The sequence below is a fragment of the Bacillus sp. AFS018417 genome, assembly GCF_002560985.1.
In the GTDB taxonomy this organism is placed as follows: Bacteria; Bacillota; Bacilli; order Bacillales; family Bacillaceae_G; genus Bacillus_A; species Bacillus_A rhizoplanae.
Window position 1 is genome coordinate 115,344 of the sequence record NZ_NTTM01000041.1, and the last position, 41,254, is coordinate 156,597.

Sequence of the window (41,254 nt, forward strand, 5' to 3'; positions counted from 1 at the left end):
ATGATTGGGTACTAACTTAACACCCATTTTTCCCATTAGTCTGTAAAACCACAAAGCGGTATTTCTTTTAAATTTAGTATCCGTGTCCCTTTTATCACGAACTCCGTATACGATTTCATAACCTTCTTGATACTTATCAATAAATTGATAGATAACATTAACATCATCTTGAAGGTCAGCATCTATTGAAATCACACAATCTGAAAATTCTCTTGCTGATTCTAAACCAGCGATTAATGCTCCTTGGTGACCAAAATTTCTACTTAATTTTAATCCTTGAACATATGGATTTACTGTTATTTTCTCTTCAATTATGCCCCAAGTATTATCTGCACTCCCATCATCTACATAAAAAATGATGCTTTCATGACTTATTTTTTTATTTGCAACTAAATCATCCATAATCCTTGTCAGTTCTTTTGTTGTTTCCTCTAACATCGCTTCCTCATTGTAACAAGGAACAACAATCGACAGCAGGGGTAAATTATTCGTCATGCTTTCACTCCTTCATTTTCAAAAAATCCCATCCTAACATATGAACCTTTTATCTTTATTAACGCACAAGTTATTTTAACATATTTGACCATAAAATGTAATATAACCCATTATCTATCTAACTAACAATCTATTATTCGGTATTTTTTAGCTTCTATATCACTACCAATAAAAAAATCCCTTTCTTTTTAAGGAGGGGGACGAGGGCATCTGGCCATTCATAGAAGCCGTCAGGGTCTTTCCTGCCACATGCGAAGTGAAAACAGAAAGAGAAAACGAGTGTAGATCATGTTGCATTTTGCATAGCGGCGACTTAGATGTCGAAAAATTAAAATCAATTTATATATTCAAGCATAAAAAATACCACAGTCCACCCTTAAAGAATTTCCTTCTAGCTGTTCTGTAAGAATAGATTCAACTAATACGCCAATCTAGCCGCTTACCAGTACACCAATAATAAAATAATCAAATGAAGCATTGCTTTTTTCTTTTCCCGTCAAACATTTTTAACCTCTCATTTAATTTTTTTCGATGTCAAATCTCCATTGAACACTCTTTTTTATGTCCTTCACCATATTATCTCCATTAAAAATTAGATTTGCTTGACTGTTTTCCTAATATCAATTCACCGCCTATTATTTTCGAGAGTCTATTATTGCCTATATTTATTCATACTGCCTTCAATGTTATTAATTATTTATAGATTTTCATATTACTTGTATAAATAGAATATATATAACGTTGAATATATTCTTGTCCTTCTTCGGGTTGACTAGAATATAAACAATAAACAGTTAAGGGGGGAAATAGATGTTATATACCGACGAGTTTATGGAGAGTTTACGGATGGAAGGTGACCCTATTCCGGATGGAATTATTAAAGAATTGTTCAAAAATGGTCAGGTTGGTGCAGTAAACTCTTTGTTGAAACAATTAATTAACAATGACCAGTCTTATCCAGAAGAGCTCCCTGATAACATCGAAAGTTGGCTGAGAGATACAGCTTATTGTCCAGAAGGGGTTGACTGGGCCCGAATGAGGAACGCAACTGACTTATTTCGGGAACATGGTATTGCTATCACTTTACTATTAGCAACAGGCTCACTTGTGTATTGTTATGCAGCACGTAAAGGTGTTAAGGTCCTTACATTCAGTTATCGTTTAGGTCAAAATGCCTACCGCAGGATAGCTGAAACAGGACAATTCATCCTTCATGTCATGGCACCAGGTGGTCTTGAATCCGAAGGACAAGGAATCAAAGCGATCCAAAAAGTCCGTTTAATGCATTCGGCTATTCGCCACTTGGTCCAACAAACCGGTAGATGGGACGAAAAAGAAAATGGTATCCCCATTTGTCAGGAGGATCTGTTGGGTACTCTATTAACCTTCTCTAGTGTTATCATTGATGGCCTTCGTCGTTTAGGTATGAATATAACAGAAAAACAGGCCGAAGATTATCTGTATTTTTGGAAAATCGTAGGATCCATGTTAGGAATTCGGGAGGACATTATCCCAGAGACCATGGAACAATCAATAATATTAAAAGAAACTATTGGAAGAAGGCATCATGGTCCGTCCCCCGAAGGAATTCAAATGACTCAAGCTCTTCTTGAATATCATGCAGATCTAATTCCGGGCCAGATGTTTGATAACATTATTCCTGCTCTAATTCGAGAAATTGTAGGGGACGAAATTGCCGATTGGATGGAAGTGCCCCGCTCCAATTGGCAAAAGTTAATGAAACTCAAAGAACTAATGGGTTTTCTTGATTCTGATTATTCAGGTGTTTTTGGAAGTATGACTAATCAGCTCGGGCTGGCATTGCTCAGGCGTCAGTCACTTTCCATGACCGATTATGAATATACCCCGTTTCTCATACCAACAGAACTACGAAAGGTATGGGGAATAGATGGAGATGCAAAAAAAGGGGGGTAAAAATGAATAAACCATGCGTATCCTTATACTTGGCGGATGATATGTGGCAGGCTGTGTCCATTGGTAGTCGTACCGCTGTTGGAGATGCCAATTACTTGAATAATTTGACTCCTGATTTACTATAGGGATTATGTGTAATATTCCATAATCCCCTTCCCATATGTATAAAATTAGAACAACACCGCCTAATCATAAAGGGAAATGATGTACGACATTATTTAACATTTACATGGCACAAAAAAGACCAACTCCCAATTGTAAGAGCTAGTCATAATTTTGGTTAATTTATTAATCTTCGGCCTTCTTTTAAGAAGGCGGTTTTCGCAGGTTGTTGTTTTTCAAATATACATTTATTCCCTTATTAAATATTGGTTTCGTGCTCTTTTCCCTAATAAGTAGATTTCATACTTATAGAAAATAAGAGGCTAAAATCGTAAAAATCCAAGTACCGATTTTTACTTTTATAGCTCATAGCAACAAAGTTTACGAAAAGAGCCTTTAAGAAATAACCTCAGTTACTTATGGTACGGTTCATTACGATTAATTCGAAACGCTCTATACACCTGCTCTAACAGTACCAATCGCATCAACTGATGGGGCAGCGTCATTTTTGAAAAAGACAATGACTCATTGGAGCGCTTCATCACTTCTTGACTTAACCCAAGCGATCCTCCAATAACAAATGCCACTTTACTCTTCCCATATGTAGCAAGGCGATCTAGCCCTTCAGCAAATTCTTCTGATGATTTTTGTTTACCTTCAATAGCTAGCGCAATGACATGCGTATCATCTGAAATTTTATCCAATATACGTATGCCCTCTTTTTCTTTTACAATTAACATTTCTGCTTCACTTAAATTTTCCGGTGCTTTTTCATCTGGTAACTCAACAACCTCCACTTTTGCATAGGCGGATAATCGTTTTAAATACTCTTCAATGCCTTGTTTTAAATATTTTTCTTTTAATTTTCCGATTGAGATAATTAAGATATTCACATATATTCCCCACCTTACAAACACGTTATCCACAAAAGTTATCCACATATCCACATTCATCATCCACATATTGTGTGGGAATCTGTGTTCGATACAACATATGTCGCCTTATTTTGACAAAATTCACACGTTTTTTGCTCATTATCTTTATTATCCACAGTGTGGATAAACGGCGGCACTTCACATTCATCCACAATAATATCTAACGCTAGTTCCACATGTTCTAAACAACAAGGTAATTTCATAATTTCACCTCACTTATCCACAACAGAAAACAGGAGGGGCTGCCTCCTGTTTTAATACTGCTGACTGCCTAATTTTACAGTTGTTGTATCTTTTTTTGCACCACGATAAAATGTCATTGTCATTTTATCATCAATTTTCTTATTATATAAGATCTTTCGGAATGCAATAATATCTTGAACTGGTTTTCCATCCACTGCTACAATTACATCATATTCGCGTAAACCTGCATCTGCACCAGGAGATGGGCTTTTCACATCTAAAACACATACACCTTCTGTTACATTAGCTGGAAGATGTAATGTTTGACTCCAATAATAATTTGGAATTTCATTTAAAGACCTTAATTCAACTCCAACGTAAGGTCTTCTTACTTTCCCATACTTTTCAATCTCATTCATAACTGGAACAGCTCTTGCGATAGGAATTGCAAGTCCAATTCCCTCTACCTCTTTTGCAGCAATTTTCATGGAGTTGATTCCAACAAGCTGCCCTGCTTCATTTACAAGAGCCCCGCCACTATTACCAGGATTAATAGCTGCATCCGTTTGCAATACTTCTACTTGCCAATCATAATGTCCATCTTGATCTAAATCAACCGGTACAATGCGTTCATTTGCTGAAATAATCCCTTGTGTTACAGAACCTGAAAATTCTAAACCAAGAGGGTTCCCAATTGCAAGCGCAGCTTCACCACGTTTTACTTTTGTAGAATCACCAAGTTCGATAACCTTCTTCGCATATTTTTCATCAATTTGTAAGACAGCTAAATCTGTTACAACATCAGTTCCTAAAATCTTTCCAGGAACTTTTTTTCCATCACTCAAACTTACTTCAATACGATTTGCTCCTGCTACAACATGATTATTTGTTACAATATATGCGTTTCCTTTTTCCTTCTTGTAAATTACACCAGATCCTGTTCCTGCTTCTGAATCTGCTTCTGAAAAATTATCACGCTGAATATTAATAACACCAACAACCGCTTCTGAAGCACGGTCAACAGCTTGAACAAAGCCAGAATGATCTCCTGTATTCGTAACTTGAGGAGTAGACTGCGCTATATACTGTTTCTCTTCACTTGCTTCTGTTTCTCTTATTGCAGTCCAACCTAATTTTGAAAACGTTGGAATAGCAAAAGCAAATAATGTAGCACCAATGACGGTTCCCGCTACAACAGAAACGAAAATATGTTTATGCTTTTGCTTTCTTTTTCGTTTCATCTGTAAATCTTCTTCATCAATAAAGGACATTTATGCTCACCTAGCCTTCCGAAAGCATTTATATTCTCCTTTATTGTTTACCAAAATGAAGAATTATACGTATTGAATTTTAGTTGGCATTTTGGGATCCGTATCGTGCAGCTGGAATGCTTCTCCTACAGCAAGTCCTTTTTCTTCAAGTACTTGTTCAACAGACATACGAGCAAGTTCTTTCATATTATTATCTAAACTAAGGTGAGCCAAATAAATATGCTTCGTTTCATCTGTAATCACATCGGTCATCGCAAGAGCTGCGTCTTCATTAGAAACATGTCCTACATCACTCAAAATTCTTCGTTTAATGCTCCACGGGTAACGTCCCATTCGCAGCATTTCAACGTCATGATTACTTTCAAATACAAAAGCATTAGCTCCCTTAATAATTCCTTTCATTCGGTCGCTAACATATCCCGTATCTGTAATAAGCACTAACTTTCTTCCATTATGATGAAACGCATAAAACATTGGTTCAGCAGCGTCATGTGAAACACCAAATGATTCCACTTCAATATCTCCAAATGTTTTAATCTCTCCAATTGAGAAAATAAATTTTTGCTCTGTTGGAATATTACCGATTAAATGTTCCATCGCGTTCCATGTTTTCTCATTTGCATAAACGGGCAAATCATACTTACGTGCTAACACGCCTAGTCCTTTAATATGGTCGCTATGTTCGTGTGTAACAAGAATACCGGATATGCTATTTATGTCTAGTTCAGCTTGCTGAAACAAAGCTTCTGTTGCTTTTCCACTTAGCCCTGCATCTACTAATAATTTTTGGCGCTCTGTCCCTACATACAGCGCATTTCCTGTACTGCCACTTGCAAGTACACTAAAATGCAAACTCATTTACCCTCACTCCATTGCTCGTTTTCCTTGTTGTCCTTGCCCAATTGAATAATTTGTCCCTCTATTGCATTCACAAAGTAATCCATTTTATCTGTATACAAATTCCACGTTGGAACAAGAACTTGCACATTTGAAGAAGAAGAAGCTACCACTGTTGCATATCCTAGTTTTGCTCCTTTTACATGACTCCCTTGCTTTAATTCATTTTTCGTATACAACGTTTCTAATGCATTCCGAGCAGAAATAATATCCAATTCCTTATTTTGCTCTCCCATCTCTTTAAAATCATATAACATCGTTTGTGTATACGATATAATTTCTTTCTTTTCATTTAACTCCGCAACAATCATACCGTGTTGATTATAATAAATGGGCTTATCCTTATATTTTTGAAAAAAATATACTCTCGATCCTTCTACTTTCCCAGCAGGACTATATTTTTGCCCATCAATTACATAAGAACGTAGAAATTCACTATAATTATCACCTATTGTTGCTTTCGAACTCCCAAATGGTTCTTTAAGCTTACTTGAAATTGTATTCGAATCTTGTAGAGACGCCGTTTGATTTTTTAAAGAACGTATATCTTCATCAGAAAAAACCTTATTTTTCGCCATAATATACGTATCTTTCGTCGGTTCTTTCGGCAAATTATCAGCTGTAATTTTATCTGCTTTCAATTGTTCCTCAATATTCGTTTCCGTCATATAATCAAGTTGATTACTATCTTGCTTTTGAATGAACTGAAAGAGAAGAAAGAGATCTAAAATGAAAAAGGCAACAATAAAAATTGTTTTAATCCTATTCCAATCCAATGAGCTCTCCCCCTTTCTCCTCACTCCATTCTAGAATGTTATTATCTTCACCATACACAACGTACCAAATAGGTTTTAAATTTACTGCAGCAATCTTTTTCCCATCGGCCCCCAGCTCTGGTGTAAGTTTATATCCTAACCGAATATCCTGAATTAATTTCATATCCACTTTTTTATTCTTCTCTAAAGATTGTATCATTGTCTTACCATCTGGAAGAGAAATTGTTTGATCATCACCATACTTTAATGTCGATAACTTAAATAATGGACGCTTATACGAAATTAATTCCTCTGTCCCCCATGCTTGTTCTATCGTCGCCATACCACTTTCATTAAATACAGGTAAGCTATCAACATATAAACGATACGTTGTTTGTCCTGTTTTAGAGTTCATATAATCAAAACGATAAGAATCTGTTAAGCCACCATGACTATTAAGAAAATCAAAACTGCGTTGAACAAGAGCGTTTCCATATATGTGTGATTGATCTGATGCAGCTGAATTTGTGTACTGCAGCATTTGTTTTTTCTTTAGTACTTGCATAAGACGAATTCCATCTGTATATGTGTTTTCCTGATCATCAGACACTTTTTTTACATAACGAGGATCTGTAAATAATGCATTTATAAATATATCCTCAGGTATATCACTTATTAAATATCCCATACTTTGCATATCTGTTTTCGTATCTGGTAAAAAGATCTCTCTTGTATCACTTAATGTATATTGAGAGTATTCCCTCGCATTAGCTATAAATTGGTCACGTGCTGCATCAAGTTCTTTGAGCGTAATTCCCTTTAATACCATTTGATATACTTTGCGATTTTCATACGAAATGAAATATACAGGAATGTTACCATCCCGGCTTCCTTGTAAATCAATCATTATACGATTGAAGCTATATGATTCTGGGATTTTTTCTTTAATTGTAAAAACACTTCTCATAGAATCCAAAGGTATATGTGTAGGAAAAATCATTTCAATCTTATTTTTACCACGAACGAAGGAGAGGAATTGATGTTTTGGGATATCATTTGATATATCTCTAAAATCATACAATTCTCCTCTCTCAAGTAATTTATACAAAGGATCAATAGTATCTATATTTTCGCTTCCAAGGTGTGTATTCTCTTTATGATAAAGAACTAAAGAAGGCAAAACGACATTTTCAGGACCCTTCTGCATCATCTCTGTATTATCTTGTAAATACTTTGCATTTTGTGATTTACTAGAATCCGGCACATAAGTCCATAAATTAAAAGTAAGAAATAAACTAATAACAACCAAATTAATAAGCAAGACTGACTTTAAATTCTTAATTTTCATTCCCAGTCATCCTCTTCTTCCTTTTCCATTGGAAGCGTGAAATAGATGGTTGTCCCTTTTCCTTCTTCACTTTTTGCCCAAACTGAGCCGCCATGAGCTTGAATCATTTCCTTGGCAATCGCGAGACCTAATCCCGTTCCGCCTAGTTTACGCGAACGCGCTTTATCAACACGGTAGAAACGTTCAAAGATTTTATCTACGTTCTCTTTTGGAATGCCCACTCCTTGGTCGCTAATGCTTATTTCTAACATATCTTCTCTTTCTCGTAAACGATATGTCACTGTTCCACCCTCTGGAGAATACTTTAACGCATTTGAAATGATATTATAGAGAACTTGTGTAATTTTATCTTCATCGATTTCAATAAAACGTGATTTCTTAGAAAATGAACGATTAAAAGATACATTTTGTTCTTTTGACATTTCAAAACGGTCAATGATATTACTAAAGAATTGTGTAAAGTCTACCCATTCTTTCATTAAACGATATTCTGTACTATCCAATTTCGAAAGCTGCAATAGTGCATTTACAAGGCGAATCATTCGTTCCGTTTCTTCTTGTGTTACCTGTAAGAATTGCGGTGCAATATTCTCATCTTGCCACGCTCCTTCACCCAATGCCTCTAAATAACTGCGCATCGTTGTTAATGGTGTACGAAGTTCATGTGAAACGTTTGCTACGAATTCGCGGCGTTCCCTATCAATTCGTTCTTGTTCCGTTACATCATATAATACTGCAATTAAACCATTCACCTTTCCAGTTTCTTTTTGAATAACAGAAAAGCTAGCTCGCAAAATATATGGCTCATCCCTTGTACTAAAATCTAATATAACAGAGTCTGGTTCTTCATATAAATTATCTAATGTGTATTCTTCTTGAATGCCTAATATTTCTAAAACAGACTGGTCTAATGCTGTTTCACGTGAAACATTTAGCATTTTTTCTGCCGGATCATTTAATAAGATAATATCTCCTTTTCGATCCGTTGCAATTACCCCATCTGTCATATGAGATAACACAGATGAAAGCTTTCGTCTCTCACTTTCCGTAGAAGAACGAGCTTGCTGCAACTTCTTCGATAAGTTATTAAATGCTAATGCTAGTTGACCAATTTCATCATTGCCATGTACTTTTACTTTACGAGAATAATTCCCCTTTGCCATTTCAATGGCTTGCCTTCTCATATCTGAAATTGGCCTTGTAATGGTTTGTGCCAACAAAGTACCTAGCACAGCTGTTACCAACAGTGCAATAACCGTTCCCGTTGCAAAAATTTGATTAATAAGCTTCATTTGTTTATAAACATCTTCCATAGAAGCAACAATATAAATTACACCAAGTGTTTTCTTATTGTCTCCTTGAATTGGAGTGGCAACAACTTCCACACGATTCCCTGTGTTGCGATCTATTTCCATTTTTTCAACGGGTTTTCCTTGTACTAAAGCTCGCTTTACCAGTAGATCAGTTGTTTTCTTTCCAACAATCCCTTGATTATACTGATGTGATGTCGCTAATACACGGCTATTTGCATCAATCACCCTAACTTCTTGAATATCAGCTTTTCGATCAGAAGAAAAATCTTCTATGCTCGTTTGAATTGCTCCTTCAAGAGTGGGATCTGTTTTTTCTCTTTCTTTTGTAAATTCCTGCTTTAAATTGTAAGCGAGTAAATTCGTTTGTTGTGTTAATGATTCCTTAAAGCTCTTCACAAGGTTCTTTTCTAACTCACGAACGAAATATACACCAATAATTTGCATCGCCATTAAAATTAATAGCATGTAAATTAATACGAACTTTAAATGAATAGACTGAAAAAAACCAACTTTCTTCATATATTACTCCTGCTCTGGATCACGTAAGTAATATCCAACACCGCGTCTTGTTACAATTAAAGTCGGATGACTTGGATTATCTTCAATTTTCTCACGCAAACGACGAACCGTTACATCTACTGTACGCACATCACCAAAATAGTCATAACCCCAAACCGTTTGTAATAAATGTTCGCGTGTCATAACTTGTCCTAAATGTTTTGCTAAATAATGAAGTAATTCAAATTCACGATGTGTTAACTCAATACTTTCTTCTCGTTTTGTTACACTATATGCGTTTGGATTAATCACAATTGGACCGATAATCATCTCTGTATTTTCTTCTTTTTCAGCTGCTCCTCCTTGCTGATGACGACGTAAATTCGCTTTTACGCGTGCTAATAACTCACGTGTACTAAACGGCTTTGTTACATAATCATCTGCACCAAGTTCTAACCCAAGCACCTTGTCAATTTCAGAGTCCTTTGCTGTTAGCATAATAATCGGCATTTCATGGTTTTTTCGTATTTCACGGCAAACTTCTAAACCGTCTTTTCCCGGTAACATAATATCTAATAAAACCATATCCGGTTGTTCCTCATTTGCTTTTTCAATTGCTTCATCACCATCGTGCGCCATCACAATTTCAAAACCTTCTTTTTCTAAGTTAAACTTTAAAATATCTGCAATTGGCTTCTCATCATCAACGACTAAAATTTTCTTTCCCATCATTTTAGTTTCCTCCTGCATGTTTAATGCTTTCCTTACAGAAAAGCCCCTAGCTTCAACTGCTAGAGGCTCCCTCATTCTATTGTAAAAGAACTACTCTCATTTGTAAAATTGAACAATATAAAAAGGATATTAAGTGGGCCCACCTAATATCCTGAGAGTGGCTCGGGACGGAATCGAACCGCCGACACGAGGATTTTCAGTCCTCTGCTCTACCGACTGAGCTACCGAGCCAAAACATATATATAAAACCACTAATTGTGGTATTAAACAAAAGTGGCGGTCCCGACCGGGGTCGAACCGGCGATCTCCTGCGTGACAGGCAGGCATGTTAACCACTACACCACGGGACCAAAATAATATATAAAAAAAAGTGACCCGTACGGGATTCGAACCCGTGTTACCGCCGTGAAAGGGCGGTGTCTTAACCACTTGACCAACGGGCCACGAAAATAAAATGGTGAGCCATGAAGGACTCGAACCTTCGACCCTCTGATTAAAAGTCAGATGCTCTACCAACTGAGCTAATGGCTCATACTCACCAATGTCATGTTTCGTGACGACAAGACTTATAATATCATAAGATGTTTTATCTTTGCAATACTTTTTTTCATATTTTTATAAAAACATGAAAAAAGAACTCATTTCAATATGAGTCCTTTCTTCAATATACCGTACTCTTAAAAAAAAGACAAGATTATAGGCCGTATACGTTACGAACAATGTTTGTTTGGTTACGGTCTGGACCAACAGAGAACATAGATAATGAAATACCTGTTAATTGAGACACACGCTCTACATAATGTCTTGCATTTTCAGGAAGATCAGCTAATGTTCTTACACCTGTAATATCTTCTGTCCAGCCTGGAAGCTCTTCATATACTGGCTCACATTTTGCTAAAATGTTTAAGTTTGCTGGAACTTCATCAAGAATTTCTCCGTTATATTTATACGCAATACAGATTTTTAAAGTTGGAATACCTGTTAATACGTCGATAGAGTTTAAAGATAAGTCTGTAAGACCGCTAACGCGACGAGCATGTCTTACAACAACGCTATCGAACCAACCAACGCGGCGTGGGCGACCTGTTGTTGTACCGTATTCACGACCAACTTCACGAATTTGATTGCCGATTTCATCATGTAATTCAGTTGGGAATGGACCATCACCTACACGGCTTGTATATGCTTTACATACACCTACAACGCGATGAATTTTAGAAGGACCAACACCAGAACCAATTGTTACACCACCAGCTACTGGGTTAGAAGATGTAACGAATGGGTACGTACCTTGGTCGATATCAAGCATAACGCCTTGTGCACCTTCAAATAATACGCGGCGACCTTCGTCTAATGCGTCATTTAAGACAACAGATGTATCGCATACGTATTGTGCAATTCGTTGTCCATACTCATAATATTCTTCAAAAATCTCGCCAGCATTGAAACCTTCTGCATCGTACATTTTTTCAAATAAACGATTTTTTTCCGCAAGGTTGCGCTCAAGTTTTTCTTTAAATGCTTCACGATCTAAAAGGTCTGCCATACGAATACCAACACGAGCTGCTTTATCCATGTATGCAGGGCCGATACCTTTTTTCGTTGTACCAATTTTATTATCACCTTTACGCTCTTCTTCTAACTCATCTTGTTTTAAATGATAAGGTAAAATAACGTGCGCACGGTTGCTGATACGTAAATTATCAGTGTTTACACCGCGATCATGTAAATATTTTAATTCCTCAAGTAATGCTTTCGGATCTACTACCATACCGTTTCCGATAACACAAATTTTTTCTTTATAAAAAATACCAGATGGAATTAAGTGCAACTTATACTTAACACCGCCGAAAACGATTGTATGTCCTGCGTTATTTCCACCTTGATATCTTGCAACTACTTCCGCATGTTCAGAAAGAAAATCAGTAATTTTACCTTTTCCTTCATCGCCCCATTGTGTTCCTACAACTACTACTGAAGACATTATTCAAGCACCTCCGCAATTTTCAAACGAACTTTTCAAACAATATAATTGTACCAAAATGCAAAGAGAAGTCAATTTAAAAACGAACATTTTTTTCCCTTTTATTCCTTTTGTTCGTAAGAAATATTTTTTTACTATGATAACCTTATTTTTCACAAACAAAAAAAAGAAACACATTTTATTATAAGAAATGTGTTTCTTTTTTATACCCTCACTAGGCCCCCTCATCAAAACGCCGTTCTAAATTCACGAATTTGTTAAATTCCTTCACAAACGCTAGTTCAACTGAGCCTACTGGGCCATTACGCTGCTTAGCAATAATAATTTCAATTGTATTTTTGTTTTCTGTTTCCCGGTCATAGTAGTCTTCACGATATAAAAAGGCTACTATATCAGCATCCTGCTCAATACTTCCTGATTCACGAATATCAGACATCATCGGACGCTTATCTTGACGAGACTCAACACCACGAGAGAGCTGAGATAAGGCAATCACTGGAACTTCTAGTTCACGAGCGAGCCCTTTTAGTGTACGAGAAATTTCTGATACTTCTTGTTGACGGTTTTCACCCGATTTTCCACTACCCTGAATAAGTTGTAAATAATCGATTAAAATCATTCCAAGACCGTGTTCTTGTTTCAAGCGTCTGCATTTTGCTCGAATTTCACTAACGCGAATCCCCGGTGTATCATCAATAAAAATACCTGCATTTGAGAGACTCCCCATCGCCATCGTCAATTTCGCCCAGTCTTCTGAAGTTAAAGATCCCGTACGAAGACGCTGCGCATCAATATTTCCTTCTGCACAAAGCATACGCATAACGAGCTGATCGGATCCCATCTCCAAACTAAAAATCGCAACATTTTCATCCGTTTTCGTAGCAACATTTTGAGCAATGTTTAAAGAAAATGCTGTTTTCCCTACAGATGGACGCGCTGCTACAATAATTAAATCATTACGCTGGAAACCTGCTGTCATACGATCTAACTCTGTGAAACCAGTTGGAATTCCTGTAATTTCACCTTTTTGATTATGCAGTAATTCAATTTTATCGTAAGCTGTCACAAGAACATCTTTAATATTTTGAAATCCTTTTGTATTCGTACGCTGAGATACTTCTAGTATTTTTTTCTCTGCTTCATTTAACAGGCTCTCTACATCATCTTCTCGTTCATAACCATCCGACACAATATGCGTTGCTGTTCGAATAAGCCGGCGCAAAATCGATTTTTCAGCGATAATGCGTGCATAATATCCTACATTGGCAGCTGTCGGTACAGCTTCCGCTAGTTCAGCTAAATAGGAAACACCGCCAATTTCTTCTAACAAATTTTGATCAGCAAGCGCTGCTGTTGCAGTAACTAAATCAATTGGCTCTCCTTTATCAGAAAGATCAAGCATCATTTGATAAATCTTTTGATGTGCCGTTCGATAGAAGTCTTCTGGCATTAGCATTTCCGAAGCTGATGTTAATGCTTCTTGATCGAGAAAAATAGCCCCTAAAACGGCTTGTTCAGCCTCAATATTATGCGGAGGGGTACGATCAGCAAATACGTCACTCATGCGCAAACCTCCTCTTCAATCTTTTGTTTATTGTTCAGTAACATGTACTTTTACTGTCGCCGTCACTTGTGGGTGTAATTTCACAGTAACATTCGTATATCCTAACGCACGAATTGCGTCATCCATCTCAAATTTACGTTTATCAAGTTTAATGTTATGAGCTTTTTGTAAACCATCTACAATTTGTTTACTTGTAATAGAGCCAAATAAACGGCCACCTTCACCTGATTTTGCTTTTAATTCTACCGTTAACTTTTCTAGAGTTTCTTTTAACTCCTTACATTTTTCAAGCTCTAATTCTGCATCTTTTTCTTCCTTGCGTTTTTTCGCATCTAATGTTTTCACATTTGCATTTGTTGCTTCAACCGCAAGACCTTGTTTTAATAAAAAGTTATTCGCATAACCGTCTGGTACGTTTTTTACTTCCCCTTTTTTCCCTTTACCTTTTACGTCTTTTAGAAAAATTACTTTCATGATTGTGTTCCTCCCTCTAAATACTCAGTTATAACAGATTGTAGTTTTACTTCTGCTTCATCAATTGATATGTCTTGCATCTGCGTTGCGGCATTTGTTAAATGACCGCCCCCGCCTAAATGCTCCATAATAAGCTGTACATTTACCTCTCCTAAAGAACGCCCACTAATACCAATAACAGTTTCACTACGCCGCGCAATTACGAAAGAAGCTACTATTCCTGTCATTGTCAGTAATGTATCAGCCGATTGTGCAATTAATACTTGATCATAAAACCCATCACCATCTACCTTTGCAATCGCAATCCCATTTTTATAAATGTATGCATTTCGGATTGTTTTTGCAATCTGTAAATAATGCTCCATATCCTCTTTTAATAACTTTTGTACTAACACAGTATCTGCACCATGTGAACGAAGATACGAGGCTGCATCAAACGTACGTGCTCCGGTGCGGAATGTAAAGCTCTTTGTATCTACGATAATGCCAGCAAGTAAAGCCGTCGCCTCTAGCATATTCATTTTTAAGCGCTTAGGCTGATATTCCAATAGCTCTGTTACAAGTTCTGCCGTGGAAGACGCATATGGTTCCATATAGACAAGCAATGGGTCTTCAACAAAATCCTCACCACGGCGATGATGGTCAATTACAACTACATTTTCAATCTTATCAAGCAACCTTTTTTCCATGACCATGGACGGTTTATGTGTATCCACTACAACAAGAAGCGAATCATCATTCGCAAATTCCAGCGCCTGTTGCGGTGTAATAAAACGCGACCACAATTCACCTTGCTGCTTAACTTCATCCATTAGACGTTTAATTCCTTTATCAGAATCATTTTCATCCAATACGATATATCCTTCTCGTTCATTAAGTTGTGCTACTTTTAAAATACCAATTGCTGCCCCAATAGCATCCATATCCGGTGCTCGGTGCCCCATAATAATAATATTGCTGCTTTCTAGCACAAGATCTTTTAAAGCGTGAGAAATAACACGTGCACGTACACGAGTACGTTTTTCCACCGGATTCGTTTTCCCGCCATAAAACTTTACTTTCCCTGTCGCCTGTTTAATTGTCACTTGATCTCCGCCTCGTCCAAGTGCCAAATCAAGACCTGATTGCGCCATAGCTCCAAGCTCCGCTAGCGATAAATCACCAGAACCAACACCAATGCTCAATGTAAGAGGAATATTTCGTTTAGACGTTTCTTCACGTACTTGGTCTAAAATATCAAATTTCCCTTTCTCCATTTGCGCTAAAATACTTTCATTTAATACAACGAAAAATCGCTCGGATGAAGCACGTTTCAAATAAGCTCCATGTTTCACAGCCCATTCATTCAACAAAGATGTAACATGGCTTGTAATGTTTGTACGCAATTGATCATCTAGTCCTTGCGTCACTTCATCATAGTTATCTAAATAGATGACAGCGAGTACCGTTCTTTGGTCTTCATACATTTTCTCAATCTCTGTTTGCTCTGTCACATCAAAGAAATAAATTAACTTTTCTTCTTTTCTGGCAAACACGCGAAATTTCCGATTGTTCAAAGATACAATATCATTAGCTGTTTCACCTTTTGTAAATAGAAGTAGGGTCTCTGATAGATCATACAGATGCCATCCAGCTAACGAATGCTGCCCTAAACAGGAAGATAAATATGGGTTTGCCCAGTCGATTCCATAATCCTTGTTATATAGTAAAATTCCAATTGGCATTTGATTGAAAGCCTCATTACTTACCTTTTTAACTCTTGTAATCGTATCATTCGTATACTTTTCAAAGCGTTTTTGAAATGCAAGCTCAAATTTAATAGTGAAAAATAAAACGATACAAAAGACGACGAAGGAAATCATACCCATCAACCAATGAAAATAGACGAGAATTGTAATGAGTACAAACGCTAAAAATGCCAACACATAAACAGGATACAAAAACCGCTGTTTCTTATAAAATTCAGGCATATATACAACTCCTATAAAGTGAAACTTCTATCAGTTAGGTCTTCATTCCTCTACTGATATTTAGTCAAATCCACCAGACTTATCCCCCACTTACAGAGTCTTACGGTCCCATTAAGTGCAGGATAAAAGTTTATATTTCTATGTTTCGTTACAAAAAAAGGCTTATAAAAAGCACTTTGTTTCAACTACTTATTTCACCTGTACTTTCGACCGTAACGAAAAGCCTAAATCAATTATACCTAAGATTGTCACAAGAGGGAACAAAACTGGTACAAACAAACCTACGACAAAAATTAAAATTGGAATAGCTTTAGTATATCCTTTTGCATTTGTAAAAAAAGCAAGGAACGAAAAACCTTGAAACAACAGTAATAAGGTGAAAATTGTTGATAAATTTAAAACCACCATTTCTAAATATGAGCCTGCTTCTATTTTCGTAAAAGAAGAAAGCAAAATAACAGCGACGTACAACCAAACGATACTCTTAGGAATCTGTATATCACGGAATGTCGGCCAAGATTCCACCGTGTACTTTAATCGTTTTAAGACACGATTAGCAATTAAAATCGTAATCCAAGAATAAAAAAATGACCCCATAGCAAGTAAAGCTGGTGCAAGCAAGCGAAGCATATTCCCTAATTTTTTCAATTCAGCCAGTTGATCTTCATTTACAGGTGCACCTGCCATGTTCATAAATTTCTCGCTTTGTTCCATCGATTGTTTAAACATGTCTTCCATTTGCTTAATAAAATCGATGTTAAAAAACTTCACGCTGACAGCATACAGCAATACAAAACTCACAAGATATACAAGTGTCCCTACTAATAAAATTTCAATAATACTTTTTTTCTTTTTATACATATGTCCTAATACAATCCCTGTTATTCCAAACATAATTGTATTCACAATACTAAGAGGCGAACTAACAATAAGCGTTACAAAAATCGCTGCTCCTAATAACATACAAGCACTACTTAATGGGGATCTTATCGTAAAAATAAGAAATGGTAACGGCAATGCAAATATAAATATAGCCCCTAAAATGGGCATATACAGAGAGGCAAGAAGCAAGATAGCATATAAAGCAAGTAAAACTGCTCCTTCTGTAATGAGTCGTGTGCGCTTCATTATTCACACCTTCTTTCTTATAAAGTGAAACTTCCATCAGTGGGATTTCTTCATCTCCGACCGATTTTCTTCCTTCTAAATCTTAAGATGAAGCTCTTAGCAATAAAAAAGAAAAGAATAGCAAAATGCACAGTAGAGTTTCACTCTACTGTGCATTTCATACGTTATTATTCACCAACATATGGTAAAAGTGCCATTTGACGAGCACGTTTGATTGCAACTGTTAATTTGCGTTGGTATTTTGCGCTAGTACCTGTTACACGACGTGGTAAAATTTTACCGCGCTCAGAAACGAAGCGTTTTAGTAAATCTACATCTTTATAGTCAATGTTAGTGATACCGTTAGATGTAAAGAAACATACCTTACGACGTTTCGCACGTCCACCTTTGCGTCCACCTGCCATGTTCATTTCCCTCCATTCTGTTTTAAAATACCCGTTCTATACCATTAAAATGGTAAGTCATCATCTGAAATATCAATTGGTTGACCTACATTTGCAAATGGATCGTCATTTCTAGTAAAGCCAGCATTCTGACCATTATTACCAGATTGACCAAATGGGTTTTGAGAGCCTTGGTTTCCGAAACCTGCTCCCGATGGTTGCTGATTGAATGAACCGCGTTGCTCACCACCGCTATTACGCGGTTCTAAAAATTGTACGTTCTCCGCTAGAACTTCTGTTACATATACACGCTTACCATCTTGTCCATCGTAATTACGAGTTTGAAGACGCCCATCTACGCCTGCTAAGCTACCTTTTTTCAAATAATTCGCCACGTTCTCTGCTTGTTTACGCCATATTACACAGTTAATAAAGTCAGCTTCACGCTCACCTTGCTGATTCGTAAATGCGCGATTCACAGCTAACGTGAAAGTAGCTACTGCAACACCATTGGGCGTGTAACGTAAGTCAGGGTCCTTAGTTAAACGACCAACGAGTATAACACGATTCATCAATCGAACCACTCTCCCTATATATCTTAATGATTATGCTTCGTTTTTAACAACGATGTGACGAATGATATCTTCGCTGATCTTAGCTAAACGATCAAATTCATTAACCGCTTCTGGGTTAGAATTTACGTTTAAGATCATGTAGAAACCGTCACGTAAGTCGTTGATTTCGTAAGCTAAACGACGCTTACCCCAATCTTTTGTGTTAATGATTTCTGCACCATTGTCAGTTAAAACGCCTGCAAAACGTTCAACTAAAGCTTTTTGAGCTTCTTCTTCCATGTTCGGACGAATGATGTACATGATTTCGTACTTTTTCATTACACTTTCACCTCCTTTTGGTCTAAACGGCCCAAATTGGGCAAGGAGCAATTAATTTATAGTAATTACTCACGAGTTTAGATTATATCATAGTAAGTTAGAGGAAGCAACTCACGAAAACATAAAAAACTTGGCAAACCTAATGAATTTGCCAAGTTAAATACTTTATTTTTTTCCTAGGAAATAAAAAAATTATACATTAAAGCGGAAGTGCACAACATCTCCGTCTTTCATAACGTATTCTTTTCCTTCTAATCGTACTTTTCCAGCTTCCTTAGCAGCCGTCATAGAACCACGTTCCATTAAATCAGCATAAGATACTGTTTCTGCACGAATAAATCCACGTTCAAAATCTGTATGAATGATTCCAGCACATTGCGGTGCTTTCATTCCTGTTTTAAATGTCCAAGCACGTACTTCTTGTACACCTGCTGTGAAATAAGTAGCTAATCCTAATAAATCATACGCCGCACGAATTAATTGATCTAGACCAGATTCCTCAATGCCTAGTTCTTCAAGGAAGACTTTCTTTTCTTCTTCATCTAACTCAGCAATTTCCGATTCAATTTTTGCGCAAACAACAATTACTTGAGAGTTTTCTTTTGCAGCAAATTCTTTTACAATTTGTACATATTCATTTCCAGATGGATCCATTACATCATCTTCACCAACGTTTGCTACATATAGCATTTCTTTTATTGTTAATAAGTGAAGACCTTTTACTACTTTCATTTGCTCTTCTGTAAATTCAACTGCACGAGCCGGTTTTCCTTCTTCGAACGCTTCTTTTAAACGGACTAAAATTTCATGTTCAAATGCAGCATCTTTATCTTTTTGCTTCGCTAATTTTGCCACGCGATCAATGCGTTTATCAACAGATTCTAAATCCGCTAAAATAAGTTCTAAGTTGATTGTTTCAATATCTGAAATCGGATCTACTTTACCCGCTACGTGTGTAATATTTTCATCTTCAAAGCAACGAACTACTTGGCAAATTGCATCTACTTGACGAATATGGGATAAGAATTTATTTCCTAATCCTTCACCTTTACTCGCACCTTTTACAATACCTGCAATATCCGTAAATTCAAAGACAGTTGGCACTGTTTTCTTTGGTTCAACAAGTTCAGTTAATTTATTTAAACGATAATCTGGAACTTCTACAATCCCAACGTTTGGATCTATTGTACAGAATGGATAGTTTGCGGATTCTGCCCCCGCTTGTGTAATTGCATTAAATAATGTTGATTTACCTACGTTCGGTAGTCCAACGATACCAGCCGTTAATCCCATATTCTTCACTCCTATGTCTCAATCTTCCATCATTATAGATAGTAACGAATAAAATGACAAGCTTCATAGAGTTTCATAAAACGAAACTGTATGAAGTGGAGAGGGCGCTTTATCCCACACTAATTATTAGTTAAACCAATCGAGCTTTTACAGGTAGTAATGGCGAAAAAAAATAAACAGCTGCATCAGCTACTGTTTATTTTTTCATCTATTCTTCATGCTTTATAAGTATTTTCTTCACCTTACGATCAAACTCTCTTCGAGGAATCATTACCGAATGGCCACACCCCTCGCACTTAATACGAATATCCATTCCCATGCGAATAATTTTCCAACGATTTTCACCGCATGGATGAGCTTTCTTCATTTCCACTACATCGTACAAGTTATATTGCTTTTCCTCCACTCCCCAAACTCCTCTCACTGCTAATTTGCCTTTTCACTCATCAGCTCTTCACGGTTATATAGAACCATACGTGGATATGGAATTTCAATACCATGTAAATCAAGACGATTTTTAATTTCTTTACGAAGCGCTCTCGCTACCACAAAATGTTGCATCGGTTCTACTTCAGCTGTAACCCTCAAAACAACTTCTGACGCTGCCAAACTCTGTACACCTAATAATTGCGGACGAGCAACCATTTGCTCATACCTTGTTGGTAATTCATCCAATAACTTTTCAAGAACTTTTTCTGCATGTTCAATATCACTTTCATATGAAATAGATACATCTACAAAGGCGACACTATTACTAACAGAGAAATTTGTTACTTCCTTAATATTTCCATTTGGAATAATATGAATTTCACCTGTCCATTTCTTCATTTTCGTTGTACGTAATCCAATCTCTTGAATAACTCCTTCAAATTGGCCTAAGCGTACATAGTCCCCTACAGAAAATTGATCCTCTAATAAAATAAAGAATCCAGTGATAACATCTTTAACTAAGTTTTGTGCACCAAAACCAACTGCTAAACCAACAACCCCTGCGCCAGCTAATAATCCTTTTGTATCAATTCCAAATACCCCTAAAATAGCGATTATTACAACGAAAAAGATAACATACGTAAAAATATTTTCTAATAACTTTGCTAACGTCATCGTTCTTCTTTCAGAAATTTGAATTGGTGATTTTGTCTTTATTTTGAAAGCATTACTGATAATTGCCCTGCCAATTCGAATAACTATGCTTGAAATAAGGAAAATAAGTGCAATTTGTAGTAAACCAAGACCAATATTTTCCCATAATCCTGCATCTAACAATTTTGTATATAAGTCGTGAAGTCCTTTCATCGCGACCTACCTTTCTATCTCATATTCATTATTTATTGTAACAGAATTTCTCCTATATTTTACGAAAAAAGTTCTTTCATACGCTTTTATTTTTACACTCTATAAGGTATAAAATAACAACTTTTTTTATATACTAGTACTAGTATTCTTTAGGCTACACGACATACTTCACCAGCATTCATATTTTATGAGTATCTAGATACAAAAATGTATATTTCTTTCTACTCATACTTCATCTTTTTACAACAGAGTTCATTCTCCATTAGCAGGGGGAAATGGGAAGTTTTTCAATTTATACATACCATAAAATGCAGTTCCCCTAACCATAAACTCAATATAATTCTTACATTCAAAAGAATATATGACATGCAATAATTTTTGGGAAAATCAAATTCATATGAATTTGATAAATTCTATTAAAGGATGGATGCTTCATGAATATCGGAAGTTTTCGCTTACCTTTTTTCGAAAAAGATTCGGAGCAAGTTATGTATCATGATGCAAATTGCAATCAAACAGTTAGTAGCTTTCTGCTCTCTCATCTCCCAATTGAAAAAGACTCTCCACTTATTGTACTTTGTATTGGGACAGACCGATCAACTGGTGATGCATTAGGTCCCCTTGTTGGTTCAAAACTACAAGATTATAACATTCAACATTTTCATTTATACGGAACATTAGAATCACCAGTCCACGCTTTAAACTTAGAAGAAACGATTACAGAAATACATAAAACATTTATGGATCCCTTTATTATCGCAATTGATGCGTGTCTAGGAAAATCTCAAAATATTGGTTCCATTACAATCGGAAAAGGACCTAGTAAACCTGGAGCCGCTATGAATAAAAAACTCCCTGCAATTGGTGATATGCATATCCACGGCATTGTGAATTTAAATGGGTTTATGGAATTTTTTGTACTGCAAAACACAAGATTAAACCTTGTTATGAACATGGCTACCAGCATTGCAGAAAGTATTATTGAAACAGATAAAAAACTTGCTGTAATGAAAAAAATAAACCATCTATAAGTCAAGATGGTTTATTTTTTACTGTTCTCCTGCTAAAAGTTCTAAAATACGTTGTAAATCACCTTTATTGAAAAATTGAATTTCAATTTTTCCTTTTTCTTGATTCGTTTCTTTAATTTTCACAGCAGTTCCAAATCGCTCTCGTAATACCGTTTCTTGCTCCTCAAAAAAAATATTTCTTGCTGGTTTTTGTTTCTTTGTTTCACGTGAAACATCTTCATTCATCTGCTGAATAATTTGCTCCAACTGACGGACATTTAATCCTTCTTTTTCAATTCGTTGTAATAAACTATTAATTTGTGTTTTATCTTTTAAAGCAAGTAATGTTCGTCCATGTCCCATGGAAATCGTTCCATTTGAAATCATCTCTTGTACAAAAGATGGGAGAGACAGTAAGCGAATGTGGTTTGCAATATGTGGCCTGCTCTTTCCAAGCCGCTTTGCTAACTGTTCTTGTGTTACCTTAAGTTGTTCCATCAGCATTTGATATGCTAACGCCTCCTCAATAGGCGTTAAATCTTCACGTTGCAAATTTTCTAGTAGCGCAAGCTCCATCATTTGTTGCTCGTTTAAATCTCGAACAACAACAGGAACTATTTCGAGATTTGCTTCTTTTGCAGCACGAAATCTCCGTTCTCCTGCAACAATTTCGTATCCTTTAATACTTTTTCGAACGATAAGCGGTTGTAAAATCCCATGTTCTTTAATGGATAATGCTAACTCTTGAATTGCTTCCTTGTGAAAATATTTACGCGGCTGATATGGGTTAGGACGTAATTCGTTTACTTGCAATTCTTGAATTGTTTCTTCCTCTTTCACATCCAAATCTGGGAAAAACGCATTAATTCCTCTTCCTAGTCCTTTAGCCACCTGCAATCACTTCCTTTGCTAAATCTAAATACACTTCCGCCCCCCTCGACTTAGCATCATACATCATAATTGGTTTACCATGACTCGGCGCTTCACTTAAACGTACATTACGCGGAATAATCGAACTATATACTTTATCTCGGAAATATTTCTTCACTTCATCAATTACTTGTAATCCTAAGTTTGTACGAGCATCCAACATTGTTAGTAAAACACCTTGAATTGCTAAATTTTTATTTAAATGCTTTTGTACAAGGCGAACTGTATTCAATAATTGACTTAACCCCTCTAAGGCGTAATACTCACATTGAACAGGAATAATAACAGAATCTGCAGCAGTTAATGCGTTAATGGTTAATAAACCTAAAGATGGGGGACAATCAATAATAATATAATCATACTCATCACGAATTGGCTGCAGCGCACGCTGCAGGCGAACTTCCCGGGAAATTGTCGGTACAAGTTCTATTTCAGCTCCCGCTAGCTGAATAGTAGCAGGAAGCACATCTAGATTTTCAGTTGCTGTTTTCTGTATAACCCCACGAACATCCGTATCTTCTACAAGCACATTATAAATACATTCATTTAAATCTGATTTTTCAATTCCGACTCCTGTCGTTGCATTCCCTTGTGCATCAATATCAACAAGAAGTACTTTTTTTCCTACTTGTGCCAATCCAGCTCCTAAATTTACCGATGTCGTTGTTTTTCCAACCCCACCTTTTTGATTAGCAATGGCAATGATTTTCCCCATGATGTCACCTACTTTCAACCTTTCTGTCTTATTCTACAAATGATTGTTTTTATTTTAACATGAAACAATCATGTTTCTTTTGTTTATATTAAACTTCAAAATTTATTTACAAACTCCTTCTTAATTTTAAAAGAAAATATAGTACTAATAAAGTGAAACCTCCATCACCGAGGTCTTACTAGCTATTAATGCGTGATAAAGCAAAAAGACCTCTACCAACGGTTGAGGTCTTTCTATTCTCTTATTTTTTTTTAGGAATTTTAATTGTAATTTGATAGTATTCATCAAATTCTTCTTCTTCCGAATTCACATTCAAGCCACTATTCGTAACCATTTGTAAAGATTGACGAATTGTATTCATTGCAATACGCATATCGCGACTTACTGCTTTTTGCTTTGCTTTTCGTTTCGGCTTCGTTTCTTCTAACAATTTATCAATTCGATCTTCTGTTTGCTTCACATTAAATTGCTTTTCAATAATTTCTTGTAAAATCTTTAATTGAAGCTCTTCATTTTTAAGCGGAATAAGGGCACGAGCATGGCGTTCTGTAATACTCTTCTCTAATAATGCTTGTTTAACATCTTCTGGCAACTTTAATAATCTTAGTTTGTTTGCAATTGTAGATTGCCCTTTACCTAGTCGCTGCGCTAGTGCTTCTTGCGTTAAATTATGTAATTCAATTAGCTTTTGATAAGCAACAGCCTCTTCGATTGCCGTAAGTTCTTCTCGTTGCAAATTTTCAATTAGGGCAACAGAAGCGGTTTCAGTATCATTCAAATTTTTAACAATAGCTGGGACAGTTTCCCATCCTAATTTTGTTGCAGCCCGAAAACGTCTTTCACCAGCAATAATCTCATATTTCTCTTCTTCATACTGGCGAACAACAATCGGTTGAATTAATCCATGCGTATGAATTGTAAGCGCAAGCTCTTCAATACGAGCATCATCAAAAATTGTACGTGGCTGATAGCGATTTGGAACAATTTTTGATAACGAAATTTGCTTTATCTCTTCATGGCTTTCTTCTTGTAGTGCTAATTCAGCCTCTTTCTCTCCAAAGCCAAATAAACGAGAAAACGTGTTTCTCATACATATTCCACCACCTTTGAATCCTATTGAATACTCTATACAAAAATGTTCCATGTGAAACATTTACGTCTTTATCCCGCTCTAACGGACAGTAAGCCCCCGCCTCAATATTGTGAGGAATCCAAAAAGATAGGTGGTGGATAACTGCCTGTAAAAGCCCGATTCGTTCAACTAGCCATCAGTAACGATAAACAAACTTACTGATAGAAGCTTCACTTTATATAACTTAATCTTACGTCTAATAAGATTTATTTTTCAATAGGTAATTTATTCGGTGTCCCTGGTTTACGCGGATATTTATTTGGTGTTTTTCTCTTTTTCTCAATTGATAAGATGTTACGTTCACTTTCCTCAAATGGTAATTGGAACGTAGCAATTCCTTTCAATTCGCCACCAAGCACTTGCAGAGCATACTTGCCATTCTCAATTTCTTCGTTTGCGGCGGAACCTTTCATTGCAATAAATGTTCCCCCGACTTTCACAAGCGGTAAACACAATTCACCTAAAACAGAGAGACGAGCAACCGCACGTGCCATTACAATATCAAAAGATTCACGGACGCCTTCTTTTTTTCCAAATGTTTCAGCACGATCATGACAAAACGCTACGTCAGTTAATTCTAACTTTGTTGCTAAATGATTTAAAAATGTAATACGTTTTTGCAAGGAATCGACAATTGTGACTTTTAAATTTGGAAAACAGATTTTTAAAGGAATACTAGGAAACCCCGCTCCTGCACCAACATCACAAACAGAAAATGGCTTTGAAAAATCATGATAGAAAGCAGCTGTAATGGAATCAAAAAAGTGCTTTAAATACACTTCTTCCTTCTCTGTAATTGCTGTTAAGTTCATTTTTTCGTTCCACTCAACTAACGTTTCAAAATAGATTTCAAATTGCTCTAACTGCCTAGCAGAAAGAGTAATACCTCTTTCTACTAGCATAGATTGAAATTGTTCTATATTCATCTCGCTATATCTCCTAACTATTTATTGGTTCGATACTCGTGCAATTTTTCCTTGTTCTATATACACAAGTAAAATGGAAATATCAGCTGGATTTACCCCGGAAATACGAGATGCTTGCCCCATAGATAGCGGACGGACATCTTTTAATTTTTGACGTGCTTCAGAAGCTATTCCAGAAATCGCATCGTAATCAATGTCAACCGGAATCTTTTTGCTTTCCATACGCTTCATACGATCTACTTGTTGTAAGGATTTTTCAATATATCCTTCATATTTAAGCTGAATCTCAACTTGCTCTGCCACTTCATCACTAATCTCTTCTTCACTTGGAGCAAGAAGATGAATATGCTCATATGTCATTTCTGGACGACGTAATAAATCACTCGCACGTATACCATCCTTTAGTTCACTTCCGCCAGCTTCGCGAATTAGCTCTTGTACTTCAGGACGCGGCTTAATAATAATACTTGCTAAACGTTCTTTTTCTTTTTCAATTTGCTCTTTCTTTACTGTAAAACGTTCATAACGCTTTTCTGGAATTAAACCAATTTCATGGCCAATTTCTGTTAAACGCAGGTCTGCGTTGTCATGACGTAATAATAAACGGTATTCTGCACGAGATGTTAATAGACGGTATGGCTCATTTGTACCTTTTGTTACTAAATCATCGATTAAAACGCCAATATATGCATCTGAACGATTTAAAATCACTTCTTTTTTATCTAACGAACGACAGGCCGCATTAATACCCGCCATTAATCCTTGACCTGCAGCTTCCTCATAACCAGATGTTCCATTAATTTGTCCTGCTGTATATAAATTTTCTATTTTTTTTGTTTCAAGTGTTGGCCACAACTGTGTTGGTACAATCGCGTCATATTCAATTGCATATCCTGTACGCATCATTTCTACATTTTCTAAGCCAGGAATGGTCTTTAACATCTCACGTTGTACATCTTCTGGTAGACTTGTTGATAAGCCTTGTACGTATACTTCTTGTGTATTTCGTCCTTCCGGCTCTAAGAAGATTTGATGACGTGGTTTATCGTGGAATCGGACAACCTTATCTTCAATTGAAGGACAATATCTTGGTCCTGTTCCTTTAATCATGCCAGAATACATGGCAGAACGATGTAAATTTCCATCAATTAAACGATGCGTTTCTTCACTTGTATATGTTAACCAACATGGAATTTGATCCATGATGAACTTCGTTGTTTCGAAAGAGAATGCACGTGGTGTATCATCACCTGGTTGAATTTCTGTTTTGCTATAATCAATTGTACTACTATTTACACGCGGAGGCGTACCTGTTTTAAAGCGCACAAGTTCAAATCCAAGTTCTTCTAGATGCTCTGATAATCTCACAGATGGTTGTTGATTATTTGGTCCACTTGAATATTTTAAATCTCCAACAATAATTTCACCGCGTAAAAACGTACCTGTTGTAATAACAACTGTTTTCGCTGTATATTCCGCTCCTGTTTGTGTAACAACACCTTTACATACGCTGTCTTCTACAATTAAGCGCTCAACCATAGCTTGACGCAGTGTTAAATTTGGTGTTTCTTCAATTGTTTTTTTCAATTCATGTTGATACGCAAATTTATCTGCTTGAGCACGAAGCGCACGTACGGCTGGACCTTTTCCTGTGTTTAACATACGCATTTGAATATGTGTTTTATCAATGTTTCTTCCCATTTCACCGCCGAGTGCATCAATTTCGCGAACAACAATTCCCTTTGCAGGTCCACCAACCGAAGGGTTACACGGCATAAACGCAACCATATCTAAGTTAATTGTTAACATTAATGTTTTTGCCCCCATACGAGCTGCGGCCAAACCAGCTTCACACCCCGCATGACCCGCACCGATTACAATAACATCATAAAAACCAGCGTTGTATCCCATTTTCCATTCCTCCTTACGATTACTTTCCTAAACAAAATTGAGAGAATAACTGATCAATTAAACTTTCATGTACAGTGTCTCCCGTAATTTCACCGAGTATTTCCCACGTTCTTGTTAAATCAATTTGCACCATATCAATTGGTACGCCGCTATGAATAGCCTCGATTGCATCACCAATCGTCTTTTCTGCTTGTGCTAATAAACCAATGTGACGCGCATTTGACACATATGTCATATCTGCCGCTTCAATTGCTCCCTCAAAGAAGAGATCAGCAATTGCCTGCTCTAGCTCATCTACACCTTTTTCTTCGATTAAAGCTGTTGTAATAACACGAGCTGAACCAGCTAATTGTGTAACGCGCTCCATATCAATTTGCTGCGGTAAATCTGTTTTATTTACAATAACAATAAAATCTTTTCCTTGCACCGCTCGGAATAATTCTTCATCTTCGTTTGTTAACACTTCGCTATAGTTTACAACTAGAAGAACTAAATCTGCTTTATTCATCATCTCTTTTGAACGCTCTACACCGATTTGTTCTACAATATCCTCTGTTTCACGAATTCCAGCTGTATCAATCAGTTTAAGCGGTACACCGCGTACGTTCACGTATTCTTCAATAACATCTCGAGTTGTTCCTGCTATATCCGTTACAATCGCTTTCTTTTCTTGTACAAGACTATTTAATAAAGATGACTTTCCAACATTCGGTCTTCCAATAATAGCCGTTGCAATTCCTTCACGCAAAATCTTTCCTTGCTTTGAAGTTTGCAATAACTTCCCAATTTCTGATTGAACGTATTCCGCCTTCTCAATCAAAACTCCGTGCGTCATCTCTTCTACATCATCATATTCCGGGTAGTCAATGTTCACTTCTACATGAGCTAATGTTTCCAAAATTTCTTGACGCAGACGACCAATTAATTTTGATAAACGACCTTCCATTTGGTTAATCGCAACATTCATTGCACGATCTGTTTTCGCACGAATTAAATCCATAACCGCTTCTGCTTGCGATAAATCGATACGTCCATTTAAAAAAGCACGCTTTGTAAACTCCCCTGGCTCTGCCAAGCGAACACCTTGCGATAAAATAAGTTGTAATACTTTATTTACAGAAACAAGGCCACCATGACAATTTACCTCAACGATATCTTCACGCGTAAATGTCTTTGGTGCCCGCATAATTGAAACCATAACTTCTTCAATAACTTTATTTGTATCTAAATCCACAATATGCCCATACTGAATTGTATGAGATGGAACTGTCGTTAAATCTTTCCCTTTAAAAATGCGATTTACCTTCTCTACCGCATCATCTCCACTTACTCGAACAATGGCAATTGCACCTTCTCCAAGAGCTGTGGAAATTGCAGCAATTGAATCAAATTCCATGTTCTTTCACCTCACTTACTTATTTCTCTCTATTTCAACACGATTTTTTCTTTCACTAAATTATTAGGATACCATAACGAAACTGTGTAAAAAAGAATAATAACTTATTTTATTATGTCCCCTCATAAAACGCACTAAACTTATCCACTGTGTATAAATTTAATGCGTTTTATTTATCCAAAGAAAAATTCCTATCTTCATATTTTATCCAGTAAAAAACCGGCACTCAAATGAGTTACCGGTTTATCCCGCTCTAAAGGACAGTAAAACTCCCATCTCAATCTTCTAAGAAATTCAAAGCAGATAGGCTGCCCATAAAAACCTGATTCGTTCAACTAGCCAACCATTTAGGATACATCCCTCAGGATGGAAGTTTCACTTTATTTTGGAGATACGACAACATGTCGATGTGGTTCTTTCCCTTCAGATGTCGTAATCACATATGGATGACTCGCAAGTGCTTGATGTATAACTTTTCTTTCAAAAGAAGGCATTGGTTCTAACACAATTCTTTTTTTCGTATTGCTAACTTGCTTTGCTAACCGAAGTGCAAGTGACTCTAGTGTATCTTTTCGTTTATCACGATAATTTTCAGCATCGATTGTTACACCGATATATTGTTTCGTGCTACGATTCGCAACAAGCTTCGTTACATATTGTAAAGAATTTAGTATGTGCCCTCTTTTTCCAATTAACGCACCAACCTCACTACCGGAAAGTGTAAAATGAATTTCACGTCCTTTTACCTCTTTTCCAACAGTTACATCAACATCCATTTCTTTTATGATACTTTTCAAGTAAAGTTCCGCTTCTTCTACAGGATCTTTTTTTACAATAACCTCTACAATAGCAGGACGCCCTCCAATGAAACCCAGAAAAGCTTTTTTACCTTGATCAATGATGCGAATCTCCACTTTATCGCTTGATACTTGTAATTGTTCTAATGCGGATTGCACTGCCTGTTCGACTGTTTGTCCTTTAGCAGTAATCATACTCACTTACTTGATCCTCCTGCCTTACTAGCCTTAAGATCCGGCCCTTTGATCAAATATGTTTGTGCAATACCAAAGATGTTACCTACTACCCAGTAAAGAGATAATGCAGCTGGGAAGTTAATTGCGAAAACTAAAATCATGATAGGCATAAGCCATAACATCATTGTCATTTGTGGATTTTGCCCAGCAGTACCAGCCATTGACAACTTTTGTTGAATAAACGTTGTAATTGCCGCAAGAATTGGCAGAATGTAATATGGATCAGGATGACCTAAGTCAAACCATAAAAAAGTATGTTGTTTAATTTCTGCTGTTCTTATAATCGCATGATAAAATGCAAATAAAATTGGCATTTGAATAAATATTGGTAAACATCCTGCTAATGGATTTACACCATATTTTTGATACAATTGCATCATTTCTTGTTGCAATTTTTGTTGAGTCGCTTGATCTTTAGAACTATATTTCTCTTTTAATTTTGCCATTTCAGGTTGCAATAATTGCATTGCTTTTGTACTCTTTGTTTGCTTAATCATTAATGGTAGCAATGCAAAACGAATGATAAGGGTTGTAACAACAATCGCTAAACCATAGTTATTGCCAAATAATTTTGCAAAAAACGTGATTAACTGAGAAAGTGGGTATACGAAATATTCATTCCAAATTCCTGTACTTTCCGGTGTAATCGGCTGATTGGTTTGATTACAGCCAGCAGAAATTGCCGTGACAGCAATAACCATGACTAGTAAGCTTATCTTTTTTTTCACAGCCTACTCCTCCTTGTTTCGGTATGTATATAGTGTAATTCATTTTCCTCTTATTTCGCTATTTTTTGCCAGTTTTACTCCTGAGCGCTGCAGAGCATGAATTAAGCTTTTCTTTAATTGTTCATAGTTCATCTCTGAACAAGGCTTCCTTGCTATTATAACAAAATCCTTTCCAGAATCTATCTCATCTTTTAATTCTGTAAAAGCTTGACGAATCATACGTTTAATACGATTACGCATGACCGCATTCCCTAGTTTTTTACTAACGGAAAGACCAATTCGAAAATATGGTTGATTTGGTTTTTCTAACTGATATACAACAAATTGACGATTGGCATTTGATTTTCCATTTTGAAAAACAGCTTGAAATTCCTCATTCTTCTTTACACGATTCTTTTTCTTCATATCAATTGAACACTCCTGTATTTCGCCAGCGGAAAATTCATAATTACTAGAAAAAAAGACCACTGAACGATCAGTGGCCTACGCAGATAATACTTTTCTACCTTTACGACGACGAGCTGCTAAAACTTTACGTCCGTTCGCTGTGCTCATACGGCTACGGAAACCATGTACTTTGCTGCGCTTACGTTTATTTGGTTGATAAGTTCTTTTCATTTATATGACACCTCCCTGAGGAATAACTGTTAAAGACAGTCCTATAGATTATAGTTAATTTGGTAGTAGAATGTCAATGCCTCTTGAGATTTTAATCAAATATTCATTTTTCACCTATTTTCACCTATTCACAATGTTGTTCACAGTACATTCTATCGGTTGTGGATAATTTTTTCAGCCACTTTTTTATATCCACAAATCATTTTTTGTTTTTACACAGTATATCGTGTTGTGGACAAGTTTATTCCACAAGGTATTGATTTTGTGGATAACTTTTTGAAATACATTGCTATTGCTATCTTTTTTTGATATTATAGTTGTGTTTTCACCTTGAACAAGTTTTCTATAATTATTATTTATCCACAATTTGTGAATAACTTGTGGACATGTATAATCACATGTGCATAAAGAGTTTTCCACAATGCGTTTTTTTGTCGAAAACCCTATCTCGTATTTGAACCGCTTTTTCACTTTTAAAAAGTGTTACGTATAAATATACAGTGTTGTTTTATTGTGTTGTACAAACATTAAACACGTCATTTGCTTATCATCTTTTGTAAAGGAGGGACAACTTTGGAAAACATTTCGGATTTATGGAATAGCACCTTAAAAGAACTAGAAAAAAAAGTGAGTAAGCCTAGCTACGAAACATGGCTTAAATCTACAAAAGCTTATTCTTTAAAAAAGGACGTTTTAACTATTACAGCTCCAAATGAATTTGCACGTGATTGGTTGGAATCCCACTATTCAGATCTTATTTCAGAAACAATCATTCATTTAATGGGAGCAGAGCTTGACATTCGCTTTATCATTCCACAAAGCCAAACAGAAGAGGAATTTGACTATCCTCCTGTTAAAAAAGGTAAAACAACGCATGATGAACCTAATCATTTCCCACAAAGCATGCTCAATCCAAAATATATATTTGATACCTTTGTAATCGGTGCTGGCAATCGCTTTGCCCATGCAGCTTCGTTAGCTGTAGCTGAGGCGCCAGCTAAAGCATACAATCCCTTATTTATTTACGGAGGAGTTGGACTGGGAAAAACGCATTTAATGCATGCAATCGGTCATTATGTCATCGAACATAATCCAAACGCAAAGGTTGTTTATCTATCATCTGAAAAATTTACAAACGAGTTTATTAATTCTATTCGTGATAATAAGGCCGTTGATTTTCGTAATAAATATCGGAACGTCGATGTTCTACTTATAGACGATATTCAATTTCTTGCTGGAAAAGAACAAACACAAGAAGAGTTCTTCCATACATTTAACGCGTTGCACGAAGAGAGTAAGCAAATTGTAATTTCAAGTGATCGTCCGCCAAAAGAAATTCCTACATTAGAAGATCGCTTACGTTCACGCTTTGAATGGGGACTCATTACAGATATTACTCCTCCAGATTTAGAAACAAGAATTGCGATTTTGCGCAAGAAAGCAAAAGCTGAAGGTTTGGATATTCCAAATGAAGTTATGCTCTATATCGCAAATCAAATTGACTCTAACATCCGTGAATTAGAAGGTGCTCTAATTCGTGTTGTAGCGTATTCGTCTTTAATTAATAAGGATATTAATGCCGCTTTAGCTGCTGAAGCGCTAAAGCATATTATTCCAAATTCAAAACCAAAAATTATTTCAATTTATGACATCCAAAAAGCTGTAGGGGATGTTTTTCAAGTGAAATTAGAAGACTTTAAAGCGAAAAAACGTACAAAATCTGTCGCTTTTCCTCGTCAAATTGCAATGTATCTGTCTCGTGAACTAACAGATTCCTCTTTACCAAAAATCGGTGAAGAATTTGGAGGTCGTGATCATACTACAGTCATTCACGCACATGAAAAAATTTCAAAACTGTTAAAAACAGATGCACAATTACAGAGGCAACTTGAAGAGATTCGCGATATTTTAAAGTAATATGATGTGAATAACGTGAATAACTTTCTTTATTTTATAAACAGTCTATCCACATGTAGATAGACTGTTTTTCCGCACTCTAAATGAGTTATCCACATATCCACAAGACCTATTACTATTACTACTAATTTTTTATTATTATTAAATAAAACCAATTTTATACTTGCCGGAGGTTTTCGTTATGCATTTTTCAATTCAAAAAGATTACCTTGTCAGAAGTGTACAAGATGTAATGAAAGCTGTTTCTTCTCGTACAACAATTCCAATTCTTACAGGGATTAAGATCGTAGCAAATGAAGAAGGTGTTACATTAACAGGCAGTGATGCCAATATATCCATCGAATCCTTTATCCCAATTGAAGAGGATGGAAAAGAAATTGTAGAAGTCATACAATCAGGAAGTATTATTTTACAAGCAAAATATTTTAGTGAAATTGTAAAAAAACTACCGAAAGATACAGTTGAAATTTCTGTAGAAAGTCATTTTATGACAAAAATAAAATCTGGGAAATCCGAGTTTAACTTAAATGGTTTAGATGCAGCTGAATATCCATTGTTACCACAGATTGAAGAACATCATGTATTTCAAATTCCAACGGATCTGTTAAAACATATGATTCGTCAAACTGTGTTTGCTGTATCTACATCAGAAACACGCCCGATCTTGACAGGTGTAAACTGGAAAGTATATAACAGCGAGTTGATTTGTATTGCAACAGATAGTCATCGTTTAGCGCTTCGTAAAGCGAAAATTGCAGGACAAACTATTTTGAATGAATTTCAAGCAAATGTTGTTATTCCAGGAAAAAGTTTAAATGAGTTAAGTAAGATTCTTGATGAATCAGAAGAAGTGGTAGATATTGTTATAACGGAGTACCAAGTATTATTCCGGACGAAGCATTTATTGTTCTTCTCTAGATTGTTAGAGGGTAACTATCCTGATACAACAAGACTAATCCCACCGGATAGTAAAACGGATATTTTTGTAAATACAAAAGAATTTTTACAAGCAATTGATCGAGCGTCTTTATTAGCAAGGGACGGACGTAATAATGTTGTGAAATTAGCAACTTTAGAAGATCAAATGTTAGAAATTTCATCGAATTCTCCAGAAATCGGAAAAGTAGTAGAAGAAGTTCAGTGTGAGAAAATTGAAGGAGAAGAGTTGAAAATCTCGTTTAGTGCAAAATATATGATGGATGCATTAAAAGCATTGGATAGTACAGAAATTAAAATTAGCTTCACTGGTGCAATGAGACCATTTTTAATTCGTACTGTGAACGATGATTCCATTACTCAATTAATTTTACCAGTACGTACGTACTAAAAAGATAAGGGTTACTAGTGTAAAGGTACTGGTAACCCTTTTGATTTTTCCCTATTACTTTCCTAATGCTTGTTTATTTAGTACAATGAAAGAATGAACACTTTTAGAAAGTGAGCGATTTGTATGAAACATATTCAAATTTCGACAGAATATATTACATTAGGACAATTTTTAAAACTTGCTGACGTGATTGATACAGGCGGAGCGGTAAAATGGTTTTTACAAGAGTATGAAGTGTATGTGAATAAAGAGCCTGAAAATAGACGAGGCCGAAAATTATATACAAATGATATTGTTGAAATTCCGGGGATCGGAACATTTCAAGTTCAAGGATAAAGGGGGATCCCTTTGTATATTACAGAATTACATTTACAAAACTATCGTAATTATGAACAGTTAGATCTTTCCTTCGAAGATAAAGTAAACGTAATTATTGGTGAAAATGCGCAAGGAAAAACAAATTTGATGGAAGCGATTTATGTATTAGCGATGGCTAAATCTCATCGAACTTCTAATGATCGTGAACTTATCAGATGGGATGAAGATTATGGTAGAATAAAAGGGAGACTGCAAAAACGAAATAACTCTTTGTCCTTAGAACTAAACGTTTCCAAAAAAGGAAAAAAAGCGAAGTTAAATCAACTTGAGCAACAAAAATTGAGTCAATATATTGGCGTAATGAATGTTGTTATGTTTGCTCCTGAAGATTTAAACCTTGTAAAGGGAAGTCCTCAAGTACGAAGACGTTTTTTAGATATGGAGCTTGGACAAATAGCTCCTGTATATTTGTATGAATTAAGTCAATACCAAAAAGTTCTTACACAGCGTAATCATTTGCTCAAAAAAATGCAAGGAAACAGTACGAATGATGAAGCTATGCTAGATGTGTTTACACTTCAACTCATTGAACATGGCGTAAAAGTATTAAAAAAACGTTTTGAATTTTTACGTTTATTACAAGAATGGGCAGCTCCAATCCATCGGGGAATTAGCAGAGGACTTGAGGAGCTAGAAATAGTCTATAAACCAAGTATAGATGTATCAGAATCCATGGATTTGTCGAAAATAAAAGAAGTATACTATGAAAGTTTCCAATCTGTGAAACAACGTGAACTCTTCCGTGGTACAACCTTAATTGGGCCTCATCGTGACGATTTACAATTCTTCGTTAATGGTAAAAATGTTCAAGTCTTTGGTTCGCAAGGGCAACAACGAACGACCGCACTTTCCCTAAAGTTAGCTGAAATCGAATTGATTTATTCAGAAGTTAACGAATATCCGATCCTTTTATTAGACGATGTGTTATCGGAACTAGACGATTACAGACAATCACATCTGCTTAATACGATTCAAGGAAAGGTGCAAACGTTTGTGACAACGACAAGTGTTGATGGAATTGAGCATGATACATTAAAACAAGCAAAAACAATTCATGTAACGAACGGCACAGTGGATTGTGGAGAAGAAGATAAATAGCTTCTGTCTAAATGGAAAAGTAGGTGATCTTTGTGTCAATGGAACAAAAACAAATTGAAGAAAACGCATATGATGAAAGTCAAATACAGGTGTTAGAAGGATTAGAAGCAGTTCGAAAACGTCCGGGGATGTACATTGGTTCAACTAGTGGAAAAGGTCTTCATCATCTTGTATGGGAAATTGTTGATAATAGTATTGACGAGGCATTAGCAGGATATTGTGATGAGATTAATCTAGCTATTGAAGAAGACAATAGTATTACAGTAACAGATAATGGCCGTGGTATTCCGGTTGGGATGCACGAGAAAATGGGTCGCCCTGCTGTAGAAGTTATTATGACGGTTCTTCATGCAGGTGGTAAATTCGGCGGCGGCGGTTATAAAGTTTCTGGCGGTTTACATGGTGTAGGTGCTTCTGTCGTGAACGCATTATCAACAGAATTAGAGGTATTTGTTCATCGTGACGGACAAATCCATTATCAAAAGTATGAACGTGGTATTCCAGTTGCGGATTTAAAAGTAATTGGAGATACAGATCATACAGGAACAATAACGCGCTTTAAACCAGATGCAGAAATTTTTACTGAAACTACGGAATATGAATTTGATACGTTAGCAACTCGTTTACGAGAACTAGCGTTTTTAAATCGTAATATTAAACTAACAATTGAAGATAAACGTGAACATAAACAAAAGAAAGAATTCCATTATGAAGGCGGTATTAAGTCTTATGTTGAGCATTTAAATCGCTCTAAAGAACCGATACATGAGGAACCGGTATATGTAGAAGGTTCGAAAGACGGAATTCAAATTGAAGTTGCTCTTCAATATAACGAAGGATATACAACTAACATTTATTCATTTACAAATAACATTCATACGTATGAAGGTGGTACGCATGAAGTTGGATTTAAAACAGCATTAACACGTGTGATTAATGATTATGGCCGAAAAAATAATATTTTAAAAGATGCTGATAGTAATTTAACGGGTGAAGATGTTCGTGAAGGTTTAACGGCTATTGTATCCATTAAACATCCAAATCCGCAATTTGAAGGGCAAACGAAAACGAAACTCGGAAATAGCGAAGCGAGAACAATTACAGAATCAGTTTTCTCTGAAGCACTTGAAAAGTTTTTACTTGAAAACCCAAATGTCGCTCGAAAAATTGTAGATAAGGGAACGATGGCAGCGCGTGCACGTGTAGCGGCGAAAAAGGCTCGTGAGTTAACACGCAGAAAAAGTGCGCTAGAAGTATCAAGCTTGCCAGGAAAACTTGCAGATTGTTCTTCTAAAGATCCTTCTATTAGTGAAATTTATATCGTAGAGGGTGATTCCGCGGGTGGTTCGGCAAAGCAAGGGCGTGATCGTCACTTCCAAGCGATTTTACCGCTTAAAGGAAAAATTATTAATGTAGAAAAAGCACGTTTAGATAAAATTTTATCAAACGATGAGGTGCGAACAATTATTACTGCACTTGGGACTGGTATTGGTGGAGATTTCGATATTGAAAAGGCGCGTTATCACAAAGTTATTATTATGACGGATGCTGATGTCGACGGCGCTCATATTCGTACCCTATTATTAACGTTCTTCTACCGTTATATGCGTCAAATTATTGAGCACGGTTATATATATATTGCACAGCCGCCATTATATAAAGTGCAACAAGGTAAGAGAGTTGAGTATGCTTACAACGATAGAGAACTTGAAAGTATATTAGTGGAGATGCCGAAACAACCAAAACCAGGTATTCAACGCTATAAAGGTCTTGGAGAAATGAATCCAACGCAGCTATGGGAAACAACAATGGATCCAGAAGTACGTTCACTTCTTCAAGTTTCGCTTCAAGATGCAATTGAAGCAGATGAAACATTTGAAATTTTAATGGGTGATAAAGTTGAACCACGTCGTAACTTTATCCAAGAAAATGCAAAATATGTGAAAAACCTTGATATTTAATGATTGATGACAGGAATCGGAGTATTCCTGTCTTCTACGTATAAATGAACATAGTATATCGATCGGAAATGTAATGAGGAGGTGCTGGTTGATGTCAGACAACCAACAACAAGGCCGAATTCGAGAAATTAATATTAGCCAAGAAATGCGTACCTCGTTTTTAGATTATGCGATGAGCGTTATCGTATCTCGTGCACTGCCAGATGTTCGTGATGGATTAAAACCTGTTCACCGCAGAATTTTATATGCGATGAACGATTTAGGGATTACTGCTGATAAAGCATATAAGAAATCAGCGCGTATCGTTGGTGAAGTAATTGGTAAGTATCATCCGCATGGTGATGTAGCTGTATACGAGACAATGGTGCGAATGGCTCAAGACTTTAGTCAACGTTATATGCTAGTAAATGGACATGGTAACTTCGGTTCTGTCGATGGTGATTCGGCGGCCGCGATGCGTTATACAGAGGCAAAAATGTCCAAAATTTCTATGGAACTATTGCGTGATATCACCAAAAATACAATTGATTATCAAGATAACTATGATGGTTCGGAAAGAGAACCAATTGTATTACCTGCGCGCTTTCCTAATTTATTAGTAAATGGTGCAACTGGTATCGCGGTTGGTATGGCAACGAATATTCCTCCGCATCAGCTTGGTGAAGTAATTGATGGGGTATTAGCGTTAAGTCACAATCCAGAGATTACAATCGCAGAATTAATGGAGTATATTCACGGCCCAGATTTTCCAACAGCTGGTCAAATTCTTGGACGAAGTGGAATTCGAAGAGCATATGAAACAGGGCGTGGTACAGTAATTCTTCGTGCAAGAGTAGAGATCGAAGAGAAGGCAAATGGGAAACAATCTATTATTGTAACTGAACTACCATATCAAGTGAATAAAGCAAGGTTGATTGAAAAGATTGCAGAGCTTGTTCGAGAAAAAAAGATTGATGGTATTACAGATTTGCGTGATGAATCAGATCGAAATGGTATGCGTATTGTCATGGAATTACGAAGAGATGCAAATGCAAATGTGTTATTGAATAACTTATATAAACATACAGCACTTCAGACAAGCTTTGGTATTAATATGCTATCGCTCGTAAATGGAGAACCAAAAGTATTAAATTTAAAAGAATGTCTATATCATTACCTGGATCATCAGAAGGTCGTTATCCGTAGACGTACTGCATATGAATTAGAGAAAGCAGAAGCTCGTGCTCATATTTTAGAAGGTTTACGCATCGCGTTAGATCATCTTGATGAAGTAATTACTCTAATTCGTAATTCGAAGACAGCAGACATTGCAAAGCAAGGATTAATGGAACGTTTTGGCTTAAGCGAAAAGCAAGCACAAGCAATTTTAGATATGCGTTTGCAACGTTTAACAGGATTAGAGCGTGAAAAAATCGAACAAGAATATCAAGAACTACTTGCGTTGATTGCGGAGCTAAAAGCAATTCTCGCAGATGAAGAGAAGGTTCTTGAAATTATCCGTGAAGAATTAACAGAAGTTAAAGATCGCTTTAATGATACACGAAGATCAGAAATTACAATTGGCGGTATGGAAGCAATCGAGGATGAAGATTTAATTCCAGAGCAAAACATTGTAATCACACTTACTCATAATGGATATGTGAAACGTTTGCCAGCTTCTACGTACAAAACGCAAAATCGTGGCGGACGTGGAGTTCAAGGTATGGGGACGAACAATGATGATTTTGTAGAACATTTGTTAACAACATCTACACATGATCATATTCTATTCTTCACAAATAAAGGGAAAGTATACCGGACGAAGGGATATGAAATCCCAGAGTATAGCCGTACAGCTAAGGGTATACCAATTATCAACTTATTAGAAGTAGATAAAGATGAATGGGTAAATGCGATTATCCCAATCCGAGAATTTAGTGATGACCATTACTTATTCTTTACGACGAAACAGGGTATTGCAAAAAGAACACCCCTTTCATCGTTTGCTAACATACGTAATAATGGTTTAATTGCAATATCACTTCGTGAAGATGATGAAGTTATTTCTGTTCGATTAACAACAGGCGAAAAAGATATGATTGTGGGAACAAGTAACGGTATGTTAATTCGCTTCCATGAACAAGATGTTCGCTCGATGGGACGTAATGCAGCGGGTGTGAAGGCTATTACGTTAGGTGAGGAAGATCAAGTAGTTGGCATGGAAATCGTTGAAGAAGAAATGGATGTCTTAATTGTAACGAAAAATGGTTATGGTAAGCGGACACCAGTTGAAGAATATCGCCTCCAAAGCCGTGGGGGTAAAGGTCTTAAAACATGTAATATTACAGATAAGAATGGCAAGTTAATTGCTGTTAAGTCTGTAAATGGTGAAGAAGATATTATGCTGATTACAGCAGCAGGTGTTTTGATTCGTATGCCGGTTGATCAAATCTCTCAAATGGGACGTAATACGCAAGGTGTTCGTTTAATTCGTTTAGAAGGCGAGCAAGAAGTAGCGACGGTAGCAAAAACACAAAAAGAAGATGAAGAAGACATACAAGAAGATCAAGAAAGCTCAGAAGAATAAGGGGATTCTCCTTATTCTTCTTTTTTTATAAAAAGTGCTTGCATAGGAGGAGTGAAGTCTATATAATAGGCAGAGTCAGCAATTCACTGAAACAAAATATTACAACAAATTGTTGACGAACATGAAATGTTATGTTATATTATAAAAGTCGCTGAAAC

At 36.3% G+C, this 41,254-nt stretch carries 38 protein-coding genes and 4 tRNA genes (1 of these 42 running past the window's edge); 8 read left to right on the top strand and 34 right to left on the bottom strand.

Features of this window, described 5'->3' with window-relative positions:
* Nucleotides 1-495, bottom strand: partial view of a glycosyltransferase family 2 protein gene (locus tag CN326_RS16775; RefSeq protein ID WP_098310126.1) — the beginning only. The gene continues 501 nt to the left of window position 1, outside the view; 495 of the gene's 996 nt are visible here — the first part of the coding sequence; the start codon lies at nucleotides 493-495; its stop codon lies off the left edge, out of view.
* An 810-nt stretch (nucleotides 496-1,305) separates the two neighbouring features.
* On the opposite strand from CN326_RS16775, the gene CN326_RS16780 reads away from it, so the two are divergent.
* Nucleotides 1,306-2,430 (top strand): oxygenase MpaB family protein, encoded by a 1,125-nt coding sequence (locus tag CN326_RS16780; protein ID WP_098310127.1) that lies wholly within the window; start codon nucleotides 1,306-1,308, stop codon nucleotides 2,428-2,430.
* 515 nt (nucleotides 2,431-2,945) lie between these two features.
* Here CN326_RS16780 and rlmH read toward each other — a convergent pair.
* The 23 genes from rlmH to CN326_RS16895 all read right to left on the bottom strand — a co-directional run bounded on the left by rlmH (nucleotide 2,946) and on the right by CN326_RS16895 (nucleotide 21,449).
* Nucleotides 2,946-3,425: a 23S rRNA (pseudouridine(1915)-N(3))-methyltransferase RlmH gene (rlmH, locus tag CN326_RS16785; RefSeq protein WP_098310128.1), complete on the bottom strand. Its 480-nt coding sequence runs from the start codon at nucleotides 3,423-3,425 to the stop codon at nucleotides 2,946-2,948.
* Between the two features lie 59 nt (nucleotides 3,426-3,484).
* A complete protein-coding gene (locus tag CN326_RS16790) occupies nucleotides 3,485-3,670 on the bottom strand; it encodes a CxxH/CxxC protein (protein WP_098310129.1) in 186 nt (61 codons plus the stop codon).
* A 51-nt stretch (nucleotides 3,671-3,721) separates the two neighbouring features.
* Nucleotides 3,722-4,921, bottom strand: a complete 1,200-nt coding sequence (locus CN326_RS16795; RefSeq protein ID WP_098310130.1) for a S1C family serine protease — start codon at nucleotides 4,919-4,921, stop codon at nucleotides 3,722-3,724.
* A 63-nt stretch (nucleotides 4,922-4,984) separates the two neighbouring features.
* Nucleotides 4,985-5,779, bottom strand: coding sequence for an MBL fold metallo-hydrolase (locus CN326_RS16800; protein WP_098310131.1), 795 nt, complete (start codon nucleotides 5,777-5,779; stop codon nucleotides 4,985-4,987).
* Nucleotides 5,776-6,594 carry a two-component system regulatory protein YycI gene (locus CN326_RS16805; protein WP_098310132.1) on the bottom strand — a complete coding sequence of 273 codons (819 nt, stop codon included), beginning with the start codon at nucleotides 6,592-6,594 and terminating at the stop codon, nucleotides 5,776-5,778. Before CN326_RS16805 ends, CN326_RS16800 begins: the two co-directional genes overlap by 4 nt.
* On the bottom strand, nucleotides 6,581-7,921 hold the full coding sequence (locus CN326_RS16810) for a YycH family regulatory protein (RefSeq protein WP_098310133.1): 1,341 nt from the start codon (nucleotides 7,919-7,921) through the stop codon (nucleotides 6,581-6,583). Before CN326_RS16810 ends, CN326_RS16805 begins: the two co-directional genes overlap by 14 nt.
* A complete protein-coding gene (walK, locus tag CN326_RS16815; protein ID WP_098310134.1) occupies nucleotides 7,918-9,753 on the bottom strand; it encodes a cell wall metabolism sensor histidine kinase WalK in 1,836 nt (611 codons plus the stop codon). The genes CN326_RS16810 and walK overlap by 4 nt, the downstream gene beginning before the upstream one ends.
* A gap of 3 nt (nucleotides 9,754-9,756) precedes the next feature.
* A complete protein-coding gene (gene walR, locus CN326_RS16820) occupies nucleotides 9,757-10,464 on the bottom strand; it encodes a cell wall metabolism DNA-binding response regulator WalR (protein ID WP_098310135.1) in 708 nt (235 codons plus the stop codon).
* Between the two features lie 158 nt (nucleotides 10,465-10,622).
* Nucleotides 10,623-10,695: transfer RNA gene (locus tag CN326_RS16825), tRNA-Phe, on the bottom strand.
* Nucleotides 10,696-10,738: 43 nt separating this feature from the next.
* A tRNA-Asp gene (locus CN326_RS16830) sits at nucleotides 10,739-10,814 on the bottom strand.
* A 21-nt stretch (nucleotides 10,815-10,835) separates the two neighbouring features.
* Nucleotides 10,836-10,907: transfer RNA gene (locus tag CN326_RS16835), tRNA-Glu, on the bottom strand.
* A 12-nt stretch (nucleotides 10,908-10,919) separates the two neighbouring features.
* Nucleotides 10,920-10,995: transfer RNA gene (locus CN326_RS16840), tRNA-Lys, on the bottom strand.
* A 163-nt stretch (nucleotides 10,996-11,158) separates the two neighbouring features.
* Nucleotides 11,159-12,448, bottom strand: a complete 1,290-nt coding sequence (locus CN326_RS16845) for an adenylosuccinate synthase (protein ID WP_098310136.1) — start codon at nucleotides 12,446-12,448, stop codon at nucleotides 11,159-11,161.
* Between the two features lie 214 nt (nucleotides 12,449-12,662).
* Nucleotides 12,663-14,012, bottom strand: coding sequence for a replicative DNA helicase (gene dnaB / locus CN326_RS16850; RefSeq protein WP_098310137.1), 1,350 nt, complete (start codon nucleotides 14,010-14,012; stop codon nucleotides 12,663-12,665).
* A 27-nt stretch (nucleotides 14,013-14,039) separates the two neighbouring features.
* On the bottom strand, nucleotides 14,040-14,486 hold the full coding sequence (gene rplI / locus CN326_RS16855) for a 50S ribosomal protein L9 (RefSeq protein ID WP_098310138.1): 447 nt from the start codon (nucleotides 14,484-14,486) through the stop codon (nucleotides 14,040-14,042).
* The gene (locus CN326_RS16860) at nucleotides 14,483-16,456 is read right to left on the bottom strand and encodes a DHH family phosphoesterase (RefSeq protein WP_098310139.1); all 1,974 of its coding nucleotides are present in this window, start codon (nucleotides 16,454-16,456) and stop codon (nucleotides 14,483-14,485) included. Before CN326_RS16860 ends, rplI begins: the two co-directional genes overlap by 4 nt.
* A 189-nt stretch (nucleotides 16,457-16,645) precedes the next feature.
* Nucleotides 16,646-17,584: a YybS family protein gene (locus CN326_RS16865; RefSeq protein WP_098310140.1), complete on the bottom strand. Its 939-nt coding sequence runs from the start codon at nucleotides 17,582-17,584 to the stop codon at nucleotides 16,646-16,648.
* Nucleotides 17,585-17,751: 167 nt separating this feature from the next.
* Complete coding sequence (gene rpsR / locus CN326_RS16870) at nucleotides 17,752-17,988, bottom strand: 30S ribosomal protein S18 (protein WP_098310141.1); 237 nt, start codon at nucleotides 17,986-17,988, stop codon at nucleotides 17,752-17,754.
* Nucleotides 17,989-18,032: 44 nt separating this feature from the next.
* Complete coding sequence (gene ssb, locus CN326_RS16875; RefSeq protein ID WP_098310142.1) at nucleotides 18,033-18,542, bottom strand: single-stranded DNA-binding protein; 510 nt, start codon at nucleotides 18,540-18,542, stop codon at nucleotides 18,033-18,035.
* Between the two features lie 30 nt (nucleotides 18,543-18,572).
* The gene (gene rpsF / locus CN326_RS16880) at nucleotides 18,573-18,860 is read right to left on the bottom strand and encodes a 30S ribosomal protein S6 (protein ID WP_098310143.1); all 288 of its coding nucleotides are present in this window, start codon (nucleotides 18,858-18,860) and stop codon (nucleotides 18,573-18,575) included.
* A gap of 192 nt (nucleotides 18,861-19,052) precedes the next feature.
* Nucleotides 19,053-20,153, bottom strand: coding sequence for a redox-regulated ATPase YchF (ychF, locus tag CN326_RS16885; protein WP_098310144.1), 1,101 nt, complete (start codon nucleotides 20,151-20,153; stop codon nucleotides 19,053-19,055).
* 208 nt (nucleotides 20,154-20,361) lie between these two features.
* A complete protein-coding gene (locus CN326_RS16890; RefSeq protein ID WP_098310145.1) occupies nucleotides 20,362-20,559 on the bottom strand; it encodes a DUF951 domain-containing protein in 198 nt (65 codons plus the stop codon).
* A 20-nt stretch (nucleotides 20,560-20,579) separates the two neighbouring features.
* Nucleotides 20,580-21,449 (bottom strand): mechanosensitive ion channel family protein, encoded by an 870-nt coding sequence (locus CN326_RS16895; protein WP_098310146.1) that lies wholly within the window; start codon nucleotides 21,447-21,449, stop codon nucleotides 20,580-20,582.
* Between the two features lie 434 nt (nucleotides 21,450-21,883).
* On the opposite strand from CN326_RS16895, the gene yyaC reads away from it, so the two are divergent.
* Nucleotides 21,884-22,480 carry a spore protease YyaC gene (gene yyaC, locus CN326_RS16900; protein WP_098310147.1) on the top strand — a complete coding sequence of 199 codons (597 nt, stop codon included), beginning with the start codon at nucleotides 21,884-21,886 and terminating at the stop codon, nucleotides 22,478-22,480.
* Between the two features lie 18 nt (nucleotides 22,481-22,498).
* On the opposite strand, the gene CN326_RS16905 is transcribed toward yyaC, so the two are convergent.
* From CN326_RS16905 to rpmH, 10 genes are all read right to left on the bottom strand, one after another.
* A complete protein-coding gene (locus CN326_RS16905; RefSeq protein ID WP_176524664.1) occupies nucleotides 22,499-23,350 on the bottom strand; it encodes a ParB/RepB/Spo0J family partition protein in 852 nt (283 codons plus the stop codon).
* Nucleotides 23,343-24,104, bottom strand: coding sequence for a sporulation initiation inhibitor protein Soj (gene soj / locus CN326_RS16910; RefSeq protein WP_098310149.1), 762 nt, complete (start codon nucleotides 24,102-24,104; stop codon nucleotides 23,343-23,345). Before soj ends, CN326_RS16905 begins: the two co-directional genes overlap by 8 nt.
* A 241-nt stretch (nucleotides 24,105-24,345) precedes the next feature.
* Nucleotides 24,346-25,194: a nucleoid occlusion protein gene (gene noc, locus CN326_RS16915; RefSeq protein WP_098310150.1), complete on the bottom strand. Its 849-nt coding sequence runs from the start codon at nucleotides 25,192-25,194 to the stop codon at nucleotides 24,346-24,348.
* A gap of 248 nt (nucleotides 25,195-25,442) precedes the next feature.
* Nucleotides 25,443-26,162, bottom strand: a complete 720-nt coding sequence (gene rsmG, locus CN326_RS16920) for a 16S rRNA (guanine(527)-N(7))-methyltransferase RsmG (protein WP_098310151.1) — start codon at nucleotides 26,160-26,162, stop codon at nucleotides 25,443-25,445.
* Between the two features lie 21 nt (nucleotides 26,163-26,183).
* A complete protein-coding gene (gene mnmG / locus CN326_RS16925; RefSeq protein ID WP_098310152.1) occupies nucleotides 26,184-28,073 on the bottom strand; it encodes a tRNA uridine-5-carboxymethylaminomethyl(34) synthesis enzyme MnmG in 1,890 nt (629 codons plus the stop codon).
* Between the two features lie 19 nt (nucleotides 28,074-28,092).
* Nucleotides 28,093-29,469 (bottom strand): tRNA uridine-5-carboxymethylaminomethyl(34) synthesis GTPase MnmE, encoded by a 1,377-nt coding sequence (gene mnmE / locus CN326_RS16930; RefSeq protein ID WP_098310153.1) that lies wholly within the window; start codon nucleotides 29,467-29,469, stop codon nucleotides 28,093-28,095.
* 380 nt (nucleotides 29,470-29,849) lie between these two features.
* Complete coding sequence (gene jag / locus CN326_RS16935) at nucleotides 29,850-30,467, bottom strand: RNA-binding cell elongation regulator Jag/EloR (RefSeq protein WP_098310154.1); 618 nt, start codon at nucleotides 30,465-30,467, stop codon at nucleotides 29,850-29,852.
* Nucleotides 30,464-31,231, bottom strand: coding sequence for a YidC family membrane integrase SpoIIIJ (gene spoIIIJ / locus CN326_RS16940; protein WP_098310155.1), 768 nt, complete (start codon nucleotides 31,229-31,231; stop codon nucleotides 30,464-30,466). Before spoIIIJ ends, jag begins: the two co-directional genes overlap by 4 nt.
* Before the next feature lie 39 nt (nucleotides 31,232-31,270).
* The gene (gene rnpA, locus CN326_RS16945) at nucleotides 31,271-31,636 is read right to left on the bottom strand and encodes a ribonuclease P protein component (RefSeq protein WP_098310156.1); all 366 of its coding nucleotides are present in this window, start codon (nucleotides 31,634-31,636) and stop codon (nucleotides 31,271-31,273) included.
* A 78-nt stretch (nucleotides 31,637-31,714) separates the two neighbouring features.
* A complete protein-coding gene (gene rpmH / locus CN326_RS16950) occupies nucleotides 31,715-31,849 on the bottom strand; it encodes a 50S ribosomal protein L34 (protein ID WP_000831901.1) in 135 nt (44 codons plus the stop codon).
* A gap of 573 nt (nucleotides 31,850-32,422) precedes the next feature.
* Here rpmH and dnaA point away from each other — a divergent pair.
* The 6 genes from dnaA (at nucleotide 32,423) to gyrA (ending at nucleotide 41,096) form a co-directional block, all read left to right on the top strand.
* A complete protein-coding gene (gene dnaA, locus CN326_RS16955; protein WP_098310157.1) occupies nucleotides 32,423-33,766 on the top strand; it encodes a chromosomal replication initiator protein DnaA in 1,344 nt (447 codons plus the stop codon).
* 181 nt (nucleotides 33,767-33,947) lie between these two features.
* Nucleotides 33,948-35,093: a DNA polymerase III subunit beta gene (dnaN, locus tag CN326_RS16960; RefSeq protein WP_098310158.1), complete on the top strand. Its 1,146-nt coding sequence runs from the start codon at nucleotides 33,948-33,950 to the stop codon at nucleotides 35,091-35,093.
* A 123-nt stretch (nucleotides 35,094-35,216) separates the two neighbouring features.
* Nucleotides 35,217-35,429, top strand: a complete 213-nt coding sequence (yaaA, locus tag CN326_RS16965) for a S4 domain-containing protein YaaA (protein WP_098310159.1) — start codon at nucleotides 35,217-35,219, stop codon at nucleotides 35,427-35,429.
* A gap of 12 nt (nucleotides 35,430-35,441) precedes the next feature.
* Nucleotides 35,442-36,569 carry a DNA replication/repair protein RecF gene (gene recF, locus CN326_RS16970; RefSeq protein ID WP_098310160.1) on the top strand — a complete coding sequence of 376 codons (1,128 nt, stop codon included), beginning with the start codon at nucleotides 35,442-35,444 and terminating at the stop codon, nucleotides 36,567-36,569.
* Nucleotides 36,570-36,607: 38 nt separating this feature from the next.
* The gene (gene gyrB / locus CN326_RS16975) at nucleotides 36,608-38,530 is read left to right on the top strand and encodes a DNA topoisomerase (ATP-hydrolyzing) subunit B (protein ID WP_098310161.1); all 1,923 of its coding nucleotides are present in this window, start codon (nucleotides 36,608-36,610) and stop codon (nucleotides 38,528-38,530) included.
* 91 nt (nucleotides 38,531-38,621) lie between these two features.
* On the top strand, nucleotides 38,622-41,096 hold the full coding sequence (gene gyrA, locus CN326_RS16980; RefSeq protein WP_098310162.1) for a DNA gyrase subunit A: 2,475 nt from the start codon (nucleotides 38,622-38,624) through the stop codon (nucleotides 41,094-41,096).
* The last annotated feature ends 158 nt before the right edge of the window (nucleotides 41,097-41,254 follow it).

Coding starts and splice junctions, on each gene's coding strand:
- CN326_RS16780 (WP_098310127.1), top strand. CDS start 1,306: ATGTTATATACCGACGAGTTTATGGAGAGTTTACGGATGGAAGGTGAC.
- CN326_RS16790 (WP_098310129.1), bottom strand. CDS start 3,670: ATGAAATTACCTTGTTGTTTAGAACATGTGGAACTAGCGTTAGATATT.
- CN326_RS16795 (WP_098310130.1), bottom strand. CDS start 4,921: ATGTCCTTTATTGATGAAGAAGATTTACAGATGAAACGAAAAAGAAAG.
- CN326_RS16800 (WP_098310131.1), bottom strand. CDS start 5,779: ATGAGTTTGCATTTTAGTGTACTTGCAAGTGGCAGTACAGGAAATGCG.
- CN326_RS16810 (WP_098310133.1), bottom strand. CDS start 7,921: ATGAAAATTAAGAATTTAAAGTCAGTCTTGCTTATTAATTTGGTTGTT.
- walK (WP_098310134.1), bottom strand. CDS start 9,753: ATGAAGAAAGTTGGTTTTTTTCAGTCTATTCATTTAAAGTTCGTATTA.
- walR (WP_098310135.1), bottom strand. CDS start 10,464: ATGATGGGAAAGAAAATTTTAGTCGTTGATGATGAGAAGCCAATTGCA.
- CN326_RS16845 (WP_098310136.1), bottom strand. CDS start 12,448: ATGTCTTCAGTAGTAGTTGTAGGAACACAATGGGGCGATGAAGGAAAA.
- dnaB (WP_098310137.1), bottom strand. CDS start 14,012: ATGAGTGACGTATTTGCTGATCGTACCCCTCCGCATAATATTGAGGCT.
- rplI (WP_098310138.1), bottom strand. CDS start 14,486: ATGAAAGTAATTTTTCTAAAAGACGTAAAAGGTAAAGGGAAAAAAGGG.
- CN326_RS16860 (WP_098310139.1), bottom strand. CDS start 16,456: ATGCCTGAATTTTATAAGAAACAGCGGTTTTTGTATCCTGTTTATGTG.
- CN326_RS16865 (WP_098310140.1), bottom strand. CDS start 17,584: ATGAAGCGCACACGACTCATTACAGAAGGAGCAGTTTTACTTGCTTTA.
- rpsR (WP_098310141.1), bottom strand. CDS start 17,988: ATGGCAGGTGGACGCAAAGGTGGACGTGCGAAACGTCGTAAGGTATGT.
- rpsF (WP_098310143.1), bottom strand. CDS start 18,860: ATGAAAAAGTACGAAATCATGTACATCATTCGTCCGAACATGGAAGAA.
- ychF (WP_098310144.1), bottom strand. CDS start 20,153: ATGGGATTAACGGCTGGTATCGTTGGACTACCGAACGTAGGTAAATCA.
- CN326_RS16895 (WP_098310146.1), bottom strand. CDS start 21,449: ATGAAAGGACTTCACGACTTATATACAAAATTGTTAGATGCAGGATTA.
- yyaC (WP_098310147.1), top strand. CDS start 21,884: ATGAATATCGGAAGTTTTCGCTTACCTTTTTTCGAAAAAGATTCGGAG.
- soj (WP_098310149.1), bottom strand. CDS start 24,104: ATGGGGAAAATCATTGCCATTGCTAATCAAAAAGGTGGGGTTGGAAAA.
- noc (WP_098310150.1), bottom strand. CDS start 25,194: ATGAGAAACACGTTTTCTCGTTTATTTGGCTTTGGAGAGAAAGAGGCT.
- rsmG (WP_098310151.1), bottom strand. CDS start 26,162: ATGAATATAGAACAATTTCAATCTATGCTAGTAGAAAGAGGTATTACT.
- mnmG (WP_098310152.1), bottom strand. CDS start 28,073: ATGGGATACAACGCTGGTTTTTATGATGTTATTGTAATCGGTGCGGGT.
- mnmE (WP_098310153.1), bottom strand. CDS start 29,469: ATGGAATTTGATTCAATTGCTGCAATTTCCACAGCTCTTGGAGAAGGT.
- rnpA (WP_098310156.1), bottom strand. CDS start 31,636: ATGAAGAAAAAGAATCGTGTAAAGAAGAATGAGGAATTTCAAGCTGTT.
- rpmH (WP_000831901.1), bottom strand. CDS start 31,849: ATGAAAAGAACTTATCAACCAAATAAACGTAAGCGCAGCAAAGTACAT.
- dnaN (WP_098310158.1), top strand. CDS start 33,948: ATGCATTTTTCAATTCAAAAAGATTACCTTGTCAGAAGTGTACAAGAT.
- yaaA (WP_098310159.1), top strand. CDS start 35,217: ATGAAACATATTCAAATTTCGACAGAATATATTACATTAGGACAATTT.
- gyrB (WP_098310161.1), top strand. CDS start 36,608: ATGGAACAAAAACAAATTGAAGAAAACGCATATGATGAAAGTCAAATA.
- gyrA (WP_098310162.1), top strand. CDS start 38,622: ATGTCAGACAACCAACAACAAGGCCGAATTCGAGAAATTAATATTAGC.